Source organism: Methylobacterium sp. E-005, assembly GCF_022829725.1.
GTDB lineage: Bacteria > Pseudomonadota > Alphaproteobacteria > Rhizobiales > Beijerinckiaceae > Methylobacterium.
The window spans coordinates 1-56,182 of record NZ_JAKSYG010000073.1 but is presented as its reverse complement, the minus strand read 5'-3'; the positions used below and the strand labels follow the sequence as shown (position 1 = coordinate 56,182).

51 protein-coding genes and 1 pseudogene are annotated in these 56,182 nt (G+C 69.9%); 24 read left to right on the top strand and 28 right to left on the bottom strand.

Annotation, left to right across the window (positions count from 1 at the left end; all coding sequences use genetic code 11):
• The first annotated feature begins 24 nt into the window (after positions 1–24).
• Entirely contained in the window at positions 25–903 is an 879-nt protein-coding gene (locus MKK88_RS07850) for a transporter (RefSeq protein WP_243998538.1), read from the top strand.
• A 48-nt stretch (positions 904–951) separates the two neighbouring features.
• Here MKK88_RS07850 and MKK88_RS07845 read toward each other — a convergent pair whose 3' ends face one another.
• Positions 952–2,397 (bottom strand): homospermidine synthase, encoded by a 1,446-nt coding sequence (locus tag MKK88_RS07845; RefSeq protein ID WP_243998536.1) that lies wholly within the window; start codon positions 2,395–2,397, stop codon positions 952–954.
• A gap of 371 nt (positions 2,398–2,768) precedes the next feature.
• Between MKK88_RS07845 and MKK88_RS07840 the strand changes: the two genes are divergently transcribed.
• From MKK88_RS07840 to MKK88_RS07830, 3 genes are all read left to right on the top strand, one after another.
• Entirely contained in the window at positions 2,769–2,945 is a 177-nt protein-coding gene (locus tag MKK88_RS07840) for a hypothetical protein (protein WP_243998534.1), read from the top strand.
• A 93-nt stretch (positions 2,946–3,038) separates the two neighbouring features.
• The gene (locus MKK88_RS07835; RefSeq protein WP_243998532.1) at positions 3,039–3,722 is read left to right on the top strand and encodes an invasion associated locus B family protein; all 684 of its coding nucleotides are present in this window, start codon (positions 3,039–3,041) and stop codon (positions 3,720–3,722) included.
• 135 nt (positions 3,723–3,857) lie between these two features.
• On the top strand, positions 3,858–7,241 hold the full coding sequence (locus MKK88_RS07830; protein WP_243998531.1) for a hypothetical protein: 3,384 nt from the start codon (positions 3,858–3,860) through the stop codon (positions 7,239–7,241).
• A gap of 42 nt (positions 7,242–7,283) precedes the next feature.
• On the opposite strand, the gene fliP is transcribed toward MKK88_RS07830, so the two are convergent.
• From fliP to MKK88_RS07815, 3 genes are all read right to left on the bottom strand, one after another.
• On the bottom strand, positions 7,284–7,994 hold the full coding sequence (gene fliP / locus MKK88_RS07825) for a flagellar type III secretion system pore protein FliP (RefSeq protein WP_243998529.1): 711 nt from the start codon (positions 7,992–7,994) through the stop codon (positions 7,284–7,286).
• 71 nt (positions 7,995–8,065) lie between these two features.
• Positions 8,066–9,133 (bottom strand): flippase-like domain-containing protein, encoded by a 1,068-nt coding sequence (locus MKK88_RS07820; protein WP_243998527.1) that lies wholly within the window; start codon positions 9,131–9,133, stop codon positions 8,066–8,068.
• Positions 9,134–9,193: 60 nt separating this feature from the next.
• Positions 9,194–9,637 carry a hypothetical protein gene (locus tag MKK88_RS07815; protein WP_243998524.1) on the bottom strand — a complete coding sequence of 148 codons (444 nt, stop codon included), beginning with the start codon at positions 9,635–9,637 and terminating at the stop codon, positions 9,194–9,196.
• A 191-nt stretch (positions 9,638–9,828) separates the two neighbouring features.
• Here MKK88_RS07815 and MKK88_RS07810 point away from each other — a divergent pair, with 191 nt between their 5' ends.
• Positions 9,829–11,148, top strand: a complete 1,320-nt coding sequence (locus MKK88_RS07810) for a capsule biosynthesis protein (protein ID WP_243998523.1) — start codon at positions 9,829–9,831, stop codon at positions 11,146–11,148.
• Between the two features lie 98 nt (positions 11,149–11,246).
• Complete coding sequence (locus MKK88_RS07805) at positions 11,247–11,531, top strand: hypothetical protein (RefSeq protein ID WP_243998521.1); 285 nt, start codon at positions 11,247–11,249, stop codon at positions 11,529–11,531.
• Positions 11,532–11,746: 215 nt separating this feature from the next.
• Here the strand turns inward: MKK88_RS07805 and MKK88_RS07800 are convergent, their stop codons facing one another.
• From MKK88_RS07800 to MKK88_RS07765, 8 genes are all read right to left on the bottom strand, one after another.
• Positions 11,747–13,108, bottom strand: coding sequence for a sigma-54 interaction domain-containing protein (locus MKK88_RS07800; RefSeq protein ID WP_243998519.1), 1,362 nt, complete (start codon positions 13,106–13,108; stop codon positions 11,747–11,749).
• Between the two features lie 72 nt (positions 13,109–13,180).
• On the bottom strand, positions 13,181–13,513 hold the full coding sequence (fliN, locus tag MKK88_RS07795; RefSeq protein ID WP_243998517.1) for a flagellar motor switch protein FliN: 333 nt from the start codon (positions 13,511–13,513) through the stop codon (positions 13,181–13,183).
• Positions 13,514–13,523: 10 nt separating this feature from the next.
• Positions 13,524–14,135 carry a FliH/SctL family protein gene (locus tag MKK88_RS07790; protein WP_243998515.1) on the bottom strand — a complete coding sequence of 204 codons (612 nt, stop codon included), beginning with the start codon at positions 14,133–14,135 and terminating at the stop codon, positions 13,524–13,526.
• The gene (locus MKK88_RS07785; protein WP_243998513.1) at positions 14,132–15,178 is read right to left on the bottom strand and encodes a flagellar motor switch protein FliG; all 1,047 of its coding nucleotides are present in this window, start codon (positions 15,176–15,178) and stop codon (positions 14,132–14,134) included. Before MKK88_RS07785 ends, MKK88_RS07790 begins: the two co-directional genes overlap by 4 nt.
• A 23-nt stretch (positions 15,179–15,201) precedes the next feature.
• Positions 15,202–16,833, bottom strand: a complete 1,632-nt coding sequence (fliF, locus tag MKK88_RS07780; protein ID WP_243998511.1) for a flagellar basal-body MS-ring/collar protein FliF — start codon at positions 16,831–16,833, stop codon at positions 15,202–15,204.
• 218 nt (positions 16,834–17,051) lie between these two features.
• Positions 17,052–17,327, bottom strand: a complete 276-nt coding sequence (locus MKK88_RS07775) for a DUF1153 domain-containing protein (protein WP_007569077.1) — start codon at positions 17,325–17,327, stop codon at positions 17,052–17,054.
• 91 nt (positions 17,328–17,418) lie between these two features.
• Positions 17,419–18,102: a flagellar hook assembly protein FlgD gene (locus MKK88_RS07770; protein WP_243998509.1), complete on the bottom strand. Its 684-nt coding sequence runs from the start codon at positions 18,100–18,102 to the stop codon at positions 17,419–17,421.
• A 75-nt stretch (positions 18,103–18,177) separates the two neighbouring features.
• Positions 18,178–19,791 (bottom strand): flagellar hook-length control protein FliK, encoded by a 1,614-nt coding sequence (locus MKK88_RS07765; protein ID WP_243998507.1) that lies wholly within the window; start codon positions 19,789–19,791, stop codon positions 18,178–18,180.
• A 250-nt stretch (positions 19,792–20,041) separates the two neighbouring features.
• Here MKK88_RS07765 and mnmA point away from each other — a divergent pair, with 250 nt between their 5' ends.
• The 4 genes from mnmA (at position 20,042) to MKK88_RS07745 (ending at position 24,332) form a co-directional block, all read left to right on the top strand.
• On the top strand, positions 20,042–21,196 hold the full coding sequence (gene mnmA, locus MKK88_RS07760; protein WP_243998505.1) for a tRNA 2-thiouridine(34) synthase MnmA: 1,155 nt from the start codon (positions 20,042–20,044) through the stop codon (positions 21,194–21,196).
• A gap of 25 nt (positions 21,197–21,221) precedes the next feature.
• A complete protein-coding gene (locus MKK88_RS07755; protein ID WP_160533634.1) occupies positions 21,222–21,875 on the top strand; it encodes a class I SAM-dependent methyltransferase in 654 nt (217 codons plus the stop codon).
• The gene (locus MKK88_RS07750) at positions 21,872–22,660 is read left to right on the top strand and encodes a TVP38/TMEM64 family protein (protein WP_243998503.1); all 789 of its coding nucleotides are present in this window, start codon (positions 21,872–21,874) and stop codon (positions 22,658–22,660) included. The genes MKK88_RS07755 and MKK88_RS07750 overlap by 4 nt, the downstream gene beginning before the upstream one ends.
• Before the next feature lie 217 nt (positions 22,661–22,877).
• Positions 22,878–24,332: a sensor histidine kinase gene (locus MKK88_RS07745; RefSeq protein ID WP_243998501.1), complete on the top strand. Its 1,455-nt coding sequence runs from the start codon at positions 22,878–22,880 to the stop codon at positions 24,330–24,332.
• A 294-nt stretch (positions 24,333–24,626) separates the two neighbouring features.
• Here MKK88_RS07745 and bioB read toward each other — a convergent pair whose 3' ends face one another.
• Both bioB and MKK88_RS07735 read right to left on the bottom strand, forming a co-directional pair.
• Positions 24,627–25,628, bottom strand: coding sequence for a biotin synthase BioB (gene bioB, locus MKK88_RS07740; RefSeq protein WP_243998499.1), 1,002 nt, complete (start codon positions 25,626–25,628; stop codon positions 24,627–24,629).
• 57 nt (positions 25,629–25,685) lie between these two features.
• The gene (locus MKK88_RS07735; RefSeq protein WP_243998497.1) at positions 25,686–26,570 is read right to left on the bottom strand and encodes a fumarylacetoacetate hydrolase family protein; all 885 of its coding nucleotides are present in this window, start codon (positions 26,568–26,570) and stop codon (positions 25,686–25,688) included.
• Between the two features lie 415 nt (positions 26,571–26,985).
• On the opposite strand from MKK88_RS07735, the gene MKK88_RS07730 reads away from it, so the two are divergent.
• Positions 26,986–28,299, top strand: coding sequence for an OmpP1/FadL family transporter (locus tag MKK88_RS07730; RefSeq protein WP_243998495.1), 1,314 nt, complete (start codon positions 26,986–26,988; stop codon positions 28,297–28,299).
• Between the two features lie 145 nt (positions 28,300–28,444).
• Here MKK88_RS07730 and MKK88_RS07725 read toward each other — a convergent pair whose 3' ends face one another.
• Positions 28,445–30,226 carry a PHA/PHB synthase family protein gene (locus tag MKK88_RS07725; protein WP_243998701.1) on the bottom strand — a complete coding sequence of 594 codons (1,782 nt, stop codon included), beginning with the start codon at positions 30,224–30,226 and terminating at the stop codon, positions 28,445–28,447.
• Positions 30,227–30,507: 281 nt separating this feature from the next.
• Between MKK88_RS07725 and MKK88_RS07720 the strand changes: the two genes are divergently transcribed.
• Together MKK88_RS07720 and MKK88_RS07715 are read left to right on the top strand one after the other, a co-directional pair.
• Complete coding sequence (locus MKK88_RS07720) at positions 30,508–30,846, top strand: hypothetical protein (protein ID WP_243998493.1); 339 nt, start codon at positions 30,508–30,510, stop codon at positions 30,844–30,846.
• Between the two features lie 109 nt (positions 30,847–30,955).
• Positions 30,956–32,173 (top strand): LL-diaminopimelate aminotransferase, encoded by a 1,218-nt coding sequence (locus MKK88_RS07715; protein WP_243998491.1) that lies wholly within the window; start codon positions 30,956–30,958, stop codon positions 32,171–32,173.
• 91 nt (positions 32,174–32,264) lie between these two features.
• On the opposite strand, the gene MKK88_RS07710 is transcribed toward MKK88_RS07715, so the two are convergent.
• The gene (locus MKK88_RS07710) at positions 32,265–32,654 is read right to left on the bottom strand and encodes a hypothetical protein (protein WP_243998489.1); all 390 of its coding nucleotides are present in this window, start codon (positions 32,652–32,654) and stop codon (positions 32,265–32,267) included.
• 379 nt (positions 32,655–33,033) lie between these two features.
• Here MKK88_RS07710 and MKK88_RS07705 point away from each other — a divergent pair, with 379 nt between their 5' ends.
• Positions 33,034–33,246, top strand: a complete 213-nt coding sequence (locus tag MKK88_RS07705; RefSeq protein ID WP_160533643.1) for a hypothetical protein — start codon at positions 33,034–33,036, stop codon at positions 33,244–33,246.
• Between the two features lie 111 nt (positions 33,247–33,357).
• The gene (locus MKK88_RS07700; RefSeq protein ID WP_243998487.1) at positions 33,358–33,717 is read left to right on the top strand and encodes a hypothetical protein; all 360 of its coding nucleotides are present in this window, start codon (positions 33,358–33,360) and stop codon (positions 33,715–33,717) included.
• Between the two features lie 353 nt (positions 33,718–34,070).
• Here MKK88_RS07700 and MKK88_RS07695 read toward each other — a convergent pair whose 3' ends face one another.
• Entirely contained in the window at positions 34,071–34,409 is a 339-nt protein-coding gene (locus MKK88_RS07695; RefSeq protein WP_243998485.1) for a DUF3140 domain-containing protein, read from the bottom strand.
• Between the two features lie 199 nt (positions 34,410–34,608).
• Between MKK88_RS07695 and prfB the strand changes: the two genes are divergently transcribed.
• Positions 34,609–35,737, top strand: a protein-coding gene (prfB, locus tag MKK88_RS07690) for a peptide chain release factor 2 (protein WP_243998483.1) whose coding sequence is annotated in 2 segments (ribosomal slippage) — positions 34,609–34,677 and positions 34,679–35,737 — 1,128 coding nt in all. Because the reading frame shifts where the segments join, the coding sequence is not laid out codon by codon here.
• A gap of 212 nt (positions 35,738–35,949) precedes the next feature.
• Here the strand turns inward: prfB and MKK88_RS07685 are convergent.
• From MKK88_RS07685 to MKK88_RS07665, 5 genes are all read right to left on the bottom strand, one after another.
• The gene (locus tag MKK88_RS07685; RefSeq protein ID WP_243998481.1) at positions 35,950–37,551 is read right to left on the bottom strand and encodes a gamma-glutamyltransferase family protein; all 1,602 of its coding nucleotides are present in this window, start codon (positions 37,549–37,551) and stop codon (positions 35,950–35,952) included.
• A gap of 194 nt (positions 37,552–37,745) precedes the next feature.
• Positions 37,746–38,669 (bottom strand): ABC transporter ATP-binding protein, encoded by a 924-nt coding sequence (locus tag MKK88_RS07680; RefSeq protein ID WP_243998479.1) that lies wholly within the window; start codon positions 38,667–38,669, stop codon positions 37,746–37,748.
• On the bottom strand, positions 38,666–39,598 hold the full coding sequence (locus MKK88_RS07675) for an ABC transporter ATP-binding protein (protein ID WP_243998476.1): 933 nt from the start codon (positions 39,596–39,598) through the stop codon (positions 38,666–38,668). Before MKK88_RS07675 ends, MKK88_RS07680 begins: the two co-directional genes overlap by 4 nt.
• A gap of 71 nt (positions 39,599–39,669) precedes the next feature.
• Entirely contained in the window at positions 39,670–40,611 is a 942-nt protein-coding gene (locus MKK88_RS07670; RefSeq protein ID WP_243998474.1) for a D-2-hydroxyacid dehydrogenase, read from the bottom strand.
• Positions 40,612–40,705: 94 nt separating this feature from the next.
• Positions 40,706–41,914, bottom strand: a complete 1,209-nt coding sequence (locus MKK88_RS07665; RefSeq protein WP_243998472.1) for an aminotransferase class V-fold PLP-dependent enzyme — start codon at positions 41,912–41,914, stop codon at positions 40,706–40,708.
• Positions 41,915–42,443: 529 nt separating this feature from the next.
• Between MKK88_RS07665 and MKK88_RS07660 the strand changes: the two genes are divergently transcribed.
• From MKK88_RS07660 to MKK88_RS07650, 3 genes are all read left to right on the top strand, one after another.
• A complete protein-coding gene (locus MKK88_RS07660) occupies positions 42,444–43,241 on the top strand; it encodes a UDP-2,3-diacylglucosamine diphosphatase (protein WP_279602143.1) in 798 nt (265 codons plus the stop codon).
• Between the two features lie 10 nt (positions 43,242–43,251).
• A complete protein-coding gene (locus tag MKK88_RS07655) occupies positions 43,252–44,298 on the top strand; it encodes a glycosyltransferase family 4 protein (RefSeq protein ID WP_243998468.1) in 1,047 nt (348 codons plus the stop codon).
• 137 nt (positions 44,299–44,435) lie between these two features.
• Positions 44,436–45,095 carry a ribonuclease HII gene (locus MKK88_RS07650; protein ID WP_243998467.1) on the top strand — a complete coding sequence of 220 codons (660 nt, stop codon included), beginning with the start codon at positions 44,436–44,438 and terminating at the stop codon, positions 45,093–45,095.
• 106 nt (positions 45,096–45,201) lie between these two features.
• Here the strand turns inward: MKK88_RS07650 and MKK88_RS07645 are convergent, their stop codons facing one another.
• Complete coding sequence (locus MKK88_RS07645) at positions 45,202–46,329, bottom strand: PA0069 family radical SAM protein (protein WP_243998465.1); 1,128 nt, start codon at positions 46,327–46,329, stop codon at positions 45,202–45,204.
• A gap of 150 nt (positions 46,330–46,479) precedes the next feature.
• Here MKK88_RS07645 and MKK88_RS07640 point away from each other — a divergent pair, with 150 nt between their 5' ends.
• Positions 46,480–47,010 carry a hypothetical protein gene (locus MKK88_RS07640; protein WP_243998463.1) on the top strand — a complete coding sequence of 177 codons (531 nt, stop codon included), beginning with the start codon at positions 46,480–46,482 and terminating at the stop codon, positions 47,008–47,010.
• A gap of 129 nt (positions 47,011–47,139) precedes the next feature.
• Positions 47,140–48,588, top strand: coding sequence for an amino acid permease (locus MKK88_RS07635; protein ID WP_243998461.1), 1,449 nt, complete (start codon positions 47,140–47,142; stop codon positions 48,586–48,588).
• A gap of 222 nt (positions 48,589–48,810) precedes the next feature.
• Here the strand turns inward: MKK88_RS07635 and moaB are convergent, their stop codons facing one another.
• Entirely contained in the window at positions 48,811–49,368 is a 558-nt protein-coding gene (moaB, locus tag MKK88_RS07630) for a molybdenum cofactor biosynthesis protein B (protein WP_243998458.1), read from the bottom strand.
• A gap of 131 nt (positions 49,369–49,499) precedes the next feature.
• Here moaB and maiA point away from each other — a divergent pair, with 131 nt between their 5' ends.
• A complete protein-coding gene (maiA, locus tag MKK88_RS07625) occupies positions 49,500–50,147 on the top strand; it encodes a maleylacetoacetate isomerase (RefSeq protein ID WP_243998456.1) in 648 nt (215 codons plus the stop codon).
• A gap of 133 nt (positions 50,148–50,280) precedes the next feature.
• Positions 50,281–51,612, top strand: a complete 1,332-nt coding sequence (locus MKK88_RS07620) for an NAD(P)/FAD-dependent oxidoreductase (protein ID WP_243998454.1) — start codon at positions 50,281–50,283, stop codon at positions 51,610–51,612.
• 223 nt (positions 51,613–51,835) lie between these two features.
• On the opposite strand, the gene MKK88_RS07615 is transcribed toward MKK88_RS07620, so the two are convergent.
• Positions 51,836–52,966, bottom strand: coding sequence for a TRAP transporter substrate-binding protein (locus tag MKK88_RS07615; protein ID WP_243998699.1), 1,131 nt, complete (start codon positions 52,964–52,966; stop codon positions 51,836–51,838).
• A gap of 142 nt (positions 52,967–53,108) precedes the next feature.
• Here MKK88_RS07615 and MKK88_RS07610 point away from each other — a divergent pair, with 142 nt between their 5' ends.
• Positions 53,109–53,690 (top strand): tyrosine phosphatase family protein, encoded by a 582-nt coding sequence (locus MKK88_RS07610; protein WP_243998452.1) that lies wholly within the window; start codon positions 53,109–53,111, stop codon positions 53,688–53,690.
• A 229-nt stretch (positions 53,691–53,919) separates the two neighbouring features.
• On the opposite strand, the gene MKK88_RS07605 is transcribed toward MKK88_RS07610, so the two are convergent.
• From MKK88_RS07605 to MKK88_RS07595, 3 genes and pseudogenes are all read right to left on the bottom strand, one after another.
• A complete protein-coding gene (locus tag MKK88_RS07605; RefSeq protein WP_243998450.1) occupies positions 53,920–54,489 on the bottom strand; it encodes a GNAT family N-acetyltransferase in 570 nt (189 codons plus the stop codon).
• 93 nt (positions 54,490–54,582) lie between these two features.
• The gene (locus MKK88_RS07600) at positions 54,583–55,719 is read right to left on the bottom strand and encodes a branched-chain amino acid ABC transporter substrate-binding protein (protein ID WP_243998449.1); all 1,137 of its coding nucleotides are present in this window, start codon (positions 55,717–55,719) and stop codon (positions 54,583–54,585) included.
• Between the two features lie 150 nt (positions 55,720–55,869).
• Positions 55,870–56,182: pseudogene (locus tag MKK88_RS07595) on the bottom strand (sugar transporter); the annotation flags it as partial.

Genomic DNA, 56,182 nt, shown 5'->3' with positions numbered 1-56,182 from the left:
CGGGGCCCGCAATCGGGATTCTCGATGGCCGCATACCGTTTGACGTCACGCACCCTCGGGGCGGCGCTCACCATCGTGATCGCGTCCGGCGCCCGCCCGGTGCAGGCCGGCTCGGCGGCGCAGCCCGGACAGACGGTGGGGCTGCCGGTCGGGGCGCAGCTTCCGGTCGGGCTCTACTTCGTCAACCTGTCGAGCTTCGGCACGCGCAGTACGCGCCCCCGCGACTCCTCGACCAACGTCAACCTGCCGACGCTCGCCTGGGCGACGCCCTGGGACGTGGCGGGCGCCCGGCTCCAGTTCTTCTTCACGCAGCCGGTCACGGCGGCGAGCAGCCAGGGGGCGGCTTATCAGAGCGGCATCGGCCAGCAGCTCCTGGCCGCGCAGCTTGCCTGGGATCTCGGCGGCGATGTCGGCGTGAGCTATCTGTTCGGCGGCTATCTGCCGATCCAGACGCGCTTCCTGACCCAGTCGGCCTCGCTGACCCACCGCTACGCGGCGAGCTACACCGGGCAGGACTGGAACCTGACCGCGAACCTGCTCTACGGCGTCTTCCTCGACACGCGCTCGCCCTCCGGGACCCTCTATCCGGACTACCTGAACCTCGATCTCACGATGACGCGAAAGTTCGGCAAGTGGCAGGTCGGGGCGGTCGCCTATGGGTCGAGCGATCTGCCCACGGGGGTGGGAAGCCACCGGCCGCAGGGGCAGATCGCAGTGGGCGGCCTCGTCGGGTACAATTTCGGCCCGGTGAACCTGCAGGCCTACCTCACTCGGGACGTCGTCGAGCGCAACTACGGCGGGCGCGAGATCCGCGGCTGGCTGCGGGCGATCGTGCCGCTCTATCAGGACGCGAGTGAGGTCGAGCCGAACCGCACGTTGGTGACGCGGCGTCAGGCGGAATAGGCCGGTTTCGGTGGCCCTCCTCCCGGGCAAGGAGAAGGGCCTCTGCCCTCAGCCGTGGACCAGCACGTTCCGGAACTGCCACGGATCGCTGGTGTCGATGTCCTCCGGGAACAGGCCGGGACGGTCGGTGAGCGGCGTCCAGTCCGTGTACACGCCGACCACCGGGCCGAGATACGGGGTCTGGACCTCCAGGCAGCGGCGGAAATCCATCTCGTCGGCCTCGACGATGCCGGCCTCGGGGTTCTCCAGCGCCCAGACCATGCCGGCGAGCACCGCCGAGGTCACCTGCAGGCCGGTGGCGTTCTGGTAGGGGGCGATCCGCCGGGTCTCCTCGATGGAGAGCTGCGAGCCGTACCAGTAGGCGTTCTTCTCGTGGCCGTAGACGAGCACGCCGAGCTCGTCGATGCCGTCCACGATCTCGGTCTCGTCGAGAATGTGGTGCTGCTCCTGCACCTTGGCGGCCTTGCCGAACATCTCGTGGAGCGACAGCACCGCGTCGTCGGCCGGATGGTAGGCGTAGTGGCAGGTCGGCCGGAACACCGCCTGTCCGCCCTCCTGCACCGTGTAGTAGTCCGCGATCGAGACCGCCTCGTTGTGGGTCACGAGGAAGCCGAACTGCGAGCCGGCGGTCGGCACCCAGGTGCGCACCCGGGTGTCGGCGCCCGGCTGCAGCAGGTAGATGGCGCAGCGCGAGCCCTTCTCCTGCTCGCGGGCATTGGCGGGCTTCCAGGTCTCGTGCGTGCCCCAGCCGAGTTCGGCCGGCTGGTTCCCCTCGGAGACGAAGCCCTCCACCGACCACGTGTTGACGAAGACGCCGCGCGGCTTCGGGGTCTTGGCGCGCTGCGTGTCCCGCTCGGCGATGTGGACGCCCTTCACGCCCAGATCCTTCATCAGCGCGGCCCACTCGGCCTTGGTCTGGGGCTCGGGCCGCTGCAGGCCGGTATCCTGCGCGATGTTGAGCAGCGCCTGCTTCACGAACCACGAGACCATGCCGGGATTGGCGCCGCAGCACGAGACCGCGGTGGGGCCGCCGGGCTTCTGGGCGCGGGCGTCGAGGATGTCCTGGCGCAGCGCGTAGTTGGTGCGGTCACCCTGGCTCTTGGTCTTGTCGAAGTAGAAGCCCGGCCATGGCTCCGCCACCGTGTCGATGTAGAGGGCGCCGAGCTCGCGGCAGAGTTCCAGGATGGCGCGCGACGAGGTGTCCACCGAGAGGTTCACGCAGAACCCCTGGCCACCGCCCTCGGTGAGAAGCGGGGTGAGGACATCGCGATAGTTCTCGGGTGTCAGCGCCACCTTCTCGAAGCGCAGGCCGTGCTTCTTGGCGAGCGCCCGGTGGGTGTCGACCGGGTCGATCACCGTGAAGCGGGCCTTGTCGTACGTGAAATGGCGCTCGATCAGGGGCAGCGTGCCCCGGCCGATCGAGCCGAAGCCGATCATCACGATGGGACCGCTGATGCGGCCATGGATCGGGTGACGGGTCGGCTGATCGGTCATTCAGGATATCCTTGGGTCTGGCGGATGCGTGGGCGTCCGCGCGGTCTGGCCAGCGGGCGGGTTATGGCGCGCATGTGACACTGCGGCGACAGGTCGACGCATGCGCCGCGGCGCAGCCGATGGAGCATCGCCGAAAGCGGCTCAATGGCGGCTCACCCGGGCCCGGTCAACCATCCGCTGCATCGAGTTGTAAACACAACGTTGACGCGCCATGTCCCACGCCATGAGCTGGATGCATGATGCATCCGCGCCGTGCCCTGTGGCCAGCGTCGGTCGCGGCTCTCATATTGCGGTGCAACAAGGCGGCCGAGATGAGCGCCAAGCTAGGGATCTCCGGAAGCGTCCGAGACCACCGCCCGTTGGAGTCCGTCATGCTCGCTCTCATTGCCTCCCGGATCCCCGGCCCGGTCACCGAGACCGCGGACCGCGATCCTGGCTTCCTCACCCTGGTGTTCGCCTGCGCCCGCGCCGTCCGCACGGGCGCCGAAGCGTCCTTCGCGCGCCGCTGCGCCCTGGCCCGCGCCGCCGGCGGCCCGAACCCGCTCTGAGGGTCTGGCCTCGGCCCGTCGGCGCAATTGCGTCATCCCCGCTTGGGCTTTAGGCGGCTCTGCCGTTCCATGGCTCCGGGGGTTGTTGATTCCATGCCGACGATTCGCGCGCTCCTGCGCTCCAGCCTGACCGTCACGGTGTTGCTTGCCCTCCCGCTGGCGACACCGCGGGCCCAGGATGCCGAGCCGGAGGCCGCCCCGGCTGAGGCGCTGCCCAAGGCCCGGCCCAAGCCCAAGCCCAAGCCTGTCGCCCCGAAGCCTGCGGCCAAGCCCGTGGCCGCGGACCCCGCGCCGGCGGCCGCCGCAGCGGCGCCGGCCCATGCCGCGTGGCCCCCAGGCGCCAGCATGGTGACCGAGAGCTACGGCGACTGGTCGATGACCTGCACGCATCCGGGCGAGACGATCACCTGCATCATCGCCCAGGCGCAGGGCGATTCGCAGACGGGCCGGCGCAAGTTCGGCATCGAACTTCAGACGCCGAAGGATGGCCGCGCCGAGGGGATCGTGATGATGCCCTTCGGCCTCTCGATCGAGCCGGGCATCACCTTCAAGCTGGATGAGCAGACCCTCGGCAAGGGCGCGCCCTACACCGCCTGCGGGCCGGACGGCTGCTTCGTGCCGATCAGCTTCCCGGCACTCGCCCTCGACGGCATGCGGACCGCCAAGACGCTGTTCGTGATCGGCCACAAATCCGGCAGCAGCGATGACGCCACGATCACGGTTCCGCTGGCGGGATTCACCCAGGCCCTCGACCGCGCCGTCGCGCTGAGCGGCTGACGCACGGCGATCCCGCCGATTTGCGGTTTACAGTTAAGGCCGCGTTAGTGGCCCCGCCCCAGGATGGCCGCGATATGTGGCGCCGCGCGCCGCGGCCCCACCGGTGCCGCGCGCCGGGATCGGATCGGCGAGGCGATGGGATCGGAGGACGGGCGTCCCCGGATCGGTCAGGGGCTCGGGCAGTGGCTGCTGCGCGCGTCGCTCCCGGTGCTCGCCCTGTTGGCCGCGGTCGATCCGGCGTTGGCCGCCAGGCTGATGGGCGCCAAGGGCGCTGAGACCGGAACCGGTCCCGGCGGCTACGGCCGTATCGTGCTCACCTTCGACAAGCCCGTCGCCGTCAAGGCGAAGCTCGCCGGCGGCGTGCTGCTCCTCGGCTATGGCGAGCGCGTCGCGCAGGGGCCCGAGCGGCTGGCCGACGAGATGCCCGCCTACGTGTCGAGCGTCCGGCGCGACCCGGACGGAACCGCGCTGCGGGTCGCCCTGCAGCGGCCCTACCGGGTCAACCTGCAGATGGCGGGCGAGCGGGTCTTCGTGGATCTGCTGCCGGAGGGCTGGGCCGGATTGCCGCCGCCGCTGCCGCCCGAGGTGGTGGCCGAGCTTGCCCGCCGCGCCCGCGCCGCCGAGGAAGCACTCAGGGCCCGCATCCCAGAGCCGGTACGCAAGCCCCTGTCCCTGGAACTCGCGCTCCTCCCCACGCTGACGCGCCTGTCGCTGCGTCTGCCCGCGGAGGCCGTCACGACCCTCACCACGGAGGGCAACGCGACGCGCCTGCGGGTCGTCGGCCCCTGGACCATCGATCCGGCCGGGACGCGCGGACGTCCCCGGCCCGGCATCGCCAAGCTGGCGACCGAGACCGATGCGACTTCGGCCAGCCTGCTGGTCACCCCCGAGGACGGCTTCCAGATCGGCTCGGAACGCGAGGACGAGGCCTTCCTCCTGGATGTCGTCCGGCGCAAGCCGGCACAACCCGCCAGCGCCGCCATACCAATCCCGGGGCCGTCGGCGCCGGCACCGGTCGCCGCCGCGCCGACGGCCTCTGTCCCCCCCGCCGCGCCAGCCCCGGCTGAGGCGCCGCCCGTTGCGGAGCGTCCGACCGCGCCGTCCCCGATGCGCGCGGCCGGGTCCGGCCTGGTCTTCCCGTTCCACGCCCTGCCGCCGGCCGTGCTGTTCGAGCGCGGTGGTGTGGTCACGCTCGCCTTCGAGTCCGCCGAGCCGGTCACGGTGCCGTCCGCTCATCAGGGCTTCGTGCCGGTGGGCGGCCCCACCCGGACCGGGCCGCTCACGGTCCTGCGCTTCGCAGTCCCCCAGGGCCGCTTGGTCGACCTCAACGCGGTCTCGACGGGGGGCGGAGTCGGCTGGGAACTCTCGGCGGGCGACACCCTGAGCCCGAGCGACACGATCGATCCCGTGCGCAAACCCGATGGTTCGGGTCGCGTCGCGGTCTCCCTCGGCCTGCCCCGGCCGGGCTCGGCGACGTGGCTCGACCTCGACGGCGAGCGCATCGCCGTGGTCACCTCGGCCGCCCAGCGGCCGGTCGGCAATCCGAAGAACCGGCGGTTCGTCGATTTCGAGATCCTGCCGAGCCGGCATGGTCTCGCGGTGCTGGCCAGCGCCGACGATCTTGCGGTGCGGCCCGACCTCGATACGGTGACGATCGGCCGGGCGGGCGGCCTCGCCACCTCGGCGAGCGTGCGGCAGGCCGAGGTCGCCCTGGCCGAGCCGGGGGATCTCGTCATCACGCCCGAGGCCTGGAACCGGGCGCGGTCGGGAAACGTGCGCGACACCATACGCGCGGCCCTCGAGGCCGCCGCCGCCGCGAACCCGGCCGATCGCGGCCCGGCGCGGCTCGCCCTCGCCAAAACCTATCTCGCCAATGGTCTCGAGCCGGAAGCGCTCGCGGCGATCGAAGCGGCGGCCGCCGACGATCCGCTGCTGGCCGGCCAGCGCAACACGGCCCTGCTGCGCGGCCTCACGCTGGTGCGGATGGGGCGCAACGCCGACGCGCAGAAGGCCTTGTCCGCCCCGATCCTCGCCGGGAATCCGGAAGCCGCCCTGTGGCGGGCGATGGCCTCGGCCGGCACGGGGGACTGGAAGGCGGCCGAGACCGGCTTCCTCAAGGTCCTGCCGCTCGCCCATGAATACCCCACGGATCTGGCGCAGACGATCCGCGCGACCGCGGCCGAATCAGCGATCGAGACCGGTGATGCCGAAACGGCCGCCGCCCGCGCCGAGGGGGCCCGCGACCTGCCCACCTGGGTCCGTGACCGGTTGGCCCTGGTCCGCGCCCGCGTCTCCGAGGCGACCGGTCAGGTCGAGGCGGCGCTGGACGCCTATGCCCGCCTGGAGGCGGCAGCGGTCCGTCCGGTCTCCGTGGAGGCGACCCTGCGCGGCACGTTGCTCGCCCGGTCCGCCGGCCGGCTGACGCCGGAGGCCGCCACCGAGCGCCTGGAACGGCTCGCCCTGACCTGGCACGGCGGCCCGATTGAGGAAGCCATCACGGCGGGCCTGGCCCGGCTCGATCTCGCGGCCGGCCGCTGGCGCCAGGCCTTCACGGCGGTGCGCCGGGCCAATGCCTTCGCACCCAGCGCCCCCGCCTCGGAGCCGCTCTCCCGCGAGGCGCAGGCCGCCTTCGAGAGTCTGTATCTCACCGACAAAGGGGAGACCCTGTCGGGGGTCGAAGCCGTGGCCTTGTTCTTCGATTTCCGCGAGATGAGCCCGATCGGGCGGCGCGGCGACGAGGTGGTGCGCCGGCTGGCCGACCGCCTCGTAAGCCTCGATCTCCTCGATCCCGCCGCCGACCTCCTCCAGTACCAGATCGACAACCGGCTGACCGGTCCAGCCCGGTCGGCGGTCGCGACGCGGCTCGCCACGGTGCGGCTGATGGACGACAAGCCACTGCAGGCGCTGAAGGTCCTCGACGCCACCGAGATGCCCGAACTGCCGGGCGATCTGAAGCGCGCCCGGAACCTGATCCGCGCCCGCGCCCTGTCGGACCTGACCCGCACCGATCTCGCCCTGGAGACGATCGAGGAGGAGAGCGGGCCGGATATCGAGCGCCTGCGGGCCGACATCTACTGGGGCGCCCGCCGCTGGCGCGAGGCCGGCGAGACGCACGAGGCGCTGCTCGGCGAGGCGTGGCGCTCCGGCCAGCCGCTCGACGCGGCGTCCCGGGCCGATGCCATACGCGCCGCGATCGCCTACAACCTTGCGGCCGAGGCGATCGGCCTGGAGCGGCTCAAGGCGAAGTTCTCGGAATCCATGGCGGCGAGCCCCGACGCGCGCACCTTCGCGCTGCTCACGGGGACGAATCCGACCCGTGCCCCAGGCTTCCGCGCGGTGGCGGCCCAGGCCACCAAGGCCGACACGCTGTCGGCCTTCCTCGCCGAGTACCGCAAGCGCTATCCGGAGTCCGCCGTACCCGAACGGGGGAAGGCCAAGCCCGCCGACGAGGCCGGTTCCGAGCCGCAGGGTGGCGACCGGCAGAGCAACGCCGAGACCCCCGGCACGCCGCCGGGATGAGCGGCCCCCGAATGGTCGAGGCCTGACCACGGACCGCCTCGGTCAGCTCCCGTAGCTCTGCACCAGCGAGCCCGCCACCAGCGTCCACCCATCGACCAGAACGAAGAAGATCAGCTTGAACGGCAGGGAGACCGTGGCGGGCGGCAGCATCATCATGCCGATCGCCATCAGCACCGAGGCGACTACGAGGTCGATGATCAGGAACGGGATGAACAGCAGGAAGCCGATCTCGAAGGCGCGCCGCAGCTCCGAGATCATGAAGGCCGGGGTCACGATCTCGAGCCCGACATCCTCGGGCCCCTTCGGCGCCGGCACCTTGGCGAGGTCGAGGAACAGCTTGAGGTCCTTCTCGCGGACGTTCTTCAGCATGAAGGTCTTGAACGGCGCCGAGGCGCGCTCGAAGGCCTGGGCCTGCGTGATCCGCCCGGCGATCAGGGGCTCGATCCCCGCGCTGTAGGCGGCGCGGCCGGTCGGCGCCATCACGAAGGCGGTCAGGAACAGGGCGAGGCTGACCAGCACCGCGGTCGGCGGCGCCGTCTGGGTGCCGAGCGCGGAGCGCAGCAGCGAGAGCACCACGACGATCCGGGTGAAGGCGGTGGCCATCACCAGGACCGAGGGGGCGACCGCCAGCACGGTGATCAGCGCGACGAGCTGGAGCGCCCGCTCGGTGGTGCCGCCCGCGCCGAGGTCGAGGGTGACGCTCTGGGCGAGGGCCGGCGAGGCGACGAGCAACGCGAGGGCCGGGATCGCCATCAGACCCAGGCGCCGGCGGTTGCGCCTCGAAGTGGAGCGCGTCGGGGTGTCGGGTACGGCGGGCGTTGGGTTCACGGGCGGTCGCAGGTCGGCGCGGCGGGGCGCACGCCCTCGCGGCGCGCTTCGAGGTTCTGCCAGACGAGGAGCGACGGCAGGCCGAGCACCACGTCGGGCACCCGGCGGGCGAGGGACAGGGCGATGGCCGTCCCGGCATCGATGCCGAACAGGCCGCAGACCAGCACGAGCCCGCCCTCCTGCACGCCGAGCCCGCTCGGCACCAGGAAGGCGGCGGCCTTGATGGCTTGGCTCAGCGACTCGATCACCAGGATGTCGGTGAGCCCGACCCGGTCGACCCCGATGCAGGTGAGCACGACCAGGATCTCGGTGGCGCCGAGGAGCCAGGCCAGCGCGTGCAGGAGGATGGACTGGGCGAGCCGGCCCCGCCGCCCGGGCGCCCAGATGGCGTCCAGCGCGCCCTGGATGCGCTGGCCCGGCTCGGGGCGCGCCTCGGTCTCCCGCACGAAGCGCCGGCCGAGGGCGGCGATCCGGTCCTCGATGTGCCGCACGATCCCGGTCCGCTGCAGCGCGAAGAACGCCGCCACCGCGAGCGCCGCCACCGCCAGGGTGCGCAGGGTCCAGTCGGCGAGTTCGGCCGCCTGCGCGCCTTCGATCCGGCTCAGGAGGCCGGCCCCGAGGCCGGCGAACAGGGCCAGCGTCCCGACCTGGAACAGCAGGTCGGCGAGCACGGAGGCGGCGGCCAGGGAGCCGGCGACGCCCCAGAAGGTGAGAAGCCGCGCGCCCAGAACCTCGCCGCCCACCGAGGCGACCGGCAGCAGGACGTTGATGCCCTCGCGCACGAAGCGCAGGATCAGGCAGGCGGAGGCCGGCGCCGGCGACAGCCCGTCGAGGATGCGGGCCCAGGCGATGCCGCACACCACCAGCACGAGTGTCCGCACCAGCGTGACCCCGACGAAGCCCGCGACGCCGATCCGCCCGAAGGCCGTCGCCACGGCCTGGAGATCGTTGGTCGCCACCAGCCAGATCGCGAAGCCGAGCCCGATCAGCGTCCCGAGCAGCGGCAGGCGGCGCACGAGGGCGCGGACGACCCGGCGCTTCCCGGATGGGCGTTCCCCCGTCACGGCTGCGGCACGCGCGTTACGCGTCGGGAGGCGGGCAAGAGCAGCTCCAGGTTATGCCGATCAGGGGGGCGGCGGCGATTCGTCGGGCGATACCGGCGCTAGAGCGGTATTGGGGCCGAATTCGGGGGGCGGACGGCGCGACGGAACGGGATGGAGGACGGCCGCGAGGGCCGCCGCGGGCTCGGCCCCGGGATCGAGCAGGATAACCCGGCCGGCCGCGAGGCTCGCCCCGGTCGCGACCGCGATGGCGCGCTTCGGGCAGGGGCCGAGGCATCCCGACTCGACGACGCAGAGCTTTCTCCGTCCGCCTGCCGCGTCCCTGGTGGCCTGTTTCCCGGCCTTCTTCAGCAGCGCGCGCACGGCCCGCGGGCGCAGGCCCTGCCGCTTGGCGCATTTGGCACAGACGACCACGACCTCGGTCAGCTTGGTCTTGGCAGACCGACTGGCCGCCCGCTCGGAGGGGCGGCGCTCCGTGTCGCGGGCGGCGTTTTGCTCTGTCATCATCCAGAGACTCTAGGGCGTCATGGTGCGGGCTGGTACCTCGCCCGTCGCCGCGGGCCCCGGGACAGGCCCGGGCGTCTCCGCGGGTGCCATAAAAAGGGCCTAAAAGAACGGGATTCCGGAACCGCGTACGGGCCGCCTTTCGGCCGGCGCCGCCTCGGCGGAACCGGCGCAGACCCAGGAACAATGAGCGGATGAGCTTCGACGACGACGTCAAGGTCAAGGACGATGCGCGCGAAGGCGAGATCGTAACGTTCGCCGCCTCGACGATGACCGAGCTGCGGCGGAGCGCCGAGACGGTCCGGCCGGTTCCGGAGAAGCGCGGCACCCAGGCCCTGGCGGCCGCGATTCGCCAGCGGCTGGACTGGACACGTCTGCCGGGCCTGCGCCCGCGCCAGGAGGACACGTCGACCTACGGGGCGCGGGTCATCCGCCGGGTCAGCCTGTTCGTCCTGCTGCCGACCCTCGTGGTCGCGCTGTACCTGTTCGGATTCGCATCGAACCAGTACGTCGCCGAGGCTCAGTTCACCGTCCGCGGCAACGTCGAGCCGATGGAGCAGATCTCGCTCGGCCAGTACACGAATCTGATCCAGAAGCATAACAGCCAGGACAGCTTCATCGTCCGCGACTACATCAACAGCCAATCGATGGTGGAATCGCTCGAGAAGAGCATCGGCCTGTCCAAGATGTTCTCCCGCCAGGAAGCCGATTTCTGGACGCGCTTCGATCCGCGCGACCCGATCGAGGATCTGACCCAGTACTGGCGCAAGCACGTCGACGCGCATATCGATTCGATCTCGGGCGTGATCCGCCTGTCGGTCCGGGCCTTCACGCCCGAGGACGCCCTGACCATCGCCCGGGAGGTGGTGGCGCGCTCCGAAACGCTCATCAACAACATCTCGAAGCGCGCGCAGGCCGACATGGTCGTCCAGGCCGAGGCCGACGCCAAGACCGCGCAGGATCGTTTGAGCAAGGCGCATCTCGCCCTGCAGGCTTTCCGCAACCAGTGGGGGGTGATCGATCCGGTCAAGTCCGCCGAGGGGACGCTGACCACCCTGACGATTCTCCGGAAGGAGAAGCTCAAGGCGGAGAACGATCTTCAGGTGCTGCGCAGCTCGACCCTCGACGAGCGCTCGCGCTCGATCCAGACGCTGGTCGCCAACATCGCGGCCATCGACCAACAGATGAAGACGCTGCAGGACGAGATGACGAATAGCGGTGCCGTCGCGGGCGGGCCGAACCTGACCGAGGCCCTGTTGCAGTACGAGGGTCTCCTCGTCGAGCGGACCATCGCCGAGAAGCTCGAGGAATCGGCCCACCTGCTCCTCGACCGCGCCCGCGTGGCGGCCAGCAAGCAGCATATCTTCCTGGCGACCTTCGTCCCGCCGGTCCTGCCGACGGACAGCCTCTACCCCGAGCGGGGCCACACGCTGCTGGTCGCGTTCTTCTGCTTCTGTGTTCTCTGGAGTTCGTCCTCGCTCTTGATCGCCGGCATCCGCGACCAAAGGATGTAGGCGGCCCCCACGCGGGCTCTGGATCCCGCGCCACGCGGTCTGTAGAGGGGGCTGTCGGGCGGTTCCGGCGCCGGTGGAAGAGCGAAGACCAAGGGTCCATGTCGGATTTCTCCGATCTCGTCGCGAAGGCGATTCAGCCGTCGATGACCCGGGAGGAGCGCGAGGCGGTCTACACCGTGGTCCGGCAGGCCGTGCTCCGCCTGCAGGAACGGGAGGCCCTGCCGCCCAACGACCCCCGCGTCGCGCTTCAGCGCCACCTCGTCGAGGAGACGATCCGCGACGTCGAGGGCGATGTCGCCCGCTACGCATCGCTGCGCAAGCTCGACGCGGCCTTCGCCGCCCAGAACGAGGCCGACCGGGCGGCGAAGGGCGGAAATCGGTAGGGCGCAGGCACGGCTGAAACGGATCACGGGGATACAGCGGTCGCGCCGATGCGCATGCAGGCTACCCGATTGTCCGTTTGCCTTCGCCTCACACCACCTTCAAGGAAAGGCGCATTTCCCCTCCCCCTTACGGGAGGAGCCCGCGTCGGCGTCGTTGCCTGAACTGGGCGTGCGCCCGGGCAAGGGGATCCGCGCCGCGTTCCGAGAAGACGGCATCACCCGCAGGCGACGCCCGCCCGCATGCTCCCGGGCTCGGCGACGTCGAGGCCCGCCGAGACGTACTCGTTGAGCTTGTTGCGCAGGGTGCGGATCGAGATGCCGAGGATCTTGGCCGCATGGGTGCGGTTGCCCAGGCAATGGTCCAGCGTGTCGAGGATCAGGTCACACTCCACCTGCGCCACGGTCCGGCCAACCAGTCCGCGGGTCGCGGCTTCGGCCGCCTGCACGGCGCGCATCGCCGGGCCCTCCATGGCGATCGCCTCGCCGTCCGGAGACAGGAGGGCCTCGGGTCCGATCGTGTCGCCCGAGGCGAGCAGGACCGCCCGGTGAAGGGTGTTCTCCAGCTCGCGGACGTTGCCGCGCCAGGGGTTCTTCAGCACCAGCGCGCGTGACTCGGCCGAGAGCGGGCGGGCCGGCACGCCGTTCACCGCGGCGTATTTCTTCGCGAAATGCGCCGCGAGTTCCAGGATGTCGGCCGGCCGCTCGCGCAGGGGCGGCAGCTTCAGGGCCACGACGTTGAGCCGGTAGAACAGGTCCTCGCGGAACGTGCCCTTACGGACCTCTTCGGCGAGGTTGCGGTTGGAGGTGGCGAGCACCCGGATGTCGACCCGCACCGGCGCGGTGCCGCCGACCCGGTCGATCACCCGCTCCTGAAGGGCGCGCAGCAGCTTGGCCTGCAGGCGCACATCCATCTCGGAGATCTCGTCCAGCAGCAGCGTGCCGCCATTGGCCTCCTCGAACCGGCCGATGCGCCGCGCGACCGCGCCGGTGAACGCGCCCTTCTCGTGGCCGAACAGCTCGGATTCCAGCAGGGCCTCGGGGATCGCCGCGCAGTTCACCGAGACGAAGGGCTTGCCGGCCCGGTTGGACTTCTGGTGGACGTGACGGGCCAGCACCTCCTTGCCGGTGCCGCTCTCCCCGGTGATCAGCACCGAGGCCTCCGAACGGGCGACCTGCTCGGCGAGCTTGACCACCCGCTCCATCGACGGGTCGCGCCACACGAAGGCGGCGCGGTCGGTGGCCACCGCCTCCAGCACGGCGGCGATCATCTCGGGATCCGGCGGGAGCGGGATGTACTCCTTCGCGCCGGCCCGGATCGCCGCCACGGCGGCCGAGGCGTCCGCCGAGACGCCGCAGGCGACCACCGGGGTGCGGATCCGCTCCGCCTCCAGCGCCGCGACCAGTCCGGCGATCGGCAGCGCCACGTCGATCATGATCAGATCGGCGCCGCGGGCGCGCAGCACGTTGAGGCCCTGCGGCACGGCATCGGCCTGCGTCACGGAGGCGCCGCGCTGCATGGCGATCTTGGAGGCGGTGATCAGCTCGCCATTGAGCCGCCCGATCATCAGGAGCCGCATGGTTCGTCCCTCTCAACTCTCATGGCGCGGACCGCCCCCCGGCGACCGGCCTGAAAAAACGATTCGCCCGGCTCACTCGCCCTTGACGATCTCGGTCATCGTCACGCCGAGCCGGTCCTCGACGAGGACGACCTCGCCGCGGGCGACCAAGCGGTTGTTGACGAACACGTCGATCGCCTCGCCGACCTTCCGGTCGAGTTCGAGCACCGCGCCGGGCGCCATCCGCAGCAAGTCGCCGATGGGCATCCGGGCGGAGCCCAGCACCGCCGAGACCATCACGGGGACGTCGAAGAGCTGCTCCAGGTCGGCGGCGGTCTTCGGCGTGGTCGGCGCGTCGCGGATCGAGCCCCCCGCGTGCTCCGGGTCTTGCTCGCCGAGCTGGGGCAGGCTGAAATCGTCGGACATCCGGGTTCCTTTACGGGCTCGTCGGCAGGCCGAGGGCGTCGAGCACGGCCGCCTCGATGCGGGCGCGTTCCCGCACGATGCCGCCGTCGGCCCACTCGATGCGGGCATCGCCCGCCGCCATGTCGGGATCGCCGAGCACGACGAGGCGGCCCTCGTAGCCGCGCTCGCGGGCGAGGCGCTTCATCAGGGTCTCGGCCTCCTCGACCAAGCTGTCGTGGACCCGCACCACGAGGTGGGGCACCCCGCGCAGGTGCTGGAGGGCGGCGCGGGCCGCCTCGCCGATGCCGGCGAGCGGGGCCGCGTCGAGGGCGTCGCCCGCGACCTTCCGGGCGATCAGCATCGCGACCTCGACGGCCTGAACCTCCCGCTCGGCATCCCGGGCATCGGCCTGGGCGATGAGGCCCGCGGCGGCCAGCGCCAGCCGGTTCAGGGCGTCGGCGAGCCGGCCCTGGATCTGCGCCTCGGCCTGGATCCGCCCGTCCTGCAGGCCGCGGGCATGGGCCTCGGCCTCGGCGCGGGCGACGGCCTCGGCGGCGCGCTGCGCTTCGGCGCTGGGGCGGGCGCTGCGGAAATCGGTCTCGAACAGGAACGGCTTCGCGCTCCGGGCGGCCTGGGCGCTCAATAGACCAGCTCCTCCTCGGCGCTATTCTTGGCGATCATGATCTCGCCCTTCTCGGCGAGGTCCTTGGCGATCTCGGTCATCTTCGCCTGCGCCTCGTCCACCTCCTTCAGGCGGACCGGGCCGAGGGAGGCGATCTCGTCCGTCAGGTTCTTGGCCGCGCGGGTCGACATCTGCCTGAGGAAGAAGGCGCGGGTCGGCTCGTTGGCCCCCTTCAGCGCCCGGCACAGGGTCTCGTTGTCGATCGAGCGCATCAGGGTCTGGACGCTGCCCGAATCGAGCTTCAGCAGATCCTCGAAGGTGAACATCAATTCGCGGATGCGCTTGGCCGAGCCGCGATTCGCCTGATCCAGGGCGGCGAGGAAGCGGCCTTCCGTCTGCCGGTCGAAGGCGTTGAACACGTCCGCCATCATCTCATGGGCGTCGCGCCGTTGCGTCTGCGCGATGGTGGAGACGAACTCGACCCGCAGCGTCTCCTCGATGTGGCGCAGGGCCTCCTTCTGGACGGTCTCCATGCGCAGCATCCGGTTGAGGCAGTCGATGGCGAAATCCTCGGGCAGGATGGTGAGCACCTTGGCGGCGTAATCGGCCCGCACGCGCGACAGCACTACCGCCACGGTCTGTGGGTACTCGTTGCGCAGGAACGAGGCGAGGATCTCTGGATCCACCTGGGCGATCGAGGCCCAGACGCGCTTGCCGGACGCGCCCTTGATCTCCGCCATGATCAGCGAGACCTGATCGCTCGGGAAGATCTTGAGGAGCAGCGCCTCGGTCCGCTCGAAATTCGACGAGATGCCGCCGCTGTTGCCGAGCTTGGTCACGAATTCGATGATCAGCTTATCGACCGTGGCGACCTCCAGCGTGCCGAGCTGGACCATCGCGTGGCTGACCTTCTTGACCTCCTCCTCCTCCAGCATCTGCCAGATCGGCGCGCCTTCCTCCTCGCCGAGCATCAGCAGGAGCGCCGCGGCGCGCTGCGGCCCGGGCATCGACGCGAAGGAATCGCCGCCCACCGCCGCCAGGGTATTTGCCAGACCTGCCGCCATCGCTACGCCCTCGCTCCCCTACGCTACTCTTCCTGGATCCAGCCGCGCAGCACCTCGACGGTCTCGGCGGGACTCGCCCGGACCATGTCGACCACGCGCTGGACGGTCTCGGCCTGGACCTGACCGTTGATCTTGGCGAACTCCATCAGCCGGGCGGTGGGGTTGTCCCGCTCCAGGACGGTGATGGTCCCCGCGGGCCCGGCGATCGCCGCAGCGTCGGCTGCGCCGCCCATCCCCGGTGCGGCGAGCGACGGCGGGGCCGGCACCGGCGCCAGCACCTGCTTCACCAGCGGACGCACCACGGTGAGCAGGACGATCAGGGTGAGGAGCGCCAGCACGGCGAGCTCGGCCATGCGCAGCACGTCCTCCTTGGTGGGGGCGAGCAGCGACTGAATCAGAGTCGGCTCGGTGAATTGCGGCAGGCTCGGCGCCTCGGCGAAGCGGAGATTGACGACCTCGATCTGGTCGCCGCGGGCCTTGTCGAATCCGACCGCGCTGCGCACCAGGGCGGTGATCCGCTCGATCTCGGCGGGCGCGCGGGGGCTGTAGGTCTGCTTGCCGTCCGGTGCCGTCGCGTAGACGCCGTCGACCACCACCGCCACCGACAGGCGTTTGACCCGGCCGCCCTCGGCGATCTCGGTCTTGGTCACCCGGGAGATCTCGTAGTTCGTGGTCTCCTCGTTCTTGTTGGTCAGGTCCTTCGGGGCGGGCGCCTTGTCGGTGGCGTTGGCGCCGGGCAATTCGTTGCCGACGCTGACCTGCCCGTCGGCATTGCTGGTCTGCGACGATTCGGTCCGGGTCTGGGCCGAGCGGACGACGCGGCTCTCGGGATCGAAGGTCTCGGACCGGCTCTCGATCCGGTTGAGGTCCAGTTCGGCGTTGACCTGCACCCGCGCCCGGCCCGGCCCGACGATGCCGGCGACCACGTCCTCGATCTGGCCGCGCAGGCGCCGCTCCAGGGCGACCTGCCGGTCCTCGAAGCCGGCGGCGGCGTCGGCCTCCGCGTCCCGGGCGCCATCGGCCAGCAGCCGGCCGCGCTCGTCGACGATCGAGACCCGCTCGGGCTTCAGGCCCTCCACCGCGGAGGCCACGAGGTGGCGGATCGCCCGGACCTGCCCGGCATCGAGGTCGCCCATCAGCTTCAGCACGATCGCGGCGCTCGGGTTCTCCCGGTCGCGCTCGAACAGGCGCCGCTCTGGCAGGACGAGGTGGACCCGTGCCGCCTGGACCCGGCCGATCGCCCGGATCGAGCGGGCGAGCTCGCCCTCCAGGGCGCGCAGGTGGTTCACGTTCTGCACGAAGTTGGTGGACGAGAACGCGTCGCCCTTGTCGAAGATCTCGTAGCCGACGCCACCCTGGGTCGGCAGGCCCTTGCCGGCGAGGTCCATGCGCAGCTTGGCGAGGTCGGCCCGGGGCGCGAGGATGGTCTGGCCCGCCTCCCCGCGGGTCTCGTAGCGGATGCCGCGGCTGTCGAGGTCACGGACCACGGAGGCCGAATCCTGCATCGACAGGTCGGAGAACAGCACGCCCATGTCGGGGCGCGAGACCCGCAGGATGATGAAGGCGAAGAAGCCGATCAGCGTCAGCGTCACCGCCGCCATGGCGGCGATCCGGGCCGGTCCGAGCTTCGTGACGAGATCGAGGACCGGCTTCACGGGCGGGTTCGCTGCACTCTGAACGCAATGCGGGCCCCAGCGGCTCGCCCGGCAGAATTTGCCCAGGACGTGGTTAGCGGGGCGTTAATGCCGGGCGCCGCAGCCCCGGATGAGGGTGGCTGAAACGGCACGAAGCCGCGCCCGGTGTCGGGACGCGGCTTCGCAAGGCTTCGGGATCGGGCGGTTCGGGCGGAGGGGCCCATTCCGGTGATGCCCGCTCAGTGCCGGTAATGCTGGATCCGCGTGGTGCGCAGGCCGGCGAGCCCGTGCTGGTCGATTGAGAACTGCCAGCTGAGGAATTCTTCGGTGGTCAGGGTGTAGCGCTTGCAGGCCTCCTCCAGGCTGAGGAGACCGCCGCGCACCGCGGCCACCACTTCGGCCTTGCGCCGGATCACCCAGCGGCGCGTGCTCGGGGGCGGCAGATCCGCGATCGTCAGGGGACTGCCATCGGGCCCGATCACGTACTTTACTCTCGGGCGGCTAGGTTCGGTCATGATACGCTCTACACTCGACTGACCTGTCGAGGCTTCAAGGTACTTGCGCCCGCTTAAGAGATGTTGAAGCGAGTCACTCGGATGTGATTCGTTAAGTGCCACTTGTGGACAACCCGATCGTCTGCACGCTCGAAAGCGGCACTTTCTGCGCGCCGATCAGCAGGACCGGCGACGAACCGCTGAGATCGACTTCGTCCACCGTCCCCGACAGGCTGGTATCGACCGCGACGGTGGACCCGGTGGCATCGGTGGCCGCGACCTTGATCGAGTAGGCGCCATCCGGCGCGGTCAGACCGGCCGAGGTCTTTCCGTTCCACGTGTAGGTCTGACTTCCCGCGGTGAGCGAGGTCGTCTGTGTCGCCACCACGTTGCTGTTGGAATCGAGGATCGTGATGACGGCCTTCGAGGCGGCGCGGGACGGCGTCAGCGTCCAGGCGGCCGAGCCGTCGGAGAGCTGCGAGGCGGCCCCGCTCGCCGTGATGGTCTTGCCGATGTAGCTGGTCGCCGTGGCGGAACTCGCCGATTTCGAGGCGGTGAGGATGTTGTCCAGCCGGTCGTTGGTCTTGAGCTGCTGCTCGACGCCGGCGAACTGCACGAGCTGCTGCGTGAACTGATTGGTATCCATCGGGTCGAGGGGATTCTGGTTCTTGAGCTGCGTGGTGAGCAGCGTCAGGAACTGCGTGAAGTTGCTGGCGATCTCGGTCGCGTTCCCGCTGCTCGAGGCCGTGCTGGAGGTCGACGCCGTGCTGGCGAGGCTCGATATGCCGCTGGTCATGCTGGTCTCTCCCGTGCCGCGCCCGAGGCGCGGGCGCACGATGGTTGCGTGTCGTTCGGCGAGGGGCCGCCGCGCCTAGATCCTGATGTCGAGCCCGCCGTAGCCGCGCAGCCACCGGGTCGGGGCGATCTCCTGCGGGACCTCGGCCTGATCCCGGGTCCAGCCGGACGCTCCCCCCTGGGGGGAGCCGCCCGGTTGGCCATTGCCGCCGCCACTCTGTGCGCTGCCGTCGCCGCGCAGCGACAGGTTGAGGCCGCCGGCCGATGGATCGAGCCCGGCCTGCGTCAGGGCCTGCTGCAGCTGGTTCGCGTCGCGCTGGAGCATCGCCAGGGTCTCCGGACGTTCGACCACGAGATGCGTCGTCACCGTTCCGCGGGCCTTGTCGATCTCAAGCTTCACGTCGACCCGCCCGAGTTCGATCGGGTCGAGGCGAATCTGGAAGGCGTTCGATCCGTTCAGCGAGCGCAGGCCGATCGCCATCGGCACCTGCCCGATGGGGATTGGCGGATCCGTCTGGACGGTCGCCGTCTGGGTGGACGCGGCCTGCGCCGCACTGGCTGTTGCGGCAGGGGCGGTCGGTGTCGCGGGCGCTCCGCCCGGATTGGCCAAGCCTGTCGCCTGCGGCGCAGCGCCCGCGGCACCAGAGTCCGCCGGGCCTGCGGCCTGGCCGGCATCGGCGAGGGCCGCCAGAAAATCCGCACCGGGACCGGACGCCGCGCCCTGCGGATCGCCCGTGCCGGTCTGTGCGGCCGCGACGGAGTTGAGGCTCGGATCGACCGGCTCGGGCCGGGCCGCGCCGGCCGATGCCTTCGCGCCGAGAGCCGCCCCGGAGATCCCCGTGATCTCCGTGCCGCGCGCCGCATCGGCCTTGCCCGTGCCGGAGGGGGTCGAGCCCGATGACGCCAGGCCGTATTGGGCGGCTGCGGCGCCGACCGGGAGGGAGCCCGACCCGCTCCCGGTGCCGACCGTCTCCGAATCGGTCGCCGATTCCTCACCTTTGGTGGTGGCGATGCGGGCCGTGGTACCCCCTGACAGCCCGGCGAGCAGGCTCAGCAGCGTCGCGGCGGGATCAGGCTGGGCAGCTTGTGCCGGAGCATTGGCTGGGGCCGGCTGCGCGGCGGGTTCGGGTTGCGCGGGGGGGGCGGTATCCGGGACCGGTGCTTCCGCCGCCGGATCCCGCGCCGGCGTGGTGTTTTGCGAAGCGGAATCGGTCTGGCCAGGGGCCTGAGACGGCGCGCGCTGCGCCGTTGGAGCGGACGCCGCGGCGTGCGGACCGGGACCGGCACCGGGATCCTCGACGCCTGAGGCCGCGGCCTGCGCGGAGGCACCCGGCGTTATCGCGGTTGCAGCACGTCGCGGCTGGGCGGCCGCCGAACGTCTGTCCGCGGCCCGGGCGTCGGCCTCCACGGCTGCGTCCCGGTTCCTCTCGGACGCCGCCCGGGCGGCGTTGGCGTCCGTGCGCTGCGTCGCCTGCCGCGCCCGCGCCGCATCGGTGGCGTCGCGCTGACCGGTCGCGCGGGCCTCGGTGGCTGCGGCATCCTCCCGGGTCCGGGCGGCGTCGAGCGCCGCACCGAACCGGTCCTGCGCGGAAGTGCCGGACCGCGCGGCGATCCCCGCCGCGTCCCAGCTCGTCCGCGCGGAGGGCATCCACCCGGTCACATCCAGCCGATCCGTCGCACCGCTTGCCATTCCGGGCTCCTTCCGGTGGTGGTGCAGCAAGGCGCACGCCAACGGCCCGTAGCGGTAAGCCTCTGGTAGGGCGTATCTTTTTCGGAAACCTGCGCGCGGGGCCGGGGACGAAGCTGCCGCCTGCCCGGCAGGATCTGCCGGGTGGTCATACCCAAGCGGGCCGTTCGCCCTGGAAAGCCGGCCGGACTCCCGCTATAGACGCCCGGTGCAGCCGGGACGCTTCCGAGCAGGCGGCTGCGGATCCTCGTTGATGAACGCCCTCGATCTTCCCAAAGCCCCCCACGAGACGCGCGTCGTCGTCGCCATGTCGGGCGGCGTCGATTCCTCCGTGGTCGCTGGGCTCCTGAAGCGCCAGGGCTTCGACGTGGTCGGCGTGACGCTCCAGCTCTACGACCACGGCGCGGCGAGCCACCGCAAGGGCGCGTGCTGTGCCGGCCAGGATATCCACGACGCCCGGGCGGCGGCCGAGCATCTCGGCATCCCGCATTACGTCCTCGATTACGAGGACCGGTTCCGCGACGCGGTCATCGAGAAATTCGCCGAGAGCTACCTCGCGGGCGAGACGCCGATTCCCTGTGTCGAGTGCAATCGCACGGTGAAGTTCCGCGATCTCCTGGGCCTCGCCCGGGACCTGAACGCGGACGCGCTCGCCACCGGCCATTACGTGGCGAGCCGGCCGCTGCCGGGCGGCGGGCGGGCGCTGCATCGCGCCCTCGATCCCGCCCGGGACCAGAGCTATTTCCTGTACGCCACTACGGCCGAGCAGCTCGATTTCCTGCGCTTTCCGCTCGGCGAGATGGAGAAGACCGAGACCCGGGCTCTGGCCAAGGAACTCGGCCTGTCGCTCGCCGAGAAGCCGGACAGCCAGGACATCTGCTTCGTCCCTCAGGGCCGCTACAGCGACGTGATCGCCCGCCTGCGCCCCGACGCCGCCCGCCCGGGCGAGATCGTCGACCTCGCGGGCCACGTGGTCGGACGGCACGAGGGCATCGTACATTACACGGTCGGCCAGCGCCGGGGCCTTGGTCTCTCGGGGCCGGAGCCGCTCTACGTGGTGCGGCTGGAGCCGGATGCCGCCCGCGTGGTGGTCGGCCCGCGCACGGCGCTCGCCACCACCCGCATCCGCCTCTCGGAGCTGAACTGGCTCGGCGAGGAGCCGGTCGAGTCCGTGCGGGACCTGCCCGTGGCGGTGCGCGTGCGCTCGACCCGGCCGCCGCGCCCGGCGACCCTCACGGTCGGGCTCGACGGTACCGCCGAGGTGGTGCTTGCCGAGCCCGAGGACGGCGTGTCGCCGGGCCAGGCCTGCGCGATCTATGCGGATGACGGCCCCCGGGCCCGGGTCCTTGGCGGCGGCACAATCCGGCGCGTCGACGCGTTGTCGGCCCGGCCCCGTGAGGCCGCCTGATCTCAACCTCTGGAATTGACGAACGATGCTGAGCGAGCCGCAGACGGCCGGGCCGAGCACGGCCCTGATGCGCAAGGCCTATGCGCGCTGGGCCCCCGTCTACGACGTGGTCTACGACAAGCTCACCGAGCCGGCCGCCCGCGCCGCCGTCGAGGCCGCCGCCGAGCACGGGCCGCGGATCCTGGAGGCCGGCGTCGGCACCGGGCTGGCTCTGGGCTACTACCCCAAGGCGAGCTTCGTCTGCGGCGTGGATCTTTCGGAGGATATGCTCAAGCGTGCCCGCGCCAAGGTCCGACGCCGGAACCTGTCGCACGTGAAGGGCCTCCAGGTGATGGATGTCTGCCACCTGGGCTATGCCGATGCGAGCTTCGACGCCGTGGTGGCGCAGTTCCTGATCACCCTGGTGCCCGATCCCGAGGCCGCGATGTCGGAGTTCCTGCGGGTGGTGCGCCCCGGCGGCGGCATCGTGCTGGCCAACCATTTCGGCCAGAGCGAGGGCCCGGTCGCCCGGGTCGAGGAGATCGTGGCGCCGCTCTGCACCAAGATCGGCTGGTCCTCGGACTTCAAGGCGACGCGGATCGAGGCCTGGGCCCGGCGCAACGGCGTCGAGGTGATCGGGCTGAAGCCGACCTTCCCGGGCGGGTTCTTCAAGATCCTGCGGATGCGCAAGCCCGGGTGAGCGCAGCCGTACCCGTCGCCGAAGGGGCCCGCGAGGGCCGCTGGAAGCGCGCCCGGCGCTGGCTGCCGCTCGTGCTGCTGCTCGGCATCTCGGCGATCGTGCTGGTGTCGGGCGCGGCGCAGATCCTGAGTCTCGATCGCCTGCTCGCCTCGCGGACTTGGCTGCGCGGTTTCGTCGAGGCGGATTATGCGCGCGCGCTGGTCTCAGCCTATTGCCTCTATGTCGGCGCGGTTGTGGTATCCGTGCCGGCCACGCTGATCCTGACCATGATCTGCGGCTTCCTGTTCGGAATCGTGCCGGGGGCTCTCACCGCGGTCTGCGCCGCCACCACGGGGGCGGCGATCGTGTTCGCCATCGGCCGCGGCCCGGGGGCCGACCTGCTCCGCCGGATGGGCGGCACCCGCCTCGCCGCCCTCGCCGAGGGTTTTCGGCGCGATGCCTTCGGCTACATCGTGGTGCTGCGGCTGCTGCCGCTGTTCCCGTTCTGGGTGACCAACCTCGCGCCCGCCGCCTTCGGGGTGAAGATGCGGATCTTCGTGATGGCGACCTTCCTCGGCCTCCTGCCGGGTGCCTTGGTGTACGCCACCACGGGGGCGGGGATCGAGGATGTGGTCGCCGCCCACGAGGCCGCCCGGGCGGCCTGCCGCACAACCGACGGAGGCGCCTGCGACCGGGCCGTCGCCCTGAGGGACCTCGTGACGCCCAGGATGGTGGCGGGTCTCGTGATGCTGGCCGTCTTCGCTCTGGTCAGCCTGGTCCTGAGCCGGCGTGCGCGGCGGGCCTGAGATAGGCGGCCCGATGCCGGGCGTGTTGGTCCGTGTCTCGACGCGCATGCAACCGCTTGCGGGCGGCTCCATTATAGTGCTCACGGCCAAGAGGCTGTATGGCCTGTCAAACTGTGGCTGCAATCATGTCTTCCGCGAAGGCCGGAACAGGCTCGAGCAACTGCGACCGTCACGTCAGCGATCCGCATCCGCGACGCTGGGGCGGAGCTTGATCGGTATGCCCGTCGAGTCCGACACCGTGATTGCGGCCGCCCCCCGGCCGGCTTCTGCGCCGGCCCGCGATGGGGCCGACCGGCGCCGGACGCGTCTCGGCCTGTCCGGCCGGCTGTTCCTCGTCACCGTGGCCTTCGTGGTGGTGGCGGAGGTGCTGACCTACGTGCCGGCGGTGGCCAATTACCGGATCGAGTGGATGTCCAACCGGCTGGCGGCCGCGCAGGTCGCCGCCCTCGTCCTCGACGGCCGGACGGGCGAGCCGGTCTCCGAGGCCCTGGAGAGCCGGCTGCTCGCCGGCGTCAATGCCCGGGCCATCGCGGTGCGCGGCGCCGGCACGCAGCGCCTGCTTGCCATCGAGGCGGTGCCGGAACGCGTCGCCGATACGGTCGATCTGCGCGACGTCACGGCCTTCTCGGCGATCCGCGGGGCGTGGCGGACCCTGGTGGCCCCGACGCAGGAACCGATCCGCGTCGTCGGGGAGGGGGGCGGCGGTTTCGACCGGGTCGAGATCCTGCTCGACGAGGCTCCGCTCCGAGCCGCCATGGTCGATTACGCGTTGCGGCTGCTGGTCTCCTCGCTGATCATCGCGGCCTCGGCGGCGGGGCTGGTCTTCGTGGTCCTGCAGGTTCTGATCGTGCGCCCGGTGCGGCGGCTGGTGACCAGCATCACTGCCTTCGCGGACGATCCGGAGGATGCCGGCCGGATCATCGCACCGCCGCGCCGCAGCGACGAGATCGGTCAGGCCGAACTAGCCCTCGGCCGGATGCAGCGCAGCCTTGCCGATCAGCTTCGGCAGAAGCGTCGGCTGGCCGAGCTGGGCCTCGCGGTCAGCAAGATCAGCCACGAACTGCGCAACCTCCTCACCGGCGCGCAACTGCTCGGCGACCGCCTCGAAGGCACGGCGGATCCGACGGTCCAGCGCGTCGCGCCCCGGCTCGTCGGCACGCTCGCCCGGGCGATCCGCTTCTGTGAGGCGACTCTGGCCTATGGCCGTGTGACCGAGCGGACACCGCGCCTCGCCCGTACGCCGCTGGCTCCCATCTTTGCGGAGCTTCCGGACCTTGCCGCCCTGTCGACCCATCCCGTGGCCGTGCAGGTGAAGGCAGGCGACCTCACCGTTCAGGCCGATGCGGAGCAACTCAGCCGGGCGCTCGCCAACCTCGTGCGCAACGCCGTACAGGCCCTCGACGGCGCCAAGGTCGCCGGGGCCGCAGTGCAGGTCGCGGCCGCCCGCGAGGAGCCGGGCCGGATCACAATTCTGGTCGCCGACAATGGCCCCGGCCTGCCGGCGCGCGCCCGGGAGAATCTGTTCGCGCCGTTTGCGGGCTCGACGCGCTCCGGCGGCACCGGGCTCGGCCTGCCGATCGCCGCCGAGTTGATCGCGATCAACGGCGGCACGTTGACTCTCGACGCGGGCGAGGGCGGCGCCCAATTCCGGATCGTGCTGCCCGAGGGCTGAGGATCAGCCCCGTGACGGTGTTTTGCCGAGCGCGAGGCGAGCGTTCGCTGCCCTCGGCATCTGACCCGCCGGCTTCCCCGAACCGGTGGTGCGAAGCGGGATCTGATCCGGGATCCCGCGTGAAAAGTGCCGCGCGAGCAGCTCAGGGTGATCCCAATCCACGCCGCGCGCCATCGCGTGCTGGCGCCCGGGCGGCATTCCGTCTGCGCTCCAAGCGCCCGGGGAAAGGGCGCAGCCGGGCCCGACGCGCCATCCCGGTCTCAGTCCAGTGCCTCGACGGGGGGGACTGCGCGCCTATTCCGCCGCCGCCAGAACCGGTTCGGCGACGCGAATGCCGAGATCGGACAGCAGGGCCGCATCCGCATCCGCTTCGGCATTCGCGGTCGTGAGCAGCACCGCGCCGTAAAAGATCGAGTTGGCTCCGGCCAGGAAGCACAGGGCCTGGGCTTCCCGGCTGAGGGCCCTTCGACCCGCGCTCAGCCGGACCCGGGCCCGGGGCATCACGATGCGGGCGGTTGCGCACATGCGCACCATGTCGAAGGGGTCGATCGGCTTCGCGGCGTCACCCAGCGGCGTGCCGGCGACCGCCGCCAGCGCGTTGATCGGCACGCTCTCCGGGTGCGGGGCGTGGTTGGCCAGCACCTGCAGCATCCCCACGCGGTCGCTCGCCGCCTCGCCCAGGCCGATGATCCCGCCGCAGCAGACGCCGATCCCCGCCGCACGTACCCGCTCCAGGGTGTTGAGCCGGTCTTCGTAGGTCCGGGTCGAGACAATCTTGTCGTAGTAGTCCGGTCCGGTATCCAGGTTGTGATTGTAAGCCGTCAGCCCGGCCTCGGCGAGGCGCTCGGCTTGGCTCGCCGTCAGCATGCCGAGCGTGACGCACGCCTCCATGCCGAGGCCGCGCACGCCGCGGACCATGGCGAGCACGGCGTCGAAGTCCGGCCCGTCCTTGGGGCTACGCCACGCGGCGCCCATGCAGAACCTGGTCGCGCCGGACGCCTTCGCGGCGGCGGCCTCGGCCAGAACCGTCTCCACCGGCATCAGGCGCTGGCGCGCGAGACCGGTCTCCTTGTGGTGGGCCGATTGCGAGCAGTAGCCGCAATCCTCCGGGCAGCCGCCGGTCTTGATCGACAGCAGGCTCGCCCGCTGGACATCGGCCGGGTCGTTGTACGCCCGATGCACGGTGGCGGCCCGGTGCACGAGATCGAGCAGGGGCAGATCGTGGATCGCCTGGATCTCCGCCACGGTCCAATCGTGGCGGATGTCCTGCGGGTGCTGGGTGGCGGCTTGGCTCATGGTTCCTTTGAGTGGGATCGGCGCAAAAAAATCAAGCACCCCAATCCGTCACCCCGCTCAGTCGGTCGGCTCGCCGGCCGAAACCTTGGCGGTCCAGTCGTCGAAGGCGATGACCTTCTGGCGCTGCTCGCCCAGGCGCTCGATCCGCAGCACCATCTCGTCGCCCGCCTTCAGGTAGCGCGGCGGCTTCATGCCGAGGCCGACGCCGGGCGGCGTGCCGGTGGTGATCACGTCGCCGGGCTCCAGCAGCATGAAGTGCGACGTGTAGGCCACGAGCTGGGGCACGTCGAAGATCATCGTGGCGGTCGAGCCGGTCTGGCGGCGCTCGCCGTTCACGTCGAGGCTCATGGCGAGGGCCTTGAGATCGGGGATCTCGTCCAGCGTCACCAGCCAGGGGCCGAGCGGCCCGAAGGTCGGTGCGCTCTTGCCCTTCGTCCAGGTCGGGCCGCGATTCATCTGCCAGTCCCGCTCGGAGACGTCGTTGCAGATGCAGGCGCCCGCCACGTAGCTCAGCGCCTCGTTGGCATGGACGTAGCTGGCGCGCCGGCCGATCACCACGGCGAGCTCAACCTCCCAATCCGTGCAGGATGAGCCCTTGGGGAGGATGACCGCGTCGTTCGGCCCGCACAGGCTCGACGGCGCCTTGTTGAAGATGATCGGCTCCGCGGGGATCGGCGAGCCGGTCTCGGCGGCATGGTCGGCGAAGTTGAGGCCGATCGCCACCACGTTGCGGGTGCCGCCCACGCAGGGGCCGAGCCGCACGTCCGGCGGCAGTTTCGGCAGGGTCTCGGGATCCAGCGCGCGCAGCCGCGCCAGCGCGTCGGGCGCCAGCGCCGGGCCGGCAATGTCGCGTATGATGCCCGAGAGGTCGCGCAGGCCTCCGTTGGCATCCACGAGGCCGGGCTTCTCGTCGCCGCTCGGACCGTGCCGGAAGAGCTTCATCGCCGCGCTCCTGAATCCTACCCTGGAACCGGTCTATGCCGGCCGCCGGAACCATGGCCGGGTGCCAGCCCTGGTGCAAGCGTGACCGACCGGTGAGGCCAGGAACAGAAGTGTCGCCGTCGAGCAACACCTTGGCGGCAAAGTGCATACCGACCTGCCGATCGATTTATTGTTCCCAATCGGTGATGTCTGTTGAATAAGGCCTCAGGTCAGTTCAGAGGCGCAGAACATGCGTATCTCGAATACACATCGGCATGTCTGGGTATCGGTTTACTGGGCTTCTTCTTCCTGCTCGGCGTGCCGATTATCGTTGCGATTCAGCCCTCCCAACCTGCACCATGGCTCAAACGGCGCCGCATAACGAGTCGCGGAAAAGCGACGGCGCCGAACAGTTGTGAAGGGCTCGGGGGATACGATGGGCGGGACGGTGCGCGCGGCGATGCTCGCGGCGACAGCGATGGTTCTCGGGGCTGGCGCGGCGCAGGCCGGCGCGTTCGGGATCCGGGAGCAGAGCACGCAGGCGCAGGGACTCGCCTTCGCGGGCGCGGCGGCGGGCTCGGGCGGCGTCTCGTCGATCTTCTGGAATCCCGCGACGATCACCATGAACCCCGGCTTCGTCGCCGAGCAGAACCTCACCTTCATCGGCCTGTCCTCCGAGATCCGGCCTGATCTCGGCACCAACCCGGGCTTCGCCCGCCTCGGCGGCTCGGGCGATATCGGCCAGGGTGCCGTATTGCCGGCCGGCGCAACCTCTTACCAGATCAACGATCGGCTCTGGCTGGGCCTCTCGACCGGCGCGCCCTTCGGCCTCGTGACGAAGCCGCGACAGGTCTGGGCCGGCGAGGTCTACGCGAGCTCGTCCCGGATCTTCTCCCTGGCGATCAACCCGGTGATCGGCTTCAAGGTCAACGAGTGGCTCTCGGTCGCGGCCGGCCCGAACATCGAGTATTTCCGCCTGACCCTGCGGCAGGCTTTGCCGATCCCCGGCATCCAGCCGACCGTCTACCCGAGCTCCTTCCTCAAGGGTGAGTCCTGGGGCGCGGGCTTCACCGCGGGCGCCACGCTGACACCCCGGGACGGGACCGTTCTGGGCATCGGCTATCGCTCCTCCGTGCATCACGACATCGATGGCTCGATCGGCGTGCCCCTGGTCGCCCTGGCGCCTTTGGCCGGGCAGGTCCGCTCGAAGCTCAACACCCCCGACAAGCTGAGCGTCGGCCTGACCCAGGCGATCTCGCCGGTCGCCCGGGTGGATCTCGGCTTCGAGTGGGACAACTGGTCGAGGCTCGGCAATATCGGCATCGTGTCGAAGACGCTGGGGCTGCCGGTGAACTCCCTGCCGCTCAACTATAAGGACGGGTACACCTACTCGATCGGCGCCGAGTACGACGCATCACCGAACCTGACCCTGCGCACGGGCTTCGCCTACGAGACCTCGCCAATCGATTTCTCCAACCGCTCGGCGCGTCTGCCGGACGGTGACCGCTACGACATCTCGGTCGGCGCGGGTTATCGCTGGAGTCAGGCGCTGACGCTGAATGTCGCCTACTCGCACTTCTTCCTGAACCGCTCGCGGGTCCTTTCCGGCATCGGGCGCGATTACAACGTCAGCAACATCGCCTTTGCGGGCGTGGTCGATTCGAGCGCCGACATCGTCTCGGTGGGCTTCCGCTACGTGTTCGGTGCCCCGCCGCCGGCAGCGCCTGCGCCGCTGGTGCGGAAGTACTGACGCGTTGGCCTAACGGCTTCGCTGCGCTCGTCCTTGCGAGTGCAGCGAAGACCTCCAATGTGGCGCGACGTTCGGGGAGCGCGCGCTGCCGGGGGTCACTTCGCTCTGCTCGTGTGCACGTGCCGATGTCCGGCCGCATCACGCCTCAGGCGCGCATCCGCACATAGGTCCCGGGCGCCGGCCCCAGGGATTGCAGCGCGTCACCGCCGGGCTTCCGCGCCGGGACCCGCTCGGGCGCCTGCGCCTCGATCCACTGGAACCAGTACGGCCACCACGAGCCCTTGGTTTCCGCCGCCGCCGCGATCCAGGATTCCAGCGTCCCCTTCACCGGCCCGCCGGTCCAGTAGCCGTATTTCGGCTTCGACGGCGGGTTGACCACGCCCGCGATGTGGCCCGAACCCGCCAGCACGAAGTCGACCTTGCCGCCGAACGCCTTCGAGCCCTCGAACACCGAGAGGGCCGGGGCGATATGGTCCTCGCGGGTGGCGAGATTGAAGACCGGGATCTGCACCTTCTTGAGGTCGAGGCGGACGTTGCCCAGCACCATCCGGCCCTGAGCCAGCGTGTTGTTGAGGTAGCAGTTGCGCAGGTAGAAGGAATGGTTCGCCGCCGGCATCCGGGTGGCGTCCGAATTCCAGTACAGAAGGTCGAACGCCGTCGGCGCCTTGCCCTTGATGTAATTGTTGACGACGTAGGGCCAGATCAGGTCGTTCGGCCGGAGCATGTTGAACGCGTTGGCCATCCGGGACCCGTCGAGATACCCCTGCTCGGCCATGCGGGCCTCGACCTGACGGATCTGTTCCTCGTCGGCGAAGACCTTCAAGTCGCCCGCATGGGTGAAGTCGACCTGGGTCGTGAGCAGCGTGGCGCTCTTGATCCGCCGGTTGCCGGTGGCGGCCTGCATGGCAAGCGTGACGGCGAGCAGCGTGCCGCCGACGCAGTAGCCGGCCGCCGTCACCTCGTTCTCGCCGGTGGCGACGCCGATCGCGTCGATGGCGGCCTCGATCCCCTCGCGCATGTAGGACTCGAAATCCTTGTCGGCGTGGCGCGAATCCGGGTTGACCCAGGAGATGCAGAAGACCGTCAGCCCCTGATCGACCATCCACTTGAAGAAGCTCTTCTGGGGATTGAGATCGAGGATGTAGAACTTGTTGATCCAGGGCGGCACCATGAGGAACGGGCGGCGCAGCACCGTCTCGGTGGTGGGGGCGTACTGGATCAACTCGATCAGGTCGTTACGGAACACCACCTCGCCGGCGGTGACCGCCACGTTCTTGCCGACTTCGAAACCCCTCGGATCGGTCTGGCGCACGCGGAGCTGACCGCCGCCGGCCTCAAGGTCCTCCTCGTACATCTTCAGGCCGCGGACGAGATTGGCGCCATTCTCCTGAAGGGTGTGGCGGATCAATTCCGGGTTGGTCGGCAGGAAGTTCGACGGCGAGAGCATGCTGGTGAGCTGGCGCAGGTAGAACTGCGCCTTGTGGCGCGTATGGGCGTCGAGCCCATCGGCCTCATCGACCAGTCCCTCGGCCCAGCGGGTCGCGAGCAGGTAGGCCTGCTTGAGGAAATCGAAATACGGGTTGGTGGACCACTCCGCATGCGCGAATCGGGCATCCCGGGGTTCCGGCAGCGCCACCGGTTCGGCGGTCTGGCCCTGCAGGCGCAGATAGGTTGAGCCCCACAGCGACAGGAAGGCCTGGGACAGGCGACCTTGCGCCTCGGCGCTCTTGCTCGGATCGGCGAGCCAGGCTTCGGCCACCTGCTGGAGGACCTTGGCGGCCTCGTTGATCTCGCCGCCGGGGGCGCCGGCCTGGGTTTCGGGGTGGAGCAGCCGGCCGACATTGCGGCCCATCGCCTCCATGAACTGCCCGGCATTGCGCGACAGCGCCTCGAAATCCGGCAGCGGCGCGCTGGGTCCAGCCGGCATCGCGCCGTTGGCGCCCGGGTTCGAAGGGGTGGTTCGGTCCGGCGCCTGAGGGCTGGTCAAACGTGCCTCCCTGTGAGTTCGTCCGTCGACCCCTGCCGGGGCCTCGTTTCCGACAAAATAAGGAGCGAGCCAGAGTTTTCGCCAGTGCGCTCACCGGCGCGACCGAAACATCCGGCCGATCTTCTCATGCCCGCCCGTCTTCTCATGGACATGTGACTATGGATCGACCCGCTTTGATCCCCGTCGTCTGCGTTCAACGCGCCAGCCGGCGCTCCGGCCTCATGCGGGCAGCGATTCTCGTCGTCCTCGCGGGTCCGCTCGCCGCCTGCTCGGGCGATGTCGTCCGGTCGCTCGCCTCCGACGCGGGCTACGGGCCGCGCGTCGTCGCGGCGCCGGACTTCGTGACCGAATCCCGCAGCAAGGGGGCGCCGGATTACATGCCGGTGGGCGTCGATGCGCCGAAACGCGCGGTCCGGGCGAAATCCGTCAATGGGCAGAAGGAACTCGAAGCCGAGTTGGAAAGTGCGCGCGGCCGGAACGAGGCCCGCGGCCGCGCCGCCGCGAGCGCCGGCCAGGGCGCGGCGGCCACGATCAAGCCGGCCCCGGCCCCACCCCAATAGCCACGGTTTTGTGGGTCGGCGGCGGCGCACAAGTCTGTTAGACTCGGTGGTTCGCGCGACCGGCACAGATGAGAGACGCCAGCACCGGGGCGCGCCGATGGACAGGCCCATGACCGACTTTCACCGCATCAAGCGTTTGCCGCCCTACGTCTTCGAGCAGGTCAACCGGATCAAGGCCGCCGCCCGGGCGCAGGGTGCCGACATCATCGATCTCGGCATGGGTAACCCCGATCTCGACGCGCCGAAGCACGTCATCGCCAAGCTGTGCGAGACCGCCGGGCGCCCGCGCACCGACCGCTACTCGGCCTCCAAGGGCATTGCCGGCCTGCGCAAGGCCCAGGCGGGCTATTATCAGCGCCGCTTCGGCGTGACCCTGAACCCCGACACGCAGGTCGTGGCGACGCTGGGCTCCAAGGAGGGCTTCGCCAACATGGCCCAGGCGATCACCGCCCCGGGCGATGTCGTGTTGGTGCCGAACCCGAGCTACCCGATCCACGCCTTCGGGTTCCTGATGGCGGGCGGCGTCATCCGCTCCGTACCGGCCGAACCGACCCCGGCGATGTTCCCGGCGCTGGAACGCGCCATGCGCCATTCGATCCCGAAGCCCGTGGCGCTCGTGGTCTGCTACCCGTCGAACCCCACCGCCTATGTGGCGAGCCTCGATTTCTACACGGATCTCGTGGCCTTCGCGAAGAAGCACGAGCTGATCCTGCTGTCGGACCTCGCCTACGCGGAGGTCTATTTCGACGGCAACCCGCCCCCCTCCGTGCTGCAGGTGCCGGGCGCGATCGACTGCACGGTGGAGTTCACATCGCTGTCGAAGACCTACTCGATGGCCGGCTGGCGCATGGGCTTCGCGGTGGGGAACGAGCGCTTGCTGGCGGCGCTCACCCGGGTGAAATCGTATCTCGATTACGGCGCCTTCACGCCGATCCAGGTCGCCGCGACCGCGGCCTTGAACGGGCCGGACGATTGCATCCACGAGATGCGCGGCATCTACAGGAAGCGCCGCGACGCTCTGGTGGAATCCTTCGGCAAGGCCGGCTGGACGATTCCCTCGCCAGCGGCCTCGATGTTCGCCTGGGTTCCGATCCCCGAGCGGTACCGGGAGATGGGCAGCCTGGAATTCTCGAAGCTGCTGCTTGAAAAATCCGACGTGGCGGTGGCGCCCGGCATCGGCTTCGGCGAGTTCGGCGACGAGTACGTCCGCATCGCCCTCGTCGAGAACGAGCAGCGCATCCGCCAGGCCGCCCGCAACGTCCGCCGGTTCTTCGACGGCACCGACAAGACCCTGCACAACGTCGTGCCGATGGCCCGGGCCGGGTAGGACTCGCATCCGACCGGGCGAGGCGGTTCGGACTGGCCCGAGCCGCCCTGACCGCAAAGCCTTGCGCCCGCCCCCGGAGGGGGCCGGATGTCTAGGCCTGGGAAGCGCTCAGGCCCGCAAATCGCCGCGTCAGCGCGTCCGCCGCGCGGATCCGGCGCGCAGCGAGGTCCCGGATCGATACGGCGGCGTGTGCAAAACCGCCGGCGGCACCGGGCCGACCCGCCTGGACGATCGCTCGCAGGGCGAGGATGTCCGCCCGGTTGGTGATCGAGGCGAGTAGGGCGCTCCTGTCGGAGGCGCCGGTTGCAGGTTGCGCCGCCCACATCTCGGCCAAGCCATCCGCGAAAACCTGTGCGGCGGCGGCAATCTCGCCTCGGAAGTCTGCCTCCGAAGCGCCCAGGGTACGGCGTTCCCTGTTGGCGTCGCCCAGCGCCGACGCTGCAGCCTCGTCCCTCATCAGCGATGCAAGCGATGATCTCATAGCAGTTGTTCCAGGCAGGTATGCATCAGGATACGGCAAAACTCTAGGCGATGATGGTTAAGAAATCTCAAACTCGTGAATTTAATCCTGAGCTGTGCCTGAAATTGCTTTGTGAATCCTCGGTGACAAACGGATTGGCGTCCAGAATCACTCAGGAATGCGGGATCGATTTGAATCTATTCTGTGCCCGGGTGCAAGTCTGTTATCCGGCATCTCCGCGCATTGGTTCTCGTGCGACCAGGCTGACGGTGCGCGTCAGAATTGTTGCCGTGGGGCGACAGGCTCCACCAAAGGTGTCGGCCGCCCGCCCGGGCGCTTGTCAGGACTCGCCGGTATGACCAGGGTCGGGGGAGGGGTCTTCCCGCGTCCCGAGAGAAGCATGCGCCGCCTGAACCTGATCGCCGCCCTGCTGCTCGCTGCCGCGGCCTCGGCCTGCGCCCCGAACCCGATCATCGCCCGCGATCCGATCCCCGCACCGGGGCCGACGGATGTCTATGCGTGCGATTCGAAGCCGTTGCCGGTCAACGCCTTCATCTCGGATTGCAAGCCCGTTCCGGCGAGCCCGCAGGTGGTCCTGCGCGCCCGGGGCTGATCCGGCCGAACTTTCGCTAACCGGTCGGGCCGAAGGGGCCGGACAATCCGGCCGCGATCAGCTAGACTGTTCGTGATTTGCCGGTCGTGCCGGCCCGTGACGGAGCATCGCGTGAGCATTAAGACCCTGATCGCCGCCGGACTTCTCGCCCTCGTGGCGGGGCAGGGCGCCTCGGCCTCCGACGCAGCTTACGCGCCGTCGCCGTATCAAGGGCCGTCCTACGTGTTCACGGCGCCGAACGGGCCGACCGTCCTGAGGACCGACGGCTGCTGCCAGGTCATCGTGCCGCCGCACCGCCCCGATCTCGCTCAGCCGGCGGTGCCGGTGGCCGAGGTGATGAACGGCGGCGGCTTCGGCTACACCGGGTTCGACTACTACAACGACCAGATCACGGAGGGCCGGTTCGGCGCGCGCAAGCGGCCGAAGGAATACGTGATCGCCCCGTCCTACATCGTGTCGCCGCGCTACTGAGCCGGTCATCGGGGTTTCCCAAGGGCGAGCCCCGGCCCCGAAAAAGGCGCCAATTCAGCCCTTCCGGGGCGTTGTGCGCGCACGTTGGCAACGGACGCGCGCCGTCATCGCGAGCGCAGCGAAGCGACCCAGGGCAGCGCGACCGCGGCCGATGGAGCGCTACCTGGATTGGTTCGCTTACGCTCGCAATGACGGTGGCCGCCTAACAGGGGGCATCAAACCGCTGGCCGCCGTGAGGAAAACGTCATCACCGCGGGGGGCGGAAACACCTCGAAAAGGCTGGGTCCCAACCTTTCGGAACCGGGATCCAGCCGTCGGTGCAGCGGACGACCGCGCTCGAGTCGAACCGGCTCTCAATCCTTCTGCGGATCGTGGCCCCAGTTCATCAAAGACATCCGCCAGGCCGAGTCCGGATCCTTCCGGGCGGCGCCGCCCTGTTTCAGGTGCCGGTGGACGTAGCCCACGACCTTGCGCATGGCGGCGTAATCGTCGTCGGTGAGATCCGCCTTCTTCTTGTCCTTGATCGCCAGGATGCGCCGGCCCATCTCGTGGCCGGTCGATTCATCGCCATCCTTCTTCTGGCCGACCTCCTGGCTGGCGTCGCTGTCGAGGTGCTTCTTCAGCGCGGCCGGCGTCATGTTGACGGCCTCGTTGAAGTCCGTCCACGTCGCCGCGTGATCGTCATCCGCCATCTGCGGGTCTCCTTCGTGTCCGTGCGGTGGGTGCCCGACAACGCGCCCGGCGCGGACCGGCTCGCGCGCCTCCCTGCGGTCGGGCGCCGCATGCGTGGAGGCCGCGGTGGCGGGGCGGCGTTTACAGGCCGGCCCCCGGGGGCTATCACCCCGGCCTGACACCGAACCCGTTTCCCGCACCCCATTCCCGAAAAACCAGATGCGCGCCGAGATCGAGCAAGCCTCGGATGCCGCCAAGCAGTCTATAGGACTGCTGAGGAGGCATCTTTGACTGGGACACAGTCGATAAACGCCTCGCGGAGCTGAACGCGGCTTCCGAGAACCCCGACCTCTGGAACGATGCCGAGGCCGCCCAGAAGGTCATGCGCGAGCGCCAACAGCTCGACGAGGCCGTCACGGCGATCAAGAAGCTCGAGCGCGATCTCGAGGACGGCGCCACGCTGATCGAACTCGGCGAGATGGAGGGTGACGAAGCCTCGATCCGCGAGGGCGAGGCGGCGATCCTGGCCGTCGAGAAGGAGGCGGCGAGCCGGCAGGTCGAGACCCTGCTGTCGGGCGAGGCCGACGGGTTCGACACCTATCTCGAAGTCCATGCCGGCGCTGGCGGCACCGAGAGTCAGGACTGGGCCAACATGCTGCAGCGCATGTACGCCCGCTGGGCCGAGCGCCGGAAGTACAAGGTCGATGTCGTCGAGATGACCGACGGCGAAGAGGCCGGGATCAAGGGCGCCACGCTCCTGATCAAGGGCCACAACGCCTATGGCTGGCTCAAGACCGAATCTGGCGTCCACCGTCTGGTGCGGATCTCGCCCTACGATTCCAGCGCCCGACGGCACACGAGTTTCGCCAGCGTCTGGGTCTACCCGGTGATCGACGACCGGATCGAGATCGAGATCAAGGAATCGGACTGTCGGATCGATACATACCGGTCGTCCGGCGCCGGCGGCCAGCACGTCAACACCACCGACTCGGCGGTACGCATCACCCACAACCCGACCGGGATCGTGGTGGCGTGCCAGCAGGAGCGCTCGCAGCACAAGAACCGGGCGACCGCCTGGAACATGCTCCGCGCCCGGCTCTACGAGGCGGAGCTGAAGAAGCGCGAGGAGAAGGCCAACGCCGAGGCCGCCTCCAAGACTGATATCGGCTGGGGCCACCAGATCCGGTCGTACGTGCTGCAGCCGTATCAGCTGGTGAAGGACCTGCGCACCGGCACCCAGTCCACCGATCCGGACGAGGTGCTCGACGGTGATCTCGACCCGTTCATGGAAGCATCGCTGGCCCAGCGCGTCTTCGGCGGTGGCGAGGCGGTCGAGGATATCGACTAGTTGGCTGGTGGGACCGGGATGATCGGCGTTCCGGTCCCCGGTGCTTCCAACCACCTCACCTCATCCTGCGGTGCCGGAGCGAAACGGAGGCCTCGAAGAAGCCTTCCAGATGGACTTGCGATCCCTGGGATCCTCCTCAAGGCCCGCTGACGCGGGCACCTCAGGATGAGGGGGGTGGATGGGATGGTCCCATGCAACCCCTGCCAAGCCCCTCAATACCCCAGCGCCGCCCCATCCTTGCGCGGATCCGAGCCGGCCGCCAGCGTGCCGGCCTTGCGGTCGATCCAGATGACCTGCCCGCCGCCGAGCGGTAGCGGCGCGCGGATCGCCGGGTGGCCGCGCTCGATCAGCCCCGCCATCACGGCGTCGGGAATCCCACCCTCGACCTCCAGGGTCCCGCCATAGGCGAAGCTGCGTGGGGCATCGAGGGCCGCCTGCACGTCGAGCCCCCGGTCGATGAGGCCGGACAGCAGCTCGACATGGCCCATGGCCTGATAGTGGCCACCCATGACGCCGAACGGCGCCACCGCCTGCCCGTCCTTCATCAGCATGCCGGGGATGATCGTGTGCATCGGCCGCTTGCCCGGCCCGACGCTGTTCGGATGGCCGCCCTCGGTGCGGAACGACAGGCCGCGGTTGTGCAGCAGCACACCGCTCTCGGGGGCCAGGATGCCGGAGCCGAAGCCCTGGAAGATCGAGTTGATCAGCGACAGCGCGTTGCCGTCCCGGTCGACCACGCAGAGATAGACCGTGTCCTTGTGGGCGCGGCCCTCGGCGATCTCCCGGGCGATCTCGGGATAGATCTCCGGGGCGCGGGCGCGGCCCATATCGATCGCCCCGTGGGCGGCGGCCTTCCAGGCATCCGAGAGCAGGTGCTCCACTGGCACGTTGGCCAGCGCCGCGTCGCCGAACAGGACGTCCCGGTGATGGTAGCCCTGCTTGCAGACCTCGGCGAAGAGGTGGAGCCGGTCGAGGTCCGAAAGGGCGCCGACATCGTAGTGCGACAGCACGTTCAGCATCATCAGCGCGGCCAGACCCTGGCCGGCGGGCGGACACTCGTAGACGTCGTAGCCGCGGTAACGGGTCGAGACCGGCGTGACGATATCGGGCCGGGCGGCGGCGAAATCCTCCAGCGTGTGCAGACCACCGAGTTCGGTGAGGCGACTCACCATGTCCTGCGCGACGGGGCCGGCATAGAAGGCGTTGGGGCCTTCCGCGGCGATCTTCCGGAGCGTCGCGGCGAGCTTCGGCAGGCGGAAAACGCTGCCGATGGCCGGGGCTTGTCCACCCGACAGGTAGGTCCCGGCGGCGTGCGGGTCGCCGGCGACCCGGGGTACGCAGCGCAGCCAGTCCCAGCCGACGCGCTGCTGGATCACAAAGCCCTCCTCCGCATAGCGGATCGCTGGCTGGAGCAGCTCGCCCAGCGAACGGGTGCCGTGCTCACGCACCAGACGATCCCAGGCCGCGACCGCGCCCGGCACCGTGACGGCGTGCGGCGAGGTCGGCGTGATGGTGACGCCATGCTCGGCGTACCACTCGGGCGTCGCGGCGGCCGGCGCCCGGCCCGAACCGTCGAGGGCGATCGGCTTGGTGGCGCCCGCCGGGGCATAGAGGGCGAAGCAGTCGCCGCCGATGCCGGTCATCAGTGGATCGACCACACATTGCACGGCCACCGCCGCGATGCCGGCATCGACGGCGTTGCCGCCGGAGCGCAGAACCTCGATGGCGGCCAGCGTCGAGAGTGGGTGTGAAGTCGCGACGGCGGCGTTGGCGGCGTAGACCGGGGAGCGGCCGGGGGCGGAGAAGTCTCTCACGGGATGTCCTGTCGTTTCCGAGTCGTCCAGCGTTTCCCCTCCCCCTTGTGGGGAGGGGTCAGGGGTGGGGGTGGTTCAGAAGGAACTGCTGAGCCGCATCCTGCAGCACCCCCACCTCCGGCTCCTCCCCACAAGCTTGAGCGATCCCGGGCAAGCCCGGGATCGCCAGGGGAGGAGAGAGGCGCGCGCCTTAATCATTGAGCCTCGCCATCCGGCAGCGCCACCCAATGCCCCGGCGCCACCTCGGTGAGGGGCCCGTCGGGCGGCTGGTCGTGGCTGGCGAGGTCCCGGGCGGCGAGGCGGGCGCGCTCCTCGGCCGGGTGCGGCACCGGCACGGCGGCGAGCAGGCGGCGGGTGTAGGGATGGCGCGGATCCGCGTAGAGGGCATCCGCCTCGGCCAGCTCGACGATCCGCCCGCGCCAGAGCACCGCGACCCGGTGGCAGAGGTAGCGCACCATCCGCAGGTCGTGGGAGATGAAGAGGTAGGACAGGCCCATCTCGTCCTGCAGGTCCTGCAGCAGGTTCACCACCTGGGCCTGGATCGAGACGTCGAGCGCCGCGATCGGCTCGTCGGCGACGATGAAGCTGGGCTTCAGGGCGATCGCCCGGGCGATGCAGATGCGCTGCCGCTGGCCGCCCGAGAACTGGTGCGGGTAGCGTCCCATGAAGCGTGGATCGAGCCCGACCCGCTGGAACAGACCCGCCACCGCCTCCCGCCGCTCCGGGCCCCGCATGTCGCGCCGGTGCAGCTTGAACGCCTCGGCGACATAGTCGCCGGCGCTCATCCGCGGGTTGAGCGCCGCGTAGGGATCCTGGAACACGGTCTGGATCCGCGCCCGCATCTTGCGCATGGCGCCCGCCGAGAGCTTGGCGAGGTCGGTGCCCTCGAACGCGATGGTGCCGGAGGTTGGCGGGTTGAGCATGGTCACGGCCCGGCCGATGGTCGACTTGCCGGAGCCGGATTCGCCGACGAGCCCTAGGGTCTCGCCGGGCCGGATGTCGAAGCTCACGCCCTCGACGGCGCGGAACACCGACGCCTTGCCGCCCCACCACGAGCGCAGGGGATAGTGCTTGGACAGGTCGCGCACCGAGACGATCGGATAATCCTGAACGCTCATCGTGCGGCCTCCGCGGCCAGGAGGTTCGGCAGGTCGTACCAGGCGGCGACGAGGTGGCCGGGGGCGGCACCGGGCGCCTGCGCCAGCGGCGGCATCTCGGTCCGGCAACGGGGCGTCGCGAAGCCGTTGCGCGGCGCGAACGGGTCGCCCGGCGGCGGACGGCGCATGTCCGGCGGCGCGCCCTCGATCTGGTGCAGGCGCCGCCGTCCCGCCCGGCCGCCGGAGAGATCCGGCAGGGAGCGCAGCAGACCCAACGTGTAGGCGTTGCGCGGGTCCGAAAAGATGTCGTCGACCGGGCCGCGCTCCAGGATCCGGCCGGCATACATCACCTGAACGGTGTCGCTGATGCCGGCCACCACGCCGAGGTCGTGGGTGATCCAGATGATCGCCATGCCGAGCTCGCGCTTGAGCTCCTGCACCAGGGCGACGATCTCGGCCTGCACCGTCACGTCGAGGGCCGTGGTCGCCTCGTCGGCGATCAGCAGCTTCGGCCGGCAGCTCAACCCGATGGCGATCATCACGCGCTGACGCTGGCCGCCGGAGAATTCGTGCGGGTACTGGTCAAGGCGCGCGCCCGCGTTCGGGATGCGCACGAGGTCGAGGAGTTCTTTCGCCCGGGCGCGGGCCGCGCGGGCGTCGAGGCCCAGATGGATGCGCAGGGGCTCGATGATCTGCGCCGCCACCGTCATGCCGGGGTTGAGCGAGCTCATCGGGTCCTGGAACACGAAGCCGATCGCGCCGCCGCGGATCTTCCGCAGTTCGCGCTCCTTCAGGGCGAGGAGGTCGCGCCCCTCGAACAGGACCTGCCCGCCGGTGATCCGGCCGGGCGGGCGCGGGATCAGGCCCAGCATGGCGAGCACATGCACGCTCTTGCCGGAGCCGGATTCGCCGACGATGCCCAGCGTCTCGCCCTCGTGCGTCTTCTGCACCGCCGCTCCCCTCTCCCAACCCCCTTCGGGGGCCACCCTCCCCCGCGGAGGGGGGAGGGAGAATCCGCCCGTTACTCGACCACGTTCTGCGGCTTGCCCGCCACGAAGGCCTCGACATTGTCGACGAGCTGATCGGCCAGGATCTGCATCGCCTCCTTGCTGGCCCAGGCGACGTGCGGCGTGACGATCAGGTTCGGCAGATCGGCCTCGCACAGGATGTTGCCGTCCTTGGGCGGCTCCTGCGCCACCACGTCGAACCCGGCGCCCGCGATGGTGCCGTCCTTGAGCGCTTCGAGCAGGGCCGCCTCGTCCACCAGCCCGCCCCGGGCCGTGTTGATGAGGATGGCGCTCTTCTTCATCTTCTTGAGCTCGGCGGCGCCGATCATCCCCTTGGTGTCGGGGGTCAGCGGCACGTGCAGCGTGATGACATCCGACTGCGCGAGGATCGTCTCGAAATCGACCAGCCCCTCCTGCGGGAACACGTCGTAGGCGAGGACCTTCATGCCGAGCGCCTCGGCCCGCTTGGCGATCGACTTGCCGAGCGCCCCGTAGCCGACGATGCCGAGCGTCGAGCCGGCGATGTCGTAGATCGGATAATCGAAGTAGCAGAACTGCTTGGACTTCGCCCAATCGCCGCGCTTGACCGAGTTGGCGTAGGGCACGATCGCCCGGCGCAGGGCGAACATCAGCCCGACCACGTGCTCGGGCACCGTGTTGAACGCGTAGTTGCGGATATTGACGACCGTGATGCCCTGAGCCTTCGCCTGGGTCTTGTCGACCACGTCGGTGCCGGTGGCGGCGACCGCGACCAGCTTCAGGTCGGGGAGCTGCTTCAGGGTCTCGGCCCGCATCGGGACCTTGTTGATCAGGGCGATCTCGGCGCCCTGGAGGCGGGAAACGATCTCTTCCGGCGTCCAAGTCGAGTCGTGCTCGACGTATTCGTGCGGGAAGTTGAACGGTCGGACCCTGGCATCGAGGGATTCACGGTCCAGGAACACGATCTTCTTGGTCATGGATCCCTCTCGGGCGGTTTCCTCTGAATCTTCTTCTTACTTGCGCGTCGGGGCGGGCCCGGCAACCCGGCCCCGCCCCGATCGCGTGGGCCGATCACGCCTTATGCAGCGGATTCTCGCGCAGGTAGCTGGAGGCCGCGGCGACGCCCGAGCCGGGCGTGACCTTGATGCCGCAATCGATCATGGCCATCTCGGCGCCCGCGATGGCGCCCAAGAGCGACAGCTCGTTCAAGTCGCCGAGGTGACCGATCCGGAACACCTTGCCGGCGACTTTCGACAGGCCGGCACCCAGCGAGAGATTGTAGCGCTCGTAGGCGTGGCTGATCACCTTGGCGGCGTCGGCGCCCTCCGGCACCACGATCGCCGTGACCGTGTCGGAGTTCCACTTCGGCTCCTTGGCGCAGGGCTTGAGGCCCCAGGCTGCCACGGCCTGACGGGTCGCCTCGGCGAGCACGTGATGGCGGTGGTAGACGTTCTCCAGCCCCTCCTCCTTCACGATCGCCAGCGCCTCGCGCAGGCCGTAGAGCAGCGGCAGGACGGGGGTGTAGGGGAAGTAGCCGGTGGCGTTGGCGGCCAGCTGGTCCTTCCAGGCGAAGTAGGCGTGGCCGAGCCGGTCGTTGCGGCCGGTGCCGCCCTCGGCGATCTTGAGCGCCTTCGGGCTGATGCAGATCAGGCCGAGGCCGGCCGGCAGCATGAAGCCCTTCTGCGAGCCGGCGATCGCGCAGTCGACCTTCCAGTCGTCCATGTAGAACGGCAGCGAGCCGATCGACGAGATGCCGTCCACGAACAGCAGCGCCGGGTGGCCGGCGGCGTCGATCGCCTTGCGCACCGCGCCGATGTCGCTGGTGACGCCGGTGGCGGTCTCGTTGTGGACGACCATCACGGCCTTGATCTTATGGTCCTTGTCGGCCCGGAGCGCCCCCTCGATCTTCTGCGGATCGGCGCCGGTGCCCCACTCCTCGTCCTGGACGACCACGTCGAGCCCGAGGCGCTGGGCCATGTCGATCCAGAGGTGGCTGAACTGGCCGTAGCGCGAGGTCAGCACCGTGTCGCCGCGGCAGAGGGTGTTGGACAGGGCGGATTCCCAGATGCCGGTGCCCGAGGACGGGAACAGGATCACGGTCCCGGCGGTCGAGCCGAACACCATCTTGGAATCCTGCAGGAGCGGCTTCACCAATTCCGGGAAACTCGGCGAGCGGTGATCCTCCGACGGCACGTGCATGGCGCGCAGGACGCGCTCCGGGATGTTGGTGGGGCCGGGGATGAAGAGATGGTTGCGACCGGGGCGCCGGGTTGCGGCCATGATGTTTCCTCCGAATAATCCGTTGCGGGCGGGCTCGCGCCCGCGCCGATTGTCCACAATGTCCGCGGGAGTCGGTCCGGCGGCGGTCGCGGCGCGTTCCACGCGCCTTCGAACCCCTGCCAGGGCCGTGAAGTGGGGGGCGCTGCGGAGCGGCAGGCGGCCTCACGCCGCTCGCGTCGCGGCACGCCCCCGCGCGCCGGTCGCCTCCGAATGGCCGTCCCGTCCAACGGCCCCGGGGCCGTCCTCGCCGCCTTCCTGTCTACGCCCGGCCGAACCCCTACAGGCCGCCAGTTCCTGGTATTATGAGACGGCGAGGCTTGAAAGGAAAACCGGAAAAACTTCCGGAACTTGGCAAAAAAATTTTTTGTGCGCCGCAACGAAGCCGATCTTCGGTTGAGAAGCTTCGCCGCAGCGCACGCAACCTGCGGAAGACGGTGCGGGATCGCGTCATCAAACTGAGATGGGATCGCGCTCTGGATCCCGGCACCGTTCGCCGCCGGGAGAGGAAGCCGTGGCCGAGGTTGAGGAGATGCCGGTCCGGGTGCGGACGCTGTTCCTGTCCGACCTGCATCTCGGCACGCGCGGCTGCCAAGCCGGGCTGCTGCTGTCGTTCCTGCGGGATTACGACGCCGACACGATCTACCTCGTGGGGGACATCGTGGATGGCTGGCAGCTGCGTTCGGGCTGGTACTGGCCGCAGGAACACAACGACGTCGTGCAGAAGCTCTTGCGCAAGGTCCGCAAGGGCGCCCGGATCGTCTACCTGCCGGGCAACCACGACGAGTTCCTGCGCGACTATGTCGGCATGAATTTCGGTGGGATCGAAGTGGCCGAGACCGCGATCCACGAGGCCGCCGACGGGAAGCGCTACCTCGTGATCCACGGCGACCAGTTCGACATGGTGGTCCGCCATTCGCGCTGGCTCGCCCATCTCGGCGACGGGGCCTACACGCTGGCACTGACCCTCAACACGGTGCTCAACAAGGTGCGGCGGCGGGTCGGTCTTTCCTATTGGTCGCTCTCGGCCTGGGCGAAGCTGCGGGTGAAGAACGCCGTCAGCTTCATCGGCCGGTTCGAGACGATCCTCGCCGAGGAGGCCCGGCGGCAGGGCGCCTGCGGCGTGATCTGCGGCCATATCCACCACGCGGCCGACCGGCCGATCGGCGACCTGCGCTACCTCAACACCGGCGACTGGGTGGAATCCTGCACCGGGATGGTGGAGCATTACGACGGCCGCATCGAGGTCCTCCACTATCCGAGCATCCTCCGCGCCCGCGCGGCGGAGACCGTGCCGCAACCGGTCCCGGGCCGGCGCGCGGTGGCGTGAGGTCCAAGCCGTGAAGCTCCTGATCGCCAGCGACGCGTGGCATCCGCAGGTCAACGGCGTGGTGCGCTCCCTGGAGCAGATGGTCCGCCGCGCCCCGGAGCATGGCTTCGAGACGACCCTGCTGTCGGCGGTGAACTTCCCCTCGCTGCCCATGCCGGGCTACCCGGAGATCCGCCTGGCCTATGCCGCGCGAGCCCGGGTGGCGGAGCGCTGGCGGACAGAGCGACCGACCCATGTTCATATCGCCACCGAGGGTCCGGTGGGGTACGCGGCGCGGCGGCATTGCCTGTCCCAGGGCCTGCCCTTCACCACGAGCTATCACACGCGCTTTCCCGAATACCTCGCCGCCCGTCTGCCGGTGCCGGAGGCGTGGTCCTACGCCTATCTGCGCCGCTTCCACGGGGCCGCCCGCGGCACGATGGTGAGCACCGCCTCGCTCCAGGGTGAGCTGGAGGCCCGCGGCTTCGCCCACCTGATGCGCTGGACCCGCGGCGTCGATACGGAGCGGTTTCGCCCCGCCACACCGGGCGCGCCGCCCCCCGCGGAACTCGCGGATCTGCCGCGGCCGCTGTTCCTCTATGTCGGCCGGCTGGCGGTGGAGAAGAACATCGCGTCCTTCCTGAAGCTCGACCTGCCCGGAACCAAGGTCGTGGTCGGCGACGGACCGGACCGGGGACGACTCCAGGGGATGGCCCCGGGGGCGCGGTTCCTCGGCACCCGGACGGGGGCAGCGCTCGCGGCGATCTACGCGGCCTGCGACGTGTTCGTGTTTCCGAGCCTGACCGACACGTTCGGGATCGTGCTCCTGGAAGCCATGGCCTGCGGCCTGCCGGTGGCGGCCTTCCCGGTACCGGGCCCGAACGACGTCATCGGGGGCACCCGGGTCGGCGTCCTCGACCAGGACCTGCGCGCCGCCGCCCTCGCCGCCCTGGATCTGTCCCGGGCCGAATGCCGGGCCGAAGCCCTGCGCCGGGGCTGGGATGTGAGCGCCCGCCAATTCTTCAGCAACATCATCGAGGCCCATGGCGGCGAGCGCTTCGCCCGGGACGCCGCCTGAACGGGTTTCCAGAGGGCTTGCCCTTTGGTGGGTGGTCAGGGCAAAGCCCTGACGGTCTTGCAGGGCCCTGCCCTGCACCCGCAAAAGGTCGCCAACCTTTTGAAACCCTGACCTCCGCAATCTCACAGGAGAGGGCTATGCCAGTCGCTCGGGCGACGGCGCGGCCGTTCGATCCGACCCGCGCCGCAGCCTATCCGCCGGCGATCGGCTGCGACGAGGTCGGGCGTGGGGCCTTGTGCGGCCCGGTCGTGGTGGCGGCGGTCTGGTTCGATCCGGCGGCGATCCCGCCGGACCTGCTCGCCGCCCTCGACGACAGCAAGCGCCTCCCCGAGCCCGAGCGGGAACGGCTCGCGCCCCTGATCCGCGCCGAGGCCTGCGTGGCGGTTTCGGCCGGATCCAGGGCGCTGATCGACCGGATCAACATCCGCGCCGCCACCCTCGACGCCATGGCGCGCGCGGTCGCCCGCCTGGGGCTGGCGGCGCCCGTCCTCGTCGATGGACGGGACGCGTTGCCCGGGTTGCCCGGGCGAGCCGTCGTCGGCGGCGACCGTCTGGTGCCGCAGATCGCCGCCGCTTCCATCGTCGCCAAGGTGTTCCGCGACACGCTGATGCGGCGGCTCGCCCTGCGCCATCCCGGTTACGGCTGGGAGCGCAATGTTGGCTACGGGACCGCTCTCCACCGCGCCGGCCTGACCAGCCTCGGCCGAAGCCCGCACCATCGGCTGAGCTTCACCCGCGGGTTCGATGGGGTTTCCCAAGGGCGCGCCCTTGGGCGGGTCCTCGGGGCGGAGCCCTGAGATCGGGCGAAGCCCGACCCCGGACGATGTCCGGCACCAGGGCTCCGCCCGGGACCCGCGAAAGGTCTCGAGCTTTCGAAACCGGAATAGGCCTCCGCACAGGCCCTCAGAACAGCGCCAATTGCGCCCCCGGCTTTCGGAACGCATCCCGGTTCAGCGCCATCCGGCCGAAGCCGTAGCCGAGCCGTGTCCCCGCGATGCGGATGCGCTGGCCGATCATCGCCGCGTAGGCGCCCTCCCCGCGGAAGCGGTGGCCGAACCGGGGATCGTTCTCCCGCCCGCCCCGCGCCTGCCGCAGGAGCGCGAAGGCGCGCTCCTTCCGCTCCGGATAGTGCTCGGCGAACCAGTCGGCCATCAGGTCGGCGACTTCGCCGGGCAGCCGCAGCAGGGCGTGGCCGATGCGGCTCGCGCCGTGCTCCCGGGCGCGGGCAAGGATCGCCTCGATCTCGTGGTCGGTGAGACCGGGAATGATCGGCGAGACGTTGACCATCACGGGCACGCCGGCTTCGCTCAGGCGCGCCATTGCAGCGAGGCGCTTCTCCGGGCGGGGCGCGCGGGGATCGAGCCGCCGGGCGAGGTCCGGGTCCAGAGTCGGCAGCGAAATCGAGACGAGGACGAGAGCATCGGCGGCCATCTCGGCCAGGATGTCGAGGTCGCGCAGCACGAGGTCGGATTTCGTGGTGATGCCGACGGGATGGCGCGCGTCCCGCAGCACCTCCAGCACCCCCCGGGTGATGCGGTGGGTGCGCTCGACCGGCTGATAGGGGTCGGTCGCCGTGCCCAGCGCGATCGTGTCGGGGCTGTATCCCGGCGCCGCGAGTTCCCGCACGAGCAGCCGGGCCGCGTCCGGCTTTGCGAAGAGGCGCGACTCGAAGTCGAGCCCCGGCGACAGGCCGAGCCAAGCATGGGTCGGCCGCGCGTAGCAGTAGATGCAGCCGTGCTCACAGCCACGATACGGGTTGATCGAGCGGTCGAACGGAATGTCGGGCGACGTGTTGCGGGCGATGATCCGGCTGGACCGCTCCGGTGTGACCTGCGTGCGCAGGGGCGCCGGATCGTCGGCGGCCCAGTCCGGATCGTGACAGATCTCCCGTCGGGCTGCCTCGAAACGCCCGGTGGGGTTGGAGGTCGCCCCGCGTCCGCGGCGCCCGGCCTCGGGCGGCATGCTGGCGCCGAGCCGCCGGCCGCTCCCTGATCTCGACGCCGGCCATGGACCCATGAGGTCGCCCGCCATGATGAGTCTCCCTGTTTCACGTGAAACATATAGCGAACATCTGCCCGCGATGCGCCTTTTTTTGAGGCAAACCCCGCTTGTCCGCGTCTCTCGGTATCGCCCCCACCTTCTGGCGACGCGGGAATGGTTTACGGCTGCGCAAAATCGTCTATGCGCGCGTTCATGCTTTCTGCGGTGACCTATCTGGCCGACCCTGCCCATCCGGACGCGATCGATCGCTTGGCGGACACGCTCGGCGTGCTCGTCTCCGGCGTCGCCGGGGGGCTGATCGGCGATGCCGTGATCGTGTCGGGCTGCGCCAGCGAGGCGGTTACGGCCGTCGCCGAGGCGACCGGCGCCGCCCTGATCGTTCATGCGGGCGCTAGCCCCTACACGGCCGGCGCCGCGATGGCCCGCCGGGACTGGATCCTGTGCCTGGAGGCCGGGGATGTGCCGGCCGAGGGCTGGATACGCACCCTCGACCGCTTCGTCGGCACCGCCCGGCCGGGGACCGGTCTCGGCCGCCTGCGCCGCCCGTCCGCCGGCTGGCGGGCTCGCCTCATCGGCCGGATCGAGACCCTGACCGGTGCTCCCCGGGCCAGGGCGGGAGACGTGGTCCGGCGCGACGCGCTGCGGTGCGGGCCGGTCTTCGCAACGCGACTCAAGGTTCGCCCGTTGATCGCCCGTATCGATCGGACGTGATCGGCGAAATATCGCCGTCCTCCACGTTGTTGCCGGTCAATCCGCCTCTACAACTCTGAGCCTATGGCAAAGGATTTGCGGCCTCGCCTTGCGCGAGGGCACGCGAACCTGCCTCAGGAGGATGTTGCGATGGATGCGTCGGGCCTGATGGGGCGGAAATCCGTCGACGACATCATCGAGAGCGGCGAGGGTGAACAGCAGCTCTCGAAAACGCTCGGCGCCCTGTCGATCACCGCGATGGGCATCGGCGCCATCATCGGCGCCGGCATCTTCGTCCTGACCGGCACGGCTGCCGCGCAATATGCCGGGCCGGGGATCATGCTGTCGTTTGTGCTCGGCGGCATCGCCTGCGCCTTCGTCGGCCTGTGCTATTCCGAGATGGCGGCGCTGATCCCGGTGGCGGGGTCGAGCTACACCTACACCTACGCGACGCTGGGCGAGTTCTTCGCGTGGCTGATCGGCTGGGACCTGATCCTGGAATACGCCATGGGAGCCGCCACCGTGGCGGTGGGCTGGTCGGGCTACGTCACCAGCATCCTGAAGGATGTCGGGATCGTCATCCCGGCGCAGTTTGCGCACGCCCCCGGCACCCCGATCGACGGTGGCGGAACCGCCCTGTTCAACCTGCCGGCCGTGCTGATCGTGGCGCTGATCACGCTCCTGCTGATGCGCGGCACGAAGGAATCCGCGCGCTTCAACAACATCATGGTGGCGGTGAAGCTCACCGTGGTGGTGGCCTTCATCGCCCTCGGCTGGGGCCATGTCGATTCAGCGAACTGGCGCCCGCTGATCCCCGCCAACGACGGGACGTTCGGGCATTTCGGGTACAGCGGCATCCTGCGCGGCGCCGGCGTCGTGTTCTTCGCCTTCATCGGCTTCGACGCGGTCTCCACCGCCGCTCAGGAGGCGCGCAAGCCCCAGAAGGACATGCCGATCGGCATCCTGGGCTCGCTCGCCGTCTGCACGATCCTGTACGTGCTGGTGGCGGCCGTGCTCACCGGGCTGGTACCCTACAAGGAGCTGAACGTCCCCGATCCGATCGCCAAGGGCGTCGACATGATCGGCATCGGCTGGTTCTCCCTGCTGATCAAGCTCGGAGCGCTCACCGGACTTACGACAGTGATCCTCGTGCTGCTCTACGGACAGAGCCGGATCTTCTTCACCATGGCGCAGGACGGCCTGCTGCCGAAGACGTTCTCCCACGTCCACCCGACCTACCAGACGCCTTACCGCAGCCAGGCGCTGATCGGGGTCGCGGTGGCGTTGGTAGCAGCCCTGGTGCCCATCAACATCCTGGGCGAGATGGTGAGCATCGGAACGCTCGCCGCCTTCATCCTGGTCTGCGGCTCGGTGATCTACCTGCGGCGGACCGATCGCCACATGAAGCGCCCGTTCCGGGCTCCCGCCGTGCCGATGGTGCCGATCCTCGGCATCCTGTTCTGCCTGCTTCTGATGGCCGGACTGCCGCTCGACACGTGGCTGCGGCTGGTGATCTGGATGGCGGTCGGGCTCGTCGTCTACTTCTTCTATGGGCGCAAGCACTCGGTCCTGCGCCGCAAGGAGGGGAACGCGGCGTAGCATCGTACGGGACCTGGGGCGGGATTCGAGGCCGAACGCATCGCAGAACGGACCGCAAGTCCCCCTCTTCCCGCTTGCGGGGAGAGGCCCGTACGGACCTTGTCGTCCGTACGGGAAGCGAAGGCGGAGCCGAAGCGGGGCGAGGGGGAACTGCGGCCTTCGTCAGCGCGGCGGGCGATGTGAATCCGCCAGCCCTTTGCAGGAGAGGAACAGCGTCGCGCCTCACACCGCGATGCTCGCCCCCCGCCGCAGATGCTCGTCGAGCCGCGGCATGATCTCCACGAAGTTGCAGGGCCGGTGCCGGTAATCGAGCTGCTGCGCCAGGATCCCGTCCCAGGCGTCCCGGCAGGCACCGGGCGAGCCCGGAAGCACGAACACGTAGGTCGCCCGCGCGACCCCCGCGGTGGCGCGGGACTGTAGGGTCGAGGTCCCGATCTTCTCGTAGGAGATGCGGTGGAAGATGGCGGAAAAGCCGTCCATGCGCTTCTCGAACAGGGGCTCCAGCGCCTCCGGGGTCACGTCGCGCCCGGTGAAGCCCGTGCCGCCGGTGGTCAGCACCACATCGACGCCCGGATCGCGCAGCCACACCTCGACCTGCCCCCGGATCGCCGGGATCTCGTCCGGCACGATGGACCGGGCCGCGAGCCGGTGGCCCGCCTCCGTGAGGCGCTGGGCCAGCGTGTCGCCGGAGCGGTCATCCTCGGGGCGGCGGGTGTCCGACACGGTGAGCACCGCGATCGACAGGGGGATGAAGGCGCGCGGGGCGGGCTGGTCGGCCATGGATCGGGTCTCCGGGACAGGTCTCCGATATGGGCCCGCCGTTTCCCGTTGTCGCCCCCAGGCGGTCGCGCGCCCCCCTTGCGGCGGGGCGCAAACTCGGCTGTGCTCTCCGCACCCTCGGAGATCCTCCCATGCACATGTACGGCAACTGGCGCTCGGCCGCCGCCTTCCGGGTGCGGATCGCGCTCAAGCTGAAGGAGATCCCCTACGAGGAGACCTTCATCGACCTCGACGCGGGCGATCAGCACAAGCCGGACTTCCGGGCGATCAACCCGCAGGGGGCGGTGCCGGCCCTGTTCGACGGCGACGGGCCGCCGCTCACCCAGTCGCTCGCGATCCTCGACTATCTGGAGGAGACCAAGGGTGGCGTGCGCCTCCTGCCCGAGGAGCCCAAGGCGCGGGCGCGGGCACGCTCCCTGGCGCAGGTGGTGGCCTGCGACACGCACCCCCTCTACGTGCCGCGGGTCCGCAATTTCCTGATGGAGCATTACGACCTGCCCCGGGAGCGGATGCTCGACTTCCTGCGCAACGCCTTCGAGACCGGCCTGCGGACGCTCGAGGCGCGGCTCACCCGGGAGCCTGGGACCGGCCAGTTCTGCCAGGGCGATGCGGTGAGCCACGCCGATCTCTGCCTCGTCAGCCTCTGGGTCGGCACCGGCATCTTCGGCGTGGACACGGCGGCCTATCCGACGGTCGGGCGGATCGCCGCCGCATGTCTCGCCCTGCCGGCGGTGGCCGAGGCGCACCCCCTCCGTCAGCCCGGCGCCCCGGAGGCGTGACCCAAAACGCACGTCCCAGGGCACGCGTGGATGCGTCACGCGTGCCCTGATGAGGCAGATGTGGCAATCGGACACCCGGCCCGTGTAAGCAGGCCGGCGTTTTAATCCCGGTGCGGGAGCGGAAAGAGTGTCGATGGCATCCGTCGAGAACGAGTCAGGTCTGCATCGCGTCGTCGTGGTGGGCGGCGGCGCCGCCGGCCTCCAGCTGGTGACGAAGCTCGGCGACAAGCTCGGGCGGGGCAAGCGGGCCCACGTCACGCTGGTGGACCGCGCCCGCACGCATATCTGGAAGCCGCTGCTCCACGAGGTCGCGGCCGGCAGCCTCGACGTCGGCCACCACGCCGTCGATTACCTGCACCACGCGCACATGCACGGCTTCCGCTACCGGATCGGGCGCATGACCGGGCTCGACCGGGAGGCTCACACGATCCAGCTCGCGGCGAGCCACGACGCCGAGGGCCGCGAGGTCACGCCGGAGCGCGCGGTTCCCTACGACACGCTGGTGATGGCGGTGGGCTCCACCACCAACGATTTCGGCACGCCCGGCGTCGCCGAGCACGCCATCGCGCTCGACACCCAGGATCAGGCGGTCCGCTTCCACCAGCGCCTCGTCAACGCGTCCCTGCGGGCCCACACGCAGGCCGGCCCGGTCCGCCCCGGGCAGCTCCACGTCACGGTGATCGGCGCCGGCGCCACCGGCACCGAGCTCGCCGCCGAGTTGCACCGGACCCTGCGCCATGTGGTCTCCACCGGTCTCGACAAGATCGATCCCGGCAAGGACATCCGCATCACCCTGGTGGAGGCCGCCGACCGGATCCTGCCGGCGGTGCCGCAGCGCCTCTCGGTCGAGGTGATGCAGCTCCTCAACAAGATCGGCGTCGATGTCCGCGTGAAGGCCCGGGTGACCGAGGTGCGGGCCGATGGCGTGCAGCTCGCCGACGGCACCTTCATCCCCTCGGAGCTGGTGGTCTGGGCGGCGGGCGTGAAGGCGCCCCCCTTCCTCCAGGGCATCGGCGGCCTGGAGACGACGCGCACCAACCAGCTCGTGGTGACCCCGACCCTGCAAACGACCCGGGACCCCGACATTTTCGCGCTGGGCGATTGCGCCTATCTGGTCGAGGTCGGCTCGGACACGCCGGTGCCGCCGCGCGCGCAGGCCGCCCACCAGCAGGCGAGCCACCTCGTCGGCCAGATTCAAGCCAAGATCGACGGCAAGCCGCTCAAGCCCTTCAAGTACAAGGATTTCGGCTCACTGGTCTCGCTCGGCGAGTACTCGACGGTCGGCAGCCTGATGGGCTTCGTGCGCGGCAAGAACATGCTGATCGCCGGGCTGTTCGCCCGGATGATGTACCGCTCGCTCTACAAGATGCACGAGCAGGCGCTGCACGGCACCGCCAAGACGGCCCTCGACACCCTCGCACGCGCCCTCACCCGCCGCACCGAGCCGCGGGTGAAGCTGCATTAGGGCGGTCTTCTCGACGCGCAGGACTCCCGTGGCCCCCTCTCCCCTCATCCTGAGGTGGCCGCGTCACCGGGCCTCGAAGGAGAGCTCCAGGGATCGCGGTGCTGACCGGAGGGCTCCTTCGGGGCCTCCGCTGCGCTCCGGCACCTCAGGATGAGGACGCGGGCTGGGATTCCCGCGGTCCGGGAAGGCGGCGCCGGCTTGTGACAAGGGACGAGGACCGGCCCTACCCCCGTGCGCGGGCCCGGATCATGAAGTTGTCGTAGGTGTATTCCGCCACCTGGAACCAGAGATACTCTTCGTTCCGGAAGGTGCGCATCGCCTCGTAGACCCGGCGGAAGTCGCCGTTCTTGGCGGCGATCTCGCCGTAGACGTCGTTGGCGTTCCTGAGGGCGGCCTCCATCACGTCCTGGGGGAAGGGCCGCAGCAGCGCGCCACCGGCGACCAGCCGGCGCAGGGCCTGCGGGTTGCGCGCATCGTACTTGGCCTGCACCTCGGCGCCGACCTGCGCGGCGGCAGCCCGCAGGACGGCCTGATAGGATTTCGGCAGCCCCTTCCACGCCTCGGCGTTGAACCAGAAGTGCAGCATCGCGCCGCCCTCCCAGAAGCCGGGATAATGATAGACCGGCGCGACCTTCTGGAGCCCGAGGCGCTCATCGTCGTAGGGGCCGATCCACTCGGCGGCGTCGATCTTCTTCGACTCCAAGGCCGCGTAGATCTCGGGCCCGGGAATCGTCTGCGGCTGGACGCCGAACTTGGTGAGCACCTGCCCGCCCATGCCGTCGATCCGGAACTTGAGCCCCTGCAGATCGGCGAGACTCTTGATCTCGCGGCGGAACCAGCCGCCCATCTGGGCACCGGTGTTGCCCCCCGGCAGGCAGACCAGGTTGGCCTTCGCGAAGACTTCGGCGAAGAGTTCGGCGGCACCACCGGCCAGCCACCACGAGGCGGCGCCGCGTGCGTTGAGGCCGAACGGCACGGCAGTCGCAAGCGCGAAGGTCGGATCCTTGGCCATGCCCAGCGTGGCCGGCCCGTGGCCCATCTCGACGGTGCCGGCCGCGACGGCGTCCAGGAGCCCCTCCGCGGGAACCGGCTCGCCGGGACCCTGCACCCGGATCTGGAAACGGCCGTCCGTGGCCTCGGCGACGATCCGGCTGAGCGTCTCGGAGGCGCCGAACAGGATGTCGAGGGACTTGGCGTAGGCCGAGGACAGGCGCCAGTGCAGTTCCGGCGCGTCATCGGCCCGGGCCGGAGCGGTCAGCGGCGCGGCGATGGCTGCCCCGAGGCCGGTCGCCAGGAGGGTACGCCGTGTTCCGGCCTTCGAGGGGTGCGCGATAAGCGTGTCGTCCAACGGGATCTCGTCCGAGCGTGTGATGTCCGTCCGGCGCGGATTCGCCGGCTGCAGCTAGCATGTCCGCGCCGGTTCTCGAAAGCCGCGGGCGGCGGCGGCAGTTCCGTCGCCGCTCGAAACGGACGACCGACCGTGCTAGGCGCCGGGGATGGAATCCAGCCCCTCCGTCACCCTGCATACCGTCTGCGGCCTTGAGGAACTGGCCGGCCATGGGACGCGCGGCGTCAGCCACGTCCTGTCGCTGCTCGACCCCGGCACACCGGATCCGGAGGCTTTTGCAGCCTACGGCGCCCATGCCCGCACGACGCTGCGCTTCCACGACTGCCTCGGCCCCGGTGAGGGCCTCGTGCCGCCCGGGCCCGAGGATGTCGCGGCGATCCTCGCCTTCGGGCGGCAGCTCGATGGCGCGGCCCACCTGCTGGTGCATTGCCATTACGGACTGTCGCGCTCCACCGCGGCGCTGCTGATGCTGTTCGCGCAGGGGGATCCGGAGGTTCCGGCCGATGCCCTGGTGGCGCGGCTGCACGCCCTGCGCGAGCCGGCTTGGCCCAACGCCAGGATGATCGGTTTCGCGGACGCGCAGCTCGGCCGGGGGGGTCGTCTCAGCGAGGCGGTCCGGCAGCTCCACGCGCTGCAGTTGCAGGTGCGGCCGCACCTCGCCGAGCTGCTGCGTGGGCTGGGGCGCGGGGCGGAGGTTGACGCGGCGGAGGCCTGCGTTGCTCGCCCCTGAGACGTCGGCCATGGCGCTGTCCTGGGCCCGGAAAAGATCGCGACCCAGCTGTTTCTAGGGGTTGGGTTGAGGCCCGTGCCATGGCGTCGCGCCGACCTGCACGGCCTCCCTGTCCGGGCACATGCCGCGACAGCGGCAGGCAGCCCGGGAACCCGCGTAAAACATCGCGACGCGTCGATCCGGATCGACCTGAACCGCTGGCGCGGCGCTTCCTGTGCTGGATCCCGGATCAGGCTCCCCTTCGCTCCACCTGTCCGGGACAGGCCGCCAGCACGGCAATGTCCGGCCAGAAGACGCGCAGGATTGTCCGCCCTCTGGAGGTGGGCACTTGCGACGCGCTGCGTTCCACGACTTCGCCGCCCAACCGAATATAGAATCGTAGCGCCGCTTCATTGGCCTCGAACACCCAGAGGTGGATGCCACTGAGCTCTGCATTCGTTTCGACGCAGCGGGCGACCGCCTCCATGAGATGGGACCCGATACGCTGCCCGCGCCTCTGGGGGTCGACATGCAGATTATCGATCAGACTGCCCCAGGCCGGATCGAGATCGCGATACACGCATCCGAAGCCGAGCGCCGTTGCGTCCGCTGTTTCCGCAAGAAGGGTCGTTCTGCGCGGGTCGGGGTGCTCAAGACGGTCCGACCACAGGGCGCGTCGCTCGTCCTCGATCGGGCCGGCGAGGTAGGTCGGATCCAGGAGCGCCGCATAGGCATCGCGCCAACTGGCCGTGTGAAGGGTTGCGATCGTGGCCGCATCGCTCGATACGGCGCGCCGGATTGTGATGTCGCCGAGCTCCATCGCCGGATGAGAGCGCGGCAGATGCCTGCGGTCAACGCCGGTCCCGCCGAAGCGGCATCCCGGGTGCGTCTGCCTGAAGACGCGGGAAACGCCTCACTTCCCCGCCGGCGTGAAACTCCCGTCCTTCCAGACGTAGAGCACGTAGCCCTGGGCGGTGACGTCGCCCTTGGCGTCGAACCCGACCGTGCCGAGCACGAGGTCGAACCGTTCCGTGTGCAGCGTCTGCGCGATCGGCTTCGGTTCCACCGAATGCGCGAAGTTGCCGGCCGCCACCAGCGCCTGCATGGCCGCGTAGCCGTAGACCGTCGAGCCGGTCGGGTCGACGCCCTCGGCCTTGAAGGCCTTCACCACGCTGGCGGCGGCCGGTTGCCGGCTGGGATCGAGGTAGAAGGTCATCAGCACGCCGTTGCTCGCCGGCCCCGCGATCTTGGCGAAATCCGGCGTGGCGATGGCCGAGGTGCCGAACCATTGTGGGCGGAAACCCCGGTCGGCGGCGATCTTCACGAGGCGCCCCATCTCAGCGGCGTCGCCGCCGTAATAGACCACGTCGATCCCCGCGCCCTTGAGGCGGTCAGCCAGGGCGGCATCGTCGGCGTCGCTCGGCGAGAAGGAGAGCGACAGCGCCTCGTTGACGCCGATCCGGTTGAGGTTGTCCTTGGTGGCGGCGGCGAGTGCCCGGGAGGCCGGGGTCTGATCCTGGATCAGCGCGATCTTCCGGTCGCGGAAGCGCTCGGCCAGCACGGCGGCCGACAGGCGCGCCTGATCGTCGTCGCGCCCGCAGACCCGGAAGATGGTCGGCAACCCCCGGTCGGTGAGCCGGGCCGCCACGGAGGCGGCGGTGATCATCACCACGCCGTTCTGGGCATAGATATCGGAGGCGGCGATCGAGGCGTTCGAGCAGACGTGCCCGACCACGAGGCGGACGTTCCCGCGCACGAAATGGTTGGCCACCGCGGTCGCGGTGTTCGAGTCGCAGGCATCGTCCTGCACGTCGAGGGTCACGGGCTGACCATCGAGGCCACCCATGGCGTTGGCGTCCCGCGCCGCCGCCTCGACCCCGCGCAGCACCTGCTCGCCGACCGCGACGTAGGGTCCCGAGCGCGGGACCGCCACGCCGATCACCACGTCGGCCTTCGCCGGCACCGCCGGGAGGAGCGCGACACACAGGCCCAGGGACATCAGTGCGGGCCGGAACGGCCCGCTTGCGGGGACGACGCGTCCGATCTTCATCGGGCTCTTCTAGGCATCCTGACGCGCGGCCACCACAGGCGGAAGGCATGCGGCATCCGCGCCGCATTCCCGCACCGCACCCGTTGCCCATACGCGAGGACGCGGGAAAACGCGATTTTTTTCCGCGACCTGTCGGCCGCCATCCCGCGTTTACTTCACGTAATAGTAGGCGGTGGCGATGGACGAGACCGGCCCGGTGACGCCGCTGAAGGCGGTGAGCACCTTCGACAGCTCAGCGAACGGCGCGTTCGACACGTAGATCAGGTCGCGGTTGCGCATCCGGAACGCCTGGGACACGAACAGGCTGTTCGGGTCGCGCATGTCGATCCGGTACACCACCGGGACCAGGGGCGTGCCCAGCAGCTTCGAGCCCGGGTTCAGCCGCCGCACCACGCTGGCCGGCTCGAACCGGAAGATGAAGGTGCCGGCCGGGTCGGCGGCGAAGTCCGACAGGCCGCGCGCC

Bases quoted from the DNA above. Each gene is read 5' to 3' on its own strand.
- MKK88_RS07850 (WP_243998538.1), top strand. From the start codon at position 25: ATGGCCGCATACCGTTTGACGTCACGCACCCTCGGGGCGGCGCTCACC.
- MKK88_RS07845 (WP_243998536.1), bottom strand. From the start codon at position 2,397: ATGACCGATCAGCCGACCCGTCACCCGATCCATGGCCGCATCAGCGGT.
- MKK88_RS07840 (WP_243998534.1), top strand. From the start codon at position 2,769: ATGCTCGCTCTCATTGCCTCCCGGATCCCCGGCCCGGTCACCGAGACC.
- MKK88_RS07835 (WP_243998532.1), top strand. From the start codon at position 3,039: ATGCCGACGATTCGCGCGCTCCTGCGCTCCAGCCTGACCGTCACGGTG.
- MKK88_RS07830 (WP_243998531.1), top strand. From the start codon at position 3,858: ATGGGATCGGAGGACGGGCGTCCCCGGATCGGTCAGGGGCTCGGGCAG.
- fliP (WP_243998529.1), bottom strand. From the start codon at position 7,994: ATGGCGATCCCGGCCCTCGCGTTGCTCGTCGCCTCGCCGGCCCTCGCC.
- MKK88_RS07815 (WP_243998524.1), bottom strand. From the start codon at position 9,637: ATGATGACAGAGCAAAACGCCGCCCGCGACACGGAGCGCCGCCCCTCC.
- MKK88_RS07810 (WP_243998523.1), top strand. From the start codon at position 9,829: ATGAGCTTCGACGACGACGTCAAGGTCAAGGACGATGCGCGCGAAGGC.
- MKK88_RS07805 (WP_243998521.1), top strand. From the start codon at position 11,247: ATGTCGGATTTCTCCGATCTCGTCGCGAAGGCGATTCAGCCGTCGATG.
- MKK88_RS07800 (WP_243998519.1), bottom strand. From the start codon at position 13,108: ATGCGGCTCCTGATGATCGGGCGGCTCAATGGCGAGCTGATCACCGCC.
- fliN (WP_243998517.1), bottom strand. From the start codon at position 13,513: ATGTCCGACGATTTCAGCCTGCCCCAGCTCGGCGAGCAAGACCCGGAG.
- MKK88_RS07785 (WP_243998513.1), bottom strand. From the start codon at position 15,178: ATGGCGGCAGGTCTGGCAAATACCCTGGCGGCGGTGGGCGGCGATTCC.
- MKK88_RS07775 (WP_007569077.1), bottom strand. From the start codon at position 17,327: ATGACCGAACCTAGCCGCCCGAGAGTAAAGTACGTGATCGGGCCCGAT.
- MKK88_RS07770 (WP_243998509.1), bottom strand. From the start codon at position 18,102: ATGACCAGCGGCATATCGAGCCTCGCCAGCACGGCGTCGACCTCCAGC.
- MKK88_RS07765 (WP_243998507.1), bottom strand. From the start codon at position 19,791: ATGGCAAGCGGTGCGACGGATCGGCTGGATGTGACCGGGTGGATGCCC.
- mnmA (WP_243998505.1), top strand. From the start codon at position 20,042: ATGAACGCCCTCGATCTTCCCAAAGCCCCCCACGAGACGCGCGTCGTC.
- MKK88_RS07755 (WP_160533634.1), top strand. From the start codon at position 21,222: ATGCTGAGCGAGCCGCAGACGGCCGGGCCGAGCACGGCCCTGATGCGC.
- MKK88_RS07745 (WP_243998501.1), top strand. From the start codon at position 22,878: ATGCCCGTCGAGTCCGACACCGTGATTGCGGCCGCCCCCCGGCCGGCT.
- bioB (WP_243998499.1), bottom strand. From the start codon at position 25,628: ATGAGCCAAGCCGCCACCCAGCACCCGCAGGACATCCGCCACGATTGG.
- MKK88_RS07735 (WP_243998497.1), bottom strand. From the start codon at position 26,570: ATGAAGCTCTTCCGGCACGGTCCGAGCGGCGACGAGAAGCCCGGCCTC.
- MKK88_RS07730 (WP_243998495.1), top strand. From the start codon at position 26,986: ATGGGCGGGACGGTGCGCGCGGCGATGCTCGCGGCGACAGCGATGGTT.
- MKK88_RS07725 (WP_243998701.1), bottom strand. From the start codon at position 30,226: ATGCCGGCTGGACCCAGCGCGCCGCTGCCGGATTTCGAGGCGCTGTCG.
- MKK88_RS07720 (WP_243998493.1), top strand. From the start codon at position 30,508: ATGCGGGCAGCGATTCTCGTCGTCCTCGCGGGTCCGCTCGCCGCCTGC.
- MKK88_RS07715 (WP_243998491.1), top strand. From the start codon at position 30,956: ATGACCGACTTTCACCGCATCAAGCGTTTGCCGCCCTACGTCTTCGAG.
- MKK88_RS07710 (WP_243998489.1), bottom strand. From the start codon at position 32,654: ATGAGATCATCGCTTGCATCGCTGATGAGGGACGAGGCTGCAGCGTCG.
- MKK88_RS07705 (WP_160533643.1), top strand. From the start codon at position 33,034: ATGCGCCGCCTGAACCTGATCGCCGCCCTGCTGCTCGCTGCCGCGGCC.
- MKK88_RS07695 (WP_243998485.1), bottom strand. From the start codon at position 34,409: ATGGCGGATGACGATCACGCGGCGACGTGGACGGACTTCAACGAGGCC.
- MKK88_RS07680 (WP_243998479.1), bottom strand. From the start codon at position 38,669: ATGAGCGTTCAGGATTATCCGATCGTCTCGGTGCGCGACCTGTCCAAG.
- MKK88_RS07670 (WP_243998474.1), bottom strand. From the start codon at position 40,611: ATGACCAAGAAGATCGTGTTCCTGGACCGTGAATCCCTCGATGCCAGG.
- MKK88_RS07665 (WP_243998472.1), bottom strand. From the start codon at position 41,914: ATGGCCGCAACCCGGCGCCCCGGTCGCAACCATCTCTTCATCCCCGGC.
- MKK88_RS07660 (WP_279602143.1), top strand. From the start codon at position 42,444: ATGCCGGTCCGGGTGCGGACGCTGTTCCTGTCCGACCTGCATCTCGGC.
- MKK88_RS07650 (WP_243998467.1), top strand. From the start codon at position 44,436: ATGCCAGTCGCTCGGGCGACGGCGCGGCCGTTCGATCCGACCCGCGCC.
- MKK88_RS07645 (WP_243998465.1), bottom strand. From the start codon at position 46,329: ATGGCGGGCGACCTCATGGGTCCATGGCCGGCGTCGAGATCAGGGAGC.
- MKK88_RS07640 (WP_243998463.1), top strand. From the start codon at position 46,480: ATGCGCGCGTTCATGCTTTCTGCGGTGACCTATCTGGCCGACCCTGCC.
- MKK88_RS07635 (WP_243998461.1), top strand. From the start codon at position 47,140: ATGGATGCGTCGGGCCTGATGGGGCGGAAATCCGTCGACGACATCATC.
- moaB (WP_243998458.1), bottom strand. From the start codon at position 49,368: ATGGCCGACCAGCCCGCCCCGCGCGCCTTCATCCCCCTGTCGATCGCG.
- maiA (WP_243998456.1), top strand. From the start codon at position 49,500: ATGCACATGTACGGCAACTGGCGCTCGGCCGCCGCCTTCCGGGTGCGG.
- MKK88_RS07620 (WP_243998454.1), top strand. From the start codon at position 50,281: ATGGCATCCGTCGAGAACGAGTCAGGTCTGCATCGCGTCGTCGTGGTG.
- MKK88_RS07610 (WP_243998452.1), top strand. From the start codon at position 53,109: ATGGAATCCAGCCCCTCCGTCACCCTGCATACCGTCTGCGGCCTTGAG.
- MKK88_RS07605 (WP_243998450.1), bottom strand. From the start codon at position 54,489: ATGGAGCTCGGCGACATCACAATCCGGCGCGCCGTATCGAGCGATGCG.
- MKK88_RS07600 (WP_243998449.1), bottom strand. From the start codon at position 55,719: ATGAAGATCGGACGCGTCGTCCCCGCAAGCGGGCCGTTCCGGCCCGCA.